Origin of the sequence: Pseudomonas sp. rhizo25 (assembly GCF_031931935.1) — a bacterium.
In the GTDB taxonomy this organism is placed as follows: Bacteria; Pseudomonadota; Gammaproteobacteria; order Pseudomonadales; family Pseudomonadaceae; genus Aquipseudomonas; species Aquipseudomonas synxantha.
Genome location: NZ_JAUJXA010000007.1, coordinates 1 through 56,540 on the forward strand (window position 1 = coordinate 1; position 56,540 = coordinate 56,540).

Here is a 56,540-nt window from a genome sequence, read left to right on the forward strand (position 1 = left end):
TCAGCTCGTGTTCGATAGCGGCGATGAGGGTGGCGTGGGTCATCCATGACGTCTCGACAGAAGGCAAGGCGCCGGAGTCTGCCGCAGCGAAAAGCGGCTGGATGAACGGTTTGGAAAATCAGATTGCCCTTACAAGGGGCTCGTAAAAGTCAGCGCCAACTCATGCGTAAAGGCTGCGTCAAATGGCGACGCTGCTGATTGACGAGCAGTGCCCTTGGGCGTCTTTCAGTTGGGTTTCAAACGCAATCAAGCCCGCCTGCATTCGTTGCAGCACGGCGATTTGTGTAGATAACGCGTGCTTCTTGTTGGCGATTGCTTGTTCCGCCCGGTCCCAGGGAAGGGCGTCACCGTCGTATCCCAGCAAAATTTCCTGCAACTCCTTGAGTTTGAACCCCAGCTGCTGGGCGCATTTGATAAAGGTCAATCGCTCCACGCTCTGCACCGTGTAAACGCGGTAGCCGCCTTGGCGTTGAGGCTCGGGCATCAATCCAATCGCCTCATAGTGACGAATCGCCTTGATGGTCGTGCCGGACAACTGCGCGGCTTTGCCGATGTACATGAAAATTCCCTTTCTCAAATAATGCGCCGGCCTGTTTCAGCCACCGGGCCCGCTGCGTCAATGTAGAGCCCAGCACCGGCCCGAACAGCAGCGTCTTGCTCGGTGTGATGCCGCACAACGCCAGCGTGGTGCGACGCATCTGGTGGATGGCCGGCATGCGGTAGACCCAGCGGTAATACCACGCCGGTGTGTCCAGGGTCACTAGCAAGTGCGCGGTTCGGCCCTTTAGCAGCTTGTCAGGGAATGCCTTGCCTGCGCGGTATTTGAAGGCGAAGCCGGGTAGGAAAACTCGGTCGATGAAGCCTTTCATCAGTGCCGGGATACCGCCCCACCAAACAGGGAAAACCCATGTCAGGTGCTCGGCCCAAAGGATTTCGGCTTGGGCGCTGAGCAGGTCGGGCTCCAGCGCTTGGACCTGGGTATAACCGTGTTGAAGGATGGGGTCGAACCTTAGGTCACCCAGGCGTAGGACGCGTACGTCGTGGCCTGCCGTTTTCGCGGAGTGGATATAAGTCTGTGCTAGGGCTGAACAAAAACTATCGGTGGACGGGTGGCCGAGAATGACCAGGATGCGCTGACTCATGCTGAAGGCTCCTGAAATGAGCATTCAGGGTAGGGGGTGCCGTATAGGGGAGAGTCAAGGACCACGGCGAACGCTGCTCTCGTTTTACGACTCAATGACCAATGCACGCGGTCAATCGTGAACCGGTGCTGCTCTACTTGCAGATCGGCCGCGATATTTTGACCCGTCAGGCCGATCAAGGCTGGGGTAGCAAAGTGAGCGACCGTCTTGCGCAAGATTTGCGGGCGGCCTTTTCTGACATCAAGGTTTTTCGCCGCGTAATCTCAAGTGCATGCGCGCTTTTGCCGAGGTGTGGCCGGATTCTGAGTTTGTGCAGCAGGTGCTTGCACAATTTGTTCGCGCAACATCCTGGTGCTGCACACTGAAAACCGCCTGCCCAAGGCGCAATTGGATCTGGCCCGCGATTCGGCTCAAACGCCGCAAGCCTGCTTTTCAGGGCAGGCTTATCGTCACACTCGGCTGGCTTACTTCTGCTGTGCAGTCAGCGCCGCATAGCCATTCATCAAGTTGCGATAGTTAGGAATGCGCTGGGACAACAGATTCCCCAGGCCTTCAATATCGTTGCGCCAGTCTCGGTGCAGCTCACAGGCCACCGAGAACCAGTTCATCAACTGTGCACCGGCCTGGGTCATCCGGCTCCATGCCGCCTGCTGCACCGTGGTGTTGAAAGTGCCCGATGCATCCGTCACCACAAACACTTCAAAGCCTTCCGCCAGCGCCGACAAGGTCGGGAACGCCACGCACACATCCGTCACCACCCCGGCAATGATGATCTGCTTGCGACCGGTGGCCTTGATCGCCTTGACGAAGTCTTCATTGTCCCAGGCGTTGATCTGGCCGGGGCGGGCGATGTACGGCGCGTCTGGGAACATCTCCTTCAACTCCGGCACCAGCGGGCCATTGGGGCCTTGCTCGAAGCTGGTGGTGAGGATGGTCGGCAGGTTGAAGAACTTGGCCAGGTCCGCCAGGGCCAGCACGTTGTTCTTGAACTCGTTGGGGGAGAAGTCCTGCACCAAGGAGATCAGGCCGGTCTGGTGGTCGACCAGCAGTACGATCGCGTCGTCTTTGTTCAAGCGGTTGTAGGTTGCAGTGCTCATGGTTGAATCCTTTTTTGTTTAGGTTGGTTGGGCGTTGCGTTCAACATGGGCACAGATTAATCGGTGAGTGGTGGGGGATAAATCGGCTGGAATGGGTAATACCGTCAACTCAGAAGAGACAATGCCTGGTCACTCACAAGATATGGTCTTTCCCATGGGCGGAATCAGCTTCGGAAAAATCTCACGCGTGAGCTATTGAGTGCAACGAACATTGCCTGTAGATTTTCTCACGCGTGAGTTTTTCACAGCGAGGTCAGTACGATGAATAGCAGCTCTCCATCGAGCCCTGCTGCAGGGCCCGATACCGATTCAGCCAGCCTTCAGGGAGAGCGCTTGAAACAGTCTGCAAAAAAGCCATCGAGCTTTTACATGAAGCAGATGCGCGCGGGCCTGGCGGCCGCCGGTTATGTGAAACACGAGGCTTGGGTGCTTCCCGAAAACCGAAGCTTGCTCAAGCAGATGGAGAAACAGCTTCGCCAACCGATTCTGGCTGGCTCATTCATGTCGGAGAATTTCATGAGCGCAGGTACCAACTGGAACATCGATCGCCTCTTCAGTGCGCTGCAGGCCCTGGATGAAGTGACGTCCAAAGACATTACGCTTTCCCTCGTCCAAGGCTCCGAGTCCAGCATCAAGCTGGAAATGAACGACTTCGGGGGCCTGCCGATTTACATCGCAGTGGTGGGCGAGCAGATCATCGTGGACACCGTGCTGGTCGACGTCGAGTCCATAAACGATGTCGCCAAGTTCAACGACGCGGTGCTGCGCAGCCGGGAGATGTTCCCGTTGTCTTCCATCGGCATCGAGTCAATGCCCAACGGGCAGGTGGTCTACAACATGTTCGGCGCGCTCAGCTCCGACTCCAGCCTGACCAACATCGTGACCGAGGTGAAAACCCTGGTCGACAACGTGCAGCGCGCCAGCGAAGCCTTCGAACGTTTCTTCAACTAATTATTCGGGAAAACCTAATGACTCAGTCCATCTGGAGCAAATTGTTCACCGCGCTGCGTGGCGGTGCCAACGAAGTCGGCGAATCGATCGTCGACCAACAGGCCCTGCGCATCCTGGACCAGGAAATCCGCGATGCTGACAGCGCCCTGGCCAATGCCAAGCGTGAGTTGGTCAGCATCATGGCCAAGCACAAACTGGCCGCTGACCGTGTTGGCGAGTACGACGCCAAGATCAAAGACCTGGAAACCAAGGCGATGGCCGCGATCCAGGCCAATCGTGAAGATCTGGCCCTGGAAGTCGCCGAAGCCATTTCGACCTTGACCAACGAGCGGGACGTCGAGCAAAAACAAACCGCCGAGTTCGGTGGCTACGCCGAGAGCATGCGCAAGGACATCACCAAGGCCGAGAGCCGGATCAAAAGCTTGCGCCAGCAAGTGGACATGGCCAAGGCTCGCGACAGCGTGCAGAAGGCCCAGGTCAGCGCATCCATTGCCAGCGGCGGTGCCAACGGCAAGCTGGAAACCGCCGTCGGTACGCTGAATCGCTTGCAGGCCAAACAGCAGCAACGCGCCGCGGAACTGCAAGCCCAGGATGAACTGGTTGAGGCGTCGACGGGCACCGACCTGGAGCGCAAACTGCGCGACGCTGGCATCACGCCGAACGAAGGCAGTGCCAATGCGATTCTTGAGCGTCTGAAGCAAAAGTCGGCTGAATAAGCGACGCAGCTGAAAGAAGGGCATTTGTGCCCTTCTTTTTTATGCCGAGGTGAGAATGGACGCCTTCAAAGGTTTCAAGACAATCGCAGGCCTGGCCCTCTTGATGGTCGCGCTGCAACTGCTCAATGTAGCGACCGGTTACAGCCTGATGGCATTCGGGCTGGTCCCGAGAACGCTGCACGGCCTGTTTGGCATCCTCACATCACCGTTTCTGCACGCGTCCTTTGCCCACCTGAGCGCAAACCTGATTGCCTTTATGGTCCTGGGCACCCTGGTTATCCTCGACGGACTCCACCGCTTTATTGCCGTCAGCGCAATCGTGATTCTGCTGGGTGGCGCGTTGGTCTGGCTGTTCGGTTTTGCAGGCGTTCACGTCGGTGCCAGCGGCTGGGTATTCGGGCTATGGGCCTACCTGCTCGCACGCGCCTGGTTCCACAGAAGCTGGAGCAACCTGATAACCGCTGGTGTGGTGGCGGTACTGTATGGCGGCCTGATCTTTGGCTTCCTGCCTCGGCAGGGTGTTTCCTTTGAAGGTCATCTCTTCGGTGCGTTCGCCGGGTTTATTGCCGCCAAGGTACTTCTCTCTGCACCGCGCAGCAGGTTTAATGCCGGGTGAGCGCACTCAAGCATCCAAATGCCGAGGTGAGCGCCTCGTCAGGAACCCAGTACCCACGGAACCAGGGATGAAATGTCGATCTTTCTTTTATTGCGCCGGTACGCTTCGTCCCTCTTTCACCGCTTCGGCTGGGCAGGCCTGGTCGTTGCCTTGGGCGTACACCTGGGCGTGGCATATCTGGGCATGGTGTTCCTGGGCGAGCAACACCTCACCGCCCCCGCAACCTTTGTTTACTTCTATCTGACTACCACACTGACCGTCGGCTATGGCGATCTCGCCCCGCAGACCGCGGCGGGGCGCATTTTCGTGGCGACCTGGGTCATGCTCGGCGGCATTGCGCTGCTTACGGCCGCCATCGGCAAAACCACCAGCAGTGTCATCGATGCATGGAGAAAAGGCATGAAGGGCAAAGGCGATTTCACCGGCAAGGCCGGCCATACCGTGCTGATCGGCTGGGAGGGCGCATCCAGTGAGCGGGTCATCGAGTTGTTGCTACAAGATGAAACCTCCAACGACAACCTGATCGTGATTTGCGACTGCACCCTCGAAGAAAACCCGATGCCGGGCAAAGCGGCGTTCATCCGCGGTGAGAGCCTGTCCTCCACCGCGTTTCTGCTGCGTGCCGGTGTTCCCGGTGCTGAACGTGTGTTGGTGCGAACCCCATCTGACGACCTGACCCTGGCCACAGTGCTGGCGGTCAATCAATTGAGCCCCGTCGGGCATGTGGTCGCCCACTTCAACGAAAGTGAAATCGCCGCACTCGCCAGCTCCTACGCACCTCGCCTGGAATGCACCTCAAGCATGGCGATTGAAATGCTGGTGCGTGCCTCCCAGGACCCAGGCTCGTCCGTGGTTATCAATGAGCTGCTGTGCGTGGGGCAGGGTGCCACCCAATACCTGATGAAATTGCCCGAGGCCTTTGAGGCCACGTTCGGCGAGCTGTACACCCGGCTGAAAGAACAGCACAACGCCACCCTTATCGGCTATCGCGCCAAAGGTGCCCAGCAACCCGCGATCAACCCGCCGAGCGCCACACGCGTCGAGGGCGGTGAACTCTTCTATATCGCCTCCACCCGGCTCAAGGAAATCTCCCATGGGATGGTTTAAACAACTGATGGGGCTCGAAGCTCCGAACGCCACTACTGACTCTAAAGCGCCGGCCAACCAGGCGCTGCCGGTCACCGGGCCATTGGGCCTGGCACCGGGCAAAGGCCTGATGTTCGACACGAGCCTGAAACTGTTGCTCGATGAGAAAACCTCGGTGGTAATACCCGGTTCCCAGGAAATCTGGGCCAACGGCATCGTTGACCTCGGGCAGTCGAACTGGCTGTCGCGCTATTACATGAACGACGAAGACTATTGGCTGCAGGTGCACACCACGGGTGACATCGCCGGGCAGGTCGAGTCGGTGATCCTGTTCAACTACCTCAGTAACGTCACTGTCAGCAGTGAAGCGGAACTGCGCCGGCTGGCGGGCCCACAGAGCCTGATCGGGTTGCCGACCTACACCCACGACGGCGTCGAGTTCTTCCGTGAGTGGGGCAGCGAAGACGGCCAGACCGAATTGGTAGCAATGAACGAACAAATCGTCAGCCCGGAGGCGGCCTACAGCGTTGAGCACCGTTCGATGTTATACGCACGCGACACCGGCCTGACCGACCGCCGCGAGTTTTTGCTGTTTTCCGTCGAAGAAGACGCCGAAGGCACCATCAGCCTGAGCACGTCGCTGGGCATTTCGCTGTACACAACCGATCTGACTGCGCTCTAAAAAAGGAAGCATCCCATGCTAGAAGCTCTCTCCATTTCCCTGAACAAAGCTGCCGTGTTCGGCTTTGTCCTCTACATCCTGGGGGCTGCGGTACTGTTCGCGCTGTTCCAGTTCATCTACACCCGCATCACCCCGCACAAGGAATTCGAGCTGATCCGGGCGGGCAACACATCCGCAGCGGTCGCCCTGGGCGGTGCCATCGTCGGCTTCGCCATTCCGGCCAGCAACGTGATTGCCTACTCCGTCAGCCTCGTCGACTTCGTGGTCTGGGCGGTGATTGCAGCCGTCGTCCAACTGTTGGCGTTTTTGCTGACCAGCCTGGTGCTCAAAGGCACGTCCGAGCGCATCAAAAAGGGCGAACTCGCGGCCGGCATCTACGTGGCCGCCGTGGCCATCAGCGTCGGCATGTTGAATGCCGCGTGCATGACGCCCACCTCGAACTGATTGCGCACGGAGCTCTCGATGAAACGAAGCAAGTACGTCCAGCTGTCGCTGGCCGCGTCGGTCGCCATGGCGATATCCGGCTGCGGGCCAACGGAAAAAACCTACGATTTGCAGAAGAAGTACAACTTCCAGTCGGTGCAGCAATGCGCCGATGAAAAACTCCCGGTAGACGTCTGCTCGGACGCCTACATGACCGCCATGGCCGAGCATCGCCGCATTGCGCCGGTGTACGACAGCCAGGCCGATTGCGATGCTGACTTCGTCGCCGACTGGTGCCAGCAAGACTCCACCGGCAAGTTCATCCCAAGGCTCGGCGGCTTTGAGCTGACCGCCGAAGGCCAGGTGACTCAATCCCAGGTCGACGCCGCCAATGCCCAAGCGACCAACGCCCAAGCAAGCGGCGGTGGCTCGGGTTTCTCCACCAGCAGCCTGCTCACCGGCCTGCTGATCGGCAACATGCTGAGCAGCAATCGCAACAGCTACCGTTCCGAGCCGGTGTACCGCTACCGCGATGATCGCGGCAACTACGGCAACTCCACGCTCAACCAGCGCGTCTCCAATGGGGCCACCTTCGGCCGCTCCAACCAGGCCCGGTACGGCAGCAGCAATTACACCAACACGCTGCGCTCCACCAACAAGTCCAGCTCGGTGTCCTCGGCCACCTCCCGTGGCGGCTTCGGCAGCAAGGCCAGCGCCCGCAGCGGCTGGGGCGGCGGCGGGTCGAGCAGTTAAGGAAGGCAGGCATGAAGAAGATCCACTGCGCAGAGCGTCATGATTGGAAACAGACCGCCGACAGCCTCGGCTTTCTGTTCCACACCATCGACGGCGAACCCTACTGGGACGAGCGCGCGTATTACCAGTTCACGCTCCAGCAAATCGAGCGCGACCTTGAAGACCCCACCACCGAGATCCATGACATGTGCATGGACCTCGTGGCCCGCGTGGTCCACAGTGAAGAACTGCTCGAACGCCTGAGCATCCCCGCGCCTTTCTACGACATGATCCGTACCTCATGGCTTGAAGGCCACCCGCACCTGTACGGGCGCATGGACTTCTCCTACAACGGCACCGGCCCCGCCAAACTGCTCGAGCTCAACTACGACACCCCCACCAGCCTCTACGAGGCCGCGGCATTCCAGTGGGGCTGGCTCGAGCAATGCATCGAACGCGGCCTGCTGCCCAAACACGCCGACCAATTCAACAGCATCGACACCAAACTGCACCAGGCCTTCGCCCAACTGCAGGTCAACCAGCCGTTCTACTTCGCCTCGATGAAAGACTCGATCGAAGACAAAGGCACCACCGACTACCTGCGCCTCGTCGCGGAAAAAGTCGGCATCGAATCACGCCACATCGACATCGAAGACATCGGCCTGACCAACGAAGGCCGCTTCGTCGACCTACAAGATCGCTGGATCCCCCATCTGTTCAAGTTGCATGCCTGGGAGTTCATCTTCCACGAACCCTTCGGCGCCGCCATTGCCGAGAGCGATACGCAGTTTTTCGAGCCGGCGTGGAAGTCCATCCTCTCCAACAAAGGCATCCTGCCGTTGTTGTGGGAGTTCAACAAAGGCCACCCGAATTTGCTCGCGTCGCACCTGGATACTGACCCAGGCAAGGCCGTGCCGAAGGGCTGGGTGCGCAAGCCGTTCTTCTCGCGGGAAGGGGCGAACATCGAGCTGCAAACGGCTGATGGGCTGATTGTGAAAGAGGGCGGGCCCTACACGGATGCGCCTTTCATCCTTCAAGAGTTTGCACCACTACCGAAATTTGGGGACAGCTACACGCTGATCGGCTCTTGGGTAATTGGCGACCAGGCCGCTGGCATCGGTGTACGCGAGGACAATAGCTTGATCACCAAGGACTCAAGCCGGTTTCTACCACACCTGATCCTGGACTAAATAACCCACTCGGCCACTTGATCGTTGCCACACGCGTGGTAACGCATCCAGTGACGCTGCGCGTCACTGCACCCTGGTATTGAACGTACCCATTCACAGTTGCAATCAAAAGCTTCGCAAGGATAGTCACATCCAACTTTCTCGTGGTTTAATATTTTTAATATAAATATACTTATAGGGTCATATTTATCATGAAAATAAACCACCTTCTCGCGAAATGGCCATCGGGCTCCATTGCTACTCAAGTGTGGCTGCACGAGAACGGTGTTGGGCCGAGCCTCATCCAAAAGTATCAGCACACGGGCTGGGTAGAGCGTGTGGGGCATGGTGCGTGGAAACGCAGCGGCGACGATCTTGGCTGGCACGGCGGTGTCTTCGCATTGCAACAAGACGCAACGGTGCAGATTTGGCCGGGTGGTGCGACGGCGTTGAGCCTGGCCGGTTACAGCCACTACCTGACCTTCGGAAAGCAGACAGTCGATCTATTCGGCACACCAGAAGCCCTTCTACCAGGCTGGTTCCGCAAGCACGAATGGGAGGCCCAAGTAAATTTCTACCGAGGCGCACTCTTTGCGGAACTGGAAGATATGGCGTTACAAGTTTTCCAAGTGCCTTACCGTCAATTTGCGCTAAAAATCTCCACCCCGGAGCGTGCGGTGCTTGAGCTTATCCATCAAAGCGACGATGAAATGCTGTTCAGCGGTGTGGCCGATGTATTGAGCGGTCTGGCCACACTCAGTCCCAAACGCCTGCAAAAGCTGCTTGAAGCGTGCAACTCGATCCGCGTCAAACGCGTGTTCCTTTTGCTGGCACGTAATGCGAACCATGCGTGGTATGGGCGTATAGATCGTTCCAGCATCGACATGGGTAAGGGCAAGCGGCAAATCATCCGGGGCGGTCGACTCGATAAAGAGTTCCTCATTACCGTTCCGGAGCGTTTTGCCAATGCCACTTGAACCACGTTATGCCGCTCAGGTTCGTCTGCTCGTGCAGGTCATTCCTTACGTAGCGGCAGAACGATGTTTCGCACTGAAAGGGGGGACCGCCATTAACCTGTTTGTGCGGGACTTGCCTCGGTTGTCGGTAGATATAGACCTGGCGTATCTGCCCAACTCTGCCCGCAAGCAGGCATTGGCCGACGTTCGTCAGGCGTTGGAGCGCATTGCCGGTGCCATAGCACGAGGCCTCCCTTTGGGCATTGCGACCGTTCAAGCAAATCGAGAGGATGAGCTTCGGATTCTCGTAAGAAACGCTCAGGCCCAAATTAAAATTGAGGTTTCGCCTGTGCTGCGCGGGACTGCCCTGCATCCCCTGGAGCGTGACGTAGTGCCGTTGGTCGAGGATGAGTTTGGGTTCGCCTCGATAGCGGTGGTGTCCTTGCCCGACCTCTACGGCGGTAAAATTTGCGCTGCACTGGATCGGCAACATCCAAGAGACCTTTTCGACGTGATGGTGATGCTTCGAGAAGAAGGGCTGACACGCGAAATTTTTGAAGGCTTCTTGGTATATTTGATCAGTCATGGGCGGCCCATGGCTGAGCTGCTTGCTCCACGGTGGAAGCCACTGGCGGATATGTTTCAGGCTGAATTTGCTGGCATGACGCGAGCACCGGTCACTCTTGAAGAATTAGAGGTGACCAGAGAGGCTTTGCTGACTGCGATCCAGCAACAATTCTGCGAGCAGGATGCCGCCTTTCTGATCTCGCTAAAACAAGGAGAGCCTGATTGGGCGAAGTTGAATTTGCCTGGGATCGAAGAGTTGCCTGCGGTGCAATGGAAGCTGCATAACGTCAGGCGGATATCTACTGCGAAGCGAGTAGAAGCAGTGGCGAAACTGGAGGCGGTGGTTGGGCAATTGCTGGCTGGGTAAGCCGTGGCATGAAAAAGCCTGCTTTTCACAAGCAGGCTTGTCATACAGCATGGTTACTTACTTAGACTGGGCAGTCAGCGCCGCATACCCATTCATCAAATTGCGATAGTTAGGAATGCGCTGGGACAACAGATTCCCCAAGCCTTCGATATCGTTGCGCCAGTCGCGGTGCAGCTCACACGCCACCGAGAACCAGTTCATCAACTGCGCACCGGCCTGCGTCATCCGGCTCCACGCCGCTTGCTGCACCGTGGTATTGAAGGTGCCAGACGCATCCGTCACCACAAACACCTCAAACCCTTCCGCCAGCGCCGACAAGGTCGGGAACGCCACGCACACATCGGTTACCACACCGGCAATGATGATCTGCTTACGCCCCGTGGCCTTGATCGCCTTGACGAAATCCTCGTTGTCCCACGCGTTGATCTGACCAGGGCGAGCGATATACGGCGCGTCCGGAAACATTTTCTTCAACTCTGGCACCAGCGGCCCGTTAGGGCCTTGCTCGAAACTGGTGGTGAGGATGGTTGGCAAGTTGAAGAACTTGGCCAGGTCCGCCAGGGCCAGCACGTTGTTCTTGAACTCGTTGGGGGAGAAGTCCTGCACCAGGGAGATCAGGCCGGTCTGGTGGTCGACCAGCAGAACAATGGCGTCGTCTTTGTTCAAGCGGTTGTAGGTTGGAGCGCTCATGATTGAATCCTTTTTTGTTAGGTTGGTTGGGCGTTGCGTTCAACATGGGCACAGATTAATGGGTGGGTGACCGGGGATAAATCGGGTGGTAGGAGTCTTACTGTCAACTTAAAGCAGACAATAATGAACGAGCGATTGGGGGCCCCGTACTGCTGCGCATAACGCGAATGAATTGCCTGATTTTGAGTAGCCAGCAGGTTCGATCCCTTTCATTTGCGGGACATTTCCTAGAGAATTCTAGCCGCTTGCGCCAGCGAAACTCTGTGACTAAGCTGCGGATCGTCACTGCTAATTCAGTGATCGGGTTTAGTCGCCCAGCTTCGATTGGCGCATAAGCAACTCATGAGTCAGGCACCCCTTCGCCTGCATCTTATGGTGGCTGTGCGCAGGGCACCTTCGGGTGCGCCGGGTTACCAATCGACCGGTCGACTAACCTGCGTACAGCTGCCGCCTTTCGTTTAGTCGCGTAGATGGCAGCTTCAAATCATCGATTGGAGTTTTGCTATGGATAACGTTGTTTCCGATTCGTCATCATCGAGTGTGACCTACCCATTTGTCGTTAATGAAGATCTGAGCTTTGAGGATGCTTGGGTGCGTGTGGCGGAGTTGCTGCACTGTGCGGTGGCGACGTCGAAGGTGCATGGGGAGCCGCTGGCCGCGCCACAGAGAGCGGTGATGCATTTGGTGGAGATGGCGAAGATGGTGACGGACCGGGCTGTGGACTGTTTGCAGTCCAAGTAATGTGAGGGTGCTTGTCTCAACCTTATTGAGGCAAGCACCAGCAGGTCATTTAGCGTTCGCGTGATCGTCAAGCCGGCTCGCAAAGTACTGCGCGGTTTCTGGGTCGGTGCAGTAGAGGTAGCAACCCTTCATTCCCCTGGTCATCAGCGTTCGATAGGTGTTCTTGATGATCAAGTCCGTTTCCTGCTTTGCCAGATCGGGTTGCTCCTTCATCATTTTCTTCCAGCCGCGAATGGACTTGTCGTTTTTATCTCGCTCAAGGGCAGAGATAAGAACGCGCCCATTCCGCACGATGAGATCGGGCCCGATGATGACGCCGATATAATCGACTTCCAGGCCTTGGCATGTATGAATACACCCGACCTGATCAACTGAATTCTCCGCGATGATCCACAAACTGCCGTCCTGATCAAGGTTCCATTGGCGTTCGTAGTCGTCGCCGATGACGATGTCGGATTCTCGAGCATCTTTCTTGCTGCGCCACGGCCAGCAGTAACCGGCAACAACCCGGGCTTTGTTACCTTGGTTTTTTTGTTCGATAGCCATATGCATGGCTTGAGGGCTGTCAAAGATTTTGAACTCGTATTCGCTATTGTCGAGCAGCGGATTGGCGGTTGCGCGTATCTCCAGTACGTCATCGAGCCAAGCCAGATAACCGTCAGACCCGCTGCAACGGAACTGCGAGGACAACGTATATTCCTCTACCTCCGCGCCTTTGGCTTTCGCAAAAGCACGTACGGCTTGCTTGCTGCCTATGTCATTCAACGTGACGCGCTGATCTTCGTCGATAAAGAAGATTGAACATTTGGCCGACTCGATCAGTTCCTTGATTTGGTTCTCACCCAAATTGCCGTAAAGCCCGCTTTTTTCGTTAAGACGGTGAGCTTCGTCTACGATGAGCGCATCAAAGGTGTTGGGTTCGGTATCAATGAAAGCGCCTGAGCCAGAAAAAAGATTGGAGAAGTGGCTACGCTTGACCGTTCCCACCAATTTGCTCTCATACACCTTTCGCGGCGCGGCATTTTTTGAGACGTACTTGCTCAATAATCCCTGGCTCGTAAGCTTCACGAGCAAGTTGATCGCCAGCACGGTTTTACCCGTACCAGGGCCGCCCTCAATGATAATCACCTTCGGCGCCGCTTCCGAGGCAGCGCTCGCCGCCGCCAGTGCGGATTCAAACGTCGCCTTTTGATCGTCGATCAGTATGAATTCCGGCTGGCCCTTCAGAAGTCCTTTAAGTGCATCAGCTAGTGCTTTCGACGGGCGAATTTTTCCATTGGAAAGCTCATAGAGAATTTCTTTGTTATCGCCATGAAGGATGTGGGTCTTGAGAAACGTACGCAGTTTTTCAAGCTCATCCGGCCCTTTGAGGAACAGTGGAGCTTTGCTGATATATGCATGGTAATGCGCAGAATTTATAACCCCATCGCTGACATAGTTGTGAAGATAAGCGCAGGGTCGAACCTCGATGCTTTTGTCATAGACGGCTTCGTTAAAGCCTTCGAGCAATGCGGCGTATGACCAGACTTGGTAGGACGGATGGATAGTTTCCACTAGCCCGCCGCCTAGCGCAGTTTTGACTATCGCGTCCTTGGACGTTGCAGTTGATTTGCTCCATTGCTTCAACTCGATCAGGACAGCATTTTTACCCTGATTCGCATCCCTCCCAGTCAGCAAGAAATCAATACGCTTCGAAGACTGTGGGATATGCAACTCGATAGCCAAGCCGGCGTCATTCGGCAGCCCTTCATCTCGGAGCACCTTTGCCATGTACGTCAGCGAGCCCTGCCAGGATTTGATCTCCGACGCCCCAACTCTTTTCCCCGTCGCTTCCTTGTAGTGCCTGAGAATGACTTCTTCGATATCGTCGTTATCGTTGTCTTTGAGGAATTGCTGTTTGGTCGCAGCGTAAACGATCACGAGAAGTCCTTAGCGCGTGGGGTATCAGAGTTGGTCGTATTTTTTGCTGGTGCTTCTGGCTTTATCGACGGGGTACTTCGAAGCGTTAAGGGCAAGCTTGTCCCGGGTAGCTTCGTCGAGGTCGACGCCTAACACGCTGGCTAAACGGACCAGGTACATCAGGACATCAGCCAGTTCATCTTTCACCGCTTGGGCAGTTTCCGGACGCTTCGCTGCTGCAATCGAGTCGGTCTCGCTCATCCATTGAAAGACTTCGCAAAGCTCGCCAACCTCGCCGGTGAGGGCCAAAAGCAAATTCTTGGGCGAATGGAACTGGTGCCAGTCGCGATCATCAGCAAAACGTTGCAGGCGAATGGACAGGTTTTCGACGTTCACCAGTTGTTCGGGTGTGCTGTCTGTTTTGATCACAGGCCCGCCTCTCGATTGGTGGTTAACGGATCTGACGCATGTTGGAAAATTGAGAGAGGGATTGTAAGAGGTTTCTTTGCGGGGGGTGGGCTTTTTGCGCTTAAGGCTGGAGGCGGTGCGTGGGAAGGAAAGGTCCAATGAGCTTGAGGGGGAGTAGGCCAACAGGGGATTTATTGACAGATATTAAAAAGCCGGCTTGTGGCCGGCTTCTCGGGGACTGCCTCAGCTTGTTTTTGACAAACCTCAGCAGCCTTCAAATCGCTCAGCCCACATTGCGTCGGGCTGAATAGTAGGGGCATCAGCGGGAACTCCTCCGCATCGCCAAGCAGGTCAAATAGCTAAGCCATCCCCCTGCCAAATGTGCTGCGCATTCTACCCACATTCACCTCAATTGCCCACCTCCGGTTCCGATTTAGAGCCTTCCCAACCCAGCAGGTGTTCATCCAGCGGCACGGGTGGGCGGCGGTTGTTGAGGGTGGACCACCAGAATACCCAGCCGACGATCTTGAAGCATTGTTCGAAGCGTTCTTCGTGGTTCAGATATTCGTCCGGGTGTTCGGCGGCGTTGTGGCTGCGCATGCGCAGGCCGCCCCCGGGGCGGTTGTAGAGGTATTTGATGCGTAGCATGCCGTCGTGTTCGACGGCGTAGATTTCGCCGTCGATGATTTGGGTGCGGCCTCGGTCGATACCGAGGGTGGCGCCTTGTTGGATGATGTCGATCATGCTGTTGTCGACCATGTAGGCACCTACCGCGCGGTCGGGTTTGACGTTGAGGGTTTCGAGGGTGTGCAGCGAGATTCGGATGCGTTCGGTTGAGGTGAATGTGGGGTGGAGGGCGATCTCCACGTCGGTTTTTTCCGGGCGGCAGGCGGGGCCTGTGAGGTATTTGCCAGTGTCTTCGCGGGTGGCTGCAATCCTTGCGGTGGGGCCTTCCAACAGGTAGTTGGCAGGCGGATGTTTGGGGCCTCGGCCGTCGTGCAGCCAGCGACTGGAGACGCAGAGCAGTTCTGCGATCTCGTTGAGTCGGCCCATGGGAACTCCGCGCTTGAACCAGTTGTTCACGTGTTGAGGCGTGACGCCGCGGTTCTTGGCAAAGTCGGAGGCGGAAAGATGAACTTCCCGAAGTAGCGCTTTTAAACGATCACCTGATGTATTCATAAACGCAGAGTTTACTGGCCGGAAAAACTAATCAAATAAACCATGCGTTGAATTGCATATGTAGGATTTGGCTTAGTTGTGGCTTTGTTTTTCAGGTGGGGCGCTTAGTTAAACACGATTAAATAAACATTGAACTTGATGTTTAATCTTGCCCATAAAAAAGCCCCGAATTAACGGGGCTTTTTTATTTGCCGTGGCAATGAAGCGCGGGTATCAGCCTTTGTAGGCGGCAACCGACTTCATGATCTCGGCGCGGGCGGCTTCTGCGTTGCCCCAACCGTCAATCTTTACCCATTTGCCTTTTTCGAGGTCTTTGTAGTTCTCGAAGAAGTGCTTGATCTGTTCCAGCAGCAGTGGCGGCAGGTCGGTGTATTCCTTCACGTCCACGTACAGCTGGGACAGCTTGTCGTGTGGCACTGCGATGACTTTGGCATCGCCGCCGCCGTCGTCGGTCATGTTCAGGATGCCGACTGGGCGTGCGCGGATGACCGAGCCTGGGGTAACCGGGTAAGGGGTCACGACCAGCACGTCGAGGGGGTCGCCGTCGTCAGCCAGGGTGTTGGGGATGAAACCGTAGTTGGCCGGGTAGAACATCGGGGTGGCCATGAAACGGTCAACGAACAGGCAGTCGCTGTCTTTGTCGATTTCGTATTTGATCGGCGCGTGGTTGGCCGGAATTTCGATCGCGACGTAGATGTCGTTCGGCAGGTCTTTGCCAGCCGGAATCTTGCTGTAGCTCATTGGGCGTTGCCCCCGTAGTTGGCCATATGACATGGCCGGATTGGCCTAAAAGTGGCGGCGATTATAGGCATATTCTGACGCCGATGCCATGCGCCAAGCGTCGTACGGTCATTCGCCGTGTGGCTGGTAGCGCGGGTCGTGGGCTTGCAGTTGGGTCAGGCGCGCCAGGGGATCCTGGCGGTAAAAGCGGCTGAGTTGGGCGTACACCTGTGGATAACTGTCGGCCAGCAAATCCGGGGCACTGAAGAAATACTCGCTGGTAACGGCAAAGAATTCCGCCGGGTTTTCCGCGGCGTAGGGGTCTATTTCTGTCTCGGCGTCCGGGTTGGCGTCGAGTTGGCGGTTGAGGTCATCGAAGGCGCTTTGCATCACGCTGGCCCATTCCTGCACGCGCATGTCGTGGTGCAGGGGCGGCAGGCCGTTGGCGTCGCCGTTGAGCATGTCCAGCTTGTGGGCCAGTTCGTGGATGACCAGGTTGTAGCCTTCCCATTGACCGCTGGCGAGTACGCCGGGCCAGGCCAGGATGACCGGGCCTTGTTGCCAGGCTTCGCCGCTGTGTTCACCGTCCCACTCGTGCTCGACGCCGCTGGCGTCGCGATGGCGTTGCGGGCTGAGGAAGTCGTCGGGGTATAGCACGATTTCATGAAAGCCCTGGTACCAGTCGAGATCGCCGAGGTTCATCAGTGGCAGCTGTGCCTGGGCGGCGAGCAGCAGGCGTTGTTCCTGGTGCAGTTCGACGCCGGGCAGGGCGGTGAGGTGTTTTTCGGCGAGGAAGACCACGCAGGCTTCGCGCAGCCACTGGTCTTGCTCGGCGCTGATGCCGTCGAGGAAGGTCAGGTGCTGGCGCACCCGCTGCCAGGTGTCATCGGCAATCGGGTGCTTGGCCAGCAGGCGCCGGCGACGCCAGGCGCTGAGGGACCACATTGCCGGTCAGTGCGGGTTGGCTTCGGAGGAGGTGCGGCCAAAGCGGCTGCGCACCACGCCAATGATCATCGGCACCAGCGACAGCAGGATGATGAACACCACCAGCAGCGAGAGGTTTTTCTTGATAAACGGCACGTTGCCGAAGAAGTAGCCCAGAGTCACCAGGCCGCCGACCCAGAGGATGGTCCCCAGCACGCTGAAACCGAAGAAGCGCGGATAGGGCATTTTGGCGATGCCGGCGACGAACGGTGCGAAGGTCCGCAGGATCGGCAGGAAGCGCGCCAGGGTTACGGTCTTGCCGCCGTGCTTATCGTAGAAATCGTGGGTTTTTTGCAGGTAGTCGCGACGGAAGATCTTGGAGTTCGGGTTGCTGAACAAGCGCTCGCCGACCGTTCGGCCTATGACGTAGTTGGTGCTGTCACCGAGGATCGCCGCCAGCATCAACAGGCCGGCCAGCAGTACTGGGTCCATGCCGCCACCGGCTGCTACGGCACCGGCGATAAACAGCAGGGAATCACCCGGCAGGAAGGGCATGACCACCAGGCCGGTTTCGCAAAAAATAACCAGGAACAGAATGGCGTAGATCCACGGACCGTAATTGGTTACCAGCATGTCGAGGTAGACGTCGAGATGCAGGATAAGGTCGAGCGGGTTGAAATCCATGGATGGCACCTGTGTGAACGGCCCGGCTCAGCAGGCCTGTGCGGAAGCTCGGGCAATAAGGCTACAAATAGTTGTCGCGGTTCTTACGGCCCTGAAAGGTCGGCATTATACGGATTGAATGGTGAAAAGCGTGTGGCTTTTGTAGCGGGGAGTGTCGTGAAAGTGTGAAGCGGTTGGGCTTGGTTTTTTGTGGGAGGGGGCTTGCTCCCGATGGCGGGGTGTCAGGTAACCAATCTGCGCCTGACCCACCGTAATCGGGGGCAAGCCCCCTCCCACAGTGGATCTGAGGTGTTTGGGGGGGGATCAGTCTTCGTTGATCGGCAGTACGTAGTTCTTGAATTCGGTGTCTTCACGAAAACCGATGGATTCATAGGTCTTCTGCGCCACGTCATTGTCGCTGCTGGTGGAGACCCGCAAGCGTACGGCATGGGTTTCCTTGGCCATCTTTTTGGCGGTGCGCATCAGGTTGTCGGCCACCAGTTGCCGACGCGCATCCTCGGCCACGTAGATGTCGTTGAGGATCCACACTCGTTTGAGCGATAACGAGGAAAAGCTCGGATACAACTGGCAGAACCCCAGCAGCCGCTTGTCATCATCATCAGCCAGGGCGAGGTAGATGACTGACTCCTTGCGTCGCAGGCGCTTTTCCAGGAAGGACCGGGATGAGTCCGGGAACGGCAATGCGCCATAGAATTCGCGGTATTTGACGAATAGCGGGGTCAACAGGTCCAGGTGTTCCAGGGTCGCTTGAGTAATCCGCATGCCAGGCCTCAACTTCCTAATGGGGTATGACCACGCGAGCGGCCGTGGCTTGATGCTGCCTAATGCCGCCAAAAAGCGCAATCGTGCTGCTATCGATCAGCCGGTGGGCTGAGCAGGAAATTGCCCTTCATCAGGTCCGGATCGTCGGATTCGAGGGTCTGAACCTGCGCCTCGTCCTTGAGATTGACCCCCGACAACTGCCGGCGACACGCCTCGCGCATCAGGTACAGCAGACGATGGGCCGCCATGCCATAACTCAAGCCTTCCAGCCGCACATTGGAGATGCAGTTGCGATAGGCGTCGGTGAGGCCGACCTTGGGGTTGTAGGTGAAATACAGGCCCAGGCTGTCCGGCGAGCTGAGCCCCGGGCGTTCGCCGATGAGGATCACCACCATCTTGGCCCCGAGCAGTTGCCCGATCTCGTCGGCCACCGCCACGCGGCCTTGTTCCACCAGAATTACCGGTGACAAGGACCAGCCTTCGGCGTGGGTCTGTTCTTCCAGGCGTGCCAGAAATGGCGCGGTATGTTTATGCACCGCCAGCGCCGACAGACCATCGGCCACCACAATCGCCAAGTCCACCCCACCGGGATGTGCCAAGGCGTAGTCGCGCAAGGTCTGGGCCGACTCATCGCTCAAGCGCCGCCCAAGGTCCGGGCGTTGCAGGTAGATGTGCCGGTCGGGGGCGGCGCTGTGCAGCAGCAGGCTGTCGCGGCCGCGTTCGGCAAACTGGCTGCTGAGCCCGGCGTGATCGAAGGGCAGGTGAACCGCATCCCGCGCCTGGGCGTGGGCGAACTGGAAATCCAGCTGGGCGCTGGTAGGAATACTGGTGCCAGTGCGGCCCAATGCGATGCGCGCCGGGGTCAGGCGGCGCAGTTCCAGCCAGGGGTTGTCAGGCAGTTCTGGTTGCACGGTCGGCTCCTTCATCCCAATTGCGCCAAGGCGTGGCGAAACGCCGGTGGCAGGCTGTTGCCAAAGTGCACCTTGCCGCCTTCTTGCGTGAAGATGCCCATTTTTGCCAGCCACTGTTCAAACTCCGGCGCCGGCTTTAAACCCAAGGTCTGGCGGGCGTACAGGGCGTCGTGGAACGAGGTGGTCTGGTAGTTGAGCATGATGTCGTCAGAGCCGGGAATGCCCATGATGAAGTTGATACCGGCCACGCCCAGCAGGGTCAGCAGGGTGTCCATGTCGTCCTGGTCGGCTTCTGCGTGGTTGGTGTAGCAGATATCGCAACCCATGGGCACGCCGAGCAGCTTGCCGCAAAAGTGGTCTTCGAGGCCGGCACGGATGATCTGCTTGCCGTTGTACAGATACTCCGGGCCGATAAAGCCGACCACGGTGTTCACCAAAAATGGCTTGAAGTGCCGCGCCACGGCGTAGGCGCGGGTTTCACAGGTTTGCTGGTCGACGCCAAAATGCGCATTGGCCGACAAGGCGCTGCCCTGGCCGGTTTCGAAGTACATCAGGTTCTGCCCCAGGGTGCCGCGCTTGAGGCTCAGGCCGGCGTCGTAACCTTCCTGCAGCACGCTCAGGCTGATGCCGAAACTGGCGTTGGCCGCCTCGGTGCCGGCAATCGACTGGAACACCAGGTCCAGGGGCACGCCACGGTTGATCGCCTCGATGGAGGTGGTGACGTGAGTCAGCACGCAAGCCTGGGTGGGAATTTCGTAGCGCTGGATGATCGCGTCAAGCATCTCCAGCATGGCGCAGATCGAGGCGATGCTGTCGGTGGCCGGGTTGATGCCGATCATGGCGTCGCCGTTGCCGTAGAGCAGGCCGTCGAGAATACTCGCGGCGATGCCTGCCGGTTCATCGGTGGGGTGGTTGGGCTGCAAGCGTGTGGACAGGCGCCCGCGCAATCCCATGGTGCCGCGAAACTGGGTAACCACGCGGATCTTTTGCGCCACCAGCACCAGGTCCTGCACACGCATGATCTTGGACACGGCGGCGGCCATTTCCGGGGTCAGCCCTGGCGCCAATGCACGCAGGGCGTGTTCATCGGCGGCATCACTGAGCAGCCAGTCGCGCAGGCCGCCGACGGTGAGGTGGCTGACCGGCGCAAACGCCTGTTTATCGTGGGTGTCGATGATCAGCCGGGTGACTTCATCGCTTTCATAGGGGATCAGCACCTCCTGCAGGAAGTGCTTGAGCGGGATATTCGCCAGCGCCATCTGCGCTGCCACCCGTTCGCCGTCGTTTTGGGCGGCGACACCAGCGAGGAAGTCCCCGGAGCGGGCGGGGCTGGCCTTGGCCATCACGTCCTTGAGGTCGTCGAAGCGGTAGGTGAGGGCACCCACCGCGTGGGAAAAGCTTGCCATACAGTGTCTCCTGAATGACGCGGGCAAAACCTAGAGAAAGCGCCCGCGTCGAGGTTTTCGGCAATCAGTGCAAGGCGGCCTCTGCGGCCTGGATCGCCGCGAATTCCTCTTCCGGCGTGCCTGCTACCAAGTGATGCCGGCTGTAGAAAGCAAAGTAAGCAATTAATACTCCATAGATGACCGCGGCGCCAATCACCACTCGTGGATCTACCAGGAAGCCCGCCACCACGGCCACGCAGGCCAGTACCAGCGCCACGCCCGAAGTGAAGATGCCGCCCGGCGTGCGGTACGGTCGGTCCATTTTGGGGCGACGGATGCGCAGGGTGATGTGCGCGGCCATCATCAGCACGTAGGAAATCGTCGCGCCAAACACCGCCACCAAAATCAGCAAGTCACCCTGGCCGGTCAGCGACAGGCCAAAACCGATAATCCCGGGGATCACCAACGCCAGCACCGGCGCCTTGCTCTTGTTGGTCTCGGACAGTTTGCGCGGCAGGTAGCCAGCGCGAGACAAGGCAAAGATCTGCCGCGAATAGGCGTAGATGATCGAGAAAAAGCTCGCGATCAAGCCGGCCAAGCCGACCAGGTTGACGAAGCTGCCCATCCAGGTCGAACCGCCGTAGGACAACGCCAGCGCTTCAACCAGCGGGTTGCCGGATTTGATCAGCGCGTAAGTGCCCGCACCGCCCGGCGCGATCACCAGAATCAGCAGGGCAAAACTGGTCAGCACCACAATGGCGCCGATCAGGCCGCGGGGCAGGTCGCGTTTCGGGTTCTTGGTTTCTTCGGCGGCCAATGGAACGCCTTCCACCGCGAGGAAAAACCAGATGGCATAAGGGATCGCCGCCCACACGCCGACGTAGCCGAACGGTAGGAAGCTGCTGGCGCCCTTGGCTTCGGTCACCGGAATGTCCAGCAGGTTGGCGACGTTGAAGTGCGGCACCATCGACACCAGGAATACGCCCAGGGCAATTGCGGCGACGGCGGTGATCACAAACATCAGTTTCAAGGCTTCGCCCACACCAAAGATGTGGATGCCGATAAAGATGATGTAGAACGCCAGGTAGATCATCCAGCCGCCAATGCCGAACAGTGACTCGCAATAGGCGCCGATAAATACCGCGATGGCCGCAGGGGCGATGGCGTATTCGATGAGGATCGCGGTGCCCGTGAGAAACCCACCCCAAGGGCCAAAGGCGCTGCGGGCAAAACCGTAGCCACCGCCAGCGGTGGGGATCATGGACGACAGTTCTGCAAGCGAAAAGCACATGCACAGGTACATCGTCGCCATCAGCAAGGTGGCGAGGAACATGCCGCCCCAGCCACCCTGGGCCAGGCCGAAGTTCCAGCCGGCGTAATCGCCGGAGATAACGTAGGCGACACCGAGACCGACTAACAGTACCCAGCCGGCGGCGCCTTTTTTCAGTTCGCGTTGTTGGAAGTATTCGGTGCCGACTTTTTCGAAGTCTACGGAAGAGCCAGTGGGTTCGCTAGGCATGGGGAAGTACCTTTCATTCTTATTGTTTTAACTCGGCCTCTGTATGCCGAATGCGCATCGCAAATACTTATGGAGATCCAAATGTGGGAGGGGGGCTTGCTCCCGATTGCAGTGGGTCAGTCACTTAGATGTCGACTGACACTCTGCTATCGGGAGCAAGCCCCCTCTCACCTTTGATTGCGTTTCAAAGGTGAGAGGGTGTTGCGGGTTAGAAGAACCCGAGTGGATTAATGTCGTAGCTCACCAGCAGGTTCTTGGTCTGCTGGTAGTGATCCAACATCATCTTGTGGGTCTCGCGGCCTACGCCGGACTTCTTGTAACCGCCAAACGCGGCATGCGCCGGGTACAGGTGGTAGCAGTTGGTCCACACACGGCCGGCCTTGATCGCCCGGCCCATGCGGTAGGCGCGGTTGATGTCGCGGGTCCATAGGCCGGCACCCAGGCCGAACTCGGTGTCGTTGGCAATTGCCAGGGCTTCGGCTTCGTCCTTGAAGGTGGTGATGCTCACCACCGGGCCGAAGATTTCTTCCTGGAACACGCGCATTTCGTTGGTGCCCTTGAGCAGGGTCGGCTGGATGTAGTAGCCGGTGGCGAGGTCGCCCGTCAGCTTCTCGACCTTGCCGCCGGTCAGCAGTTGTGCGCCTTCGCCCTTGGCGATTTCCAGGTAGGAGAGGATCTTGTCGAACTGCTGCTCGGACGCCTGGGCGCCGACCATGGTGTCGGTGTCCAGCGGGTCTCCACGCTTGATCGACTCGACTTTTTTCATCACCACTTTCATGAAGTCGTCGTAGATCGATTCTTCCACCAGTGCGCGAGATGGGCAGGTGCACACTTCGCCCTGATTGAAGAACGCCAGCACCAAGCCTTCAGCGGCTTTTTCGATGAATTGCGGTTCGGCTTTCATGATGTCGGCGAAGAAGATGTTCGGCGACTTGCCGCCCAGCTCGACGGTGGACGGAATGATGTTCTCGGCCGCCGCATGCATGATGTGCGAGCCCACTGGCGTGGAACCGGTGAAGGCGATCTTGGCGATGCGCTTGCTGGTGGCCAGTGCTTCGCCGGCTTCCTTGCCGAAACCGTGAACCACGTTCAGCACGCCCGGCGGCAGCAGGTCTCCGATCAGTTCCATCAGCACGTTGATGCCCAGCGGTGTTTGCTCGGCGGGCTTGAGCACCACGCAGTTGCCGGCGGCCAGGGCTGGGGCGAGTTTCCATGCGGCCATCAGCAGCGGGAAGTTCCACGGGATGATCTGGCCGACCACGCCCAGCGGCTCGTGGAAGTGATAGGCGGCGGTGTGTTCGTTGATTTCGGCGCTGCTGCCTTCCTGGGCGCGGATGCAGCCGGCGAAGTAGCGGAAGTGGTCGGCGGCCAGGGGGATGTCGGCATTGAGGGTTTCGCGTACGGCCTTGCCGTTGTCCCAGGTTTCGGTGATGGCCAGCAGCTCGAGGTTCTGTTCGATGCGGTCGGCGATTTTCAGCAGCACCAGCGAGCGGTCCTGGGCCGAGGTCTTGCCCCAGGCATCGGCGGCGGCGTGGGCAGCGTCCAGGGCTTTATCGATGTCTTTGGCCGTGGAGCGCGGGAATTCGGCGATAGGCTTGCCGTTGACCGGCGAGGTGTTGGTGAAATAGTTGCCATCGACCGGCGCAACGAATTCGCCGCCGATGTAGTTACCGTACTTGGCCTTGAACGAAACGATCGCGCCTTCAGTACCGGGGTGTGCGTAACGCATGGTGGCATCTCCTGCTTTTATGTTTATTGGAGTACATCGCGACAAGCGCGTGATAAAGCGTAGAGCAAAGGTTGGGCCACTGCAGCGCTGGCCAGCCAAATCAACGGGTTGGGCGTTGGCGCCATGCGTCGCTGTCACCCTTGCGGTACACGTGGTGTGACAGTTTGTGCCATAAACGGTACAGCCTGTGACCGGTGGGTCGTCCCGGGATTGCAATGGGCAGAGGGCTGGGGGATGCTGGGCGCTCTCACGCAGGGAGAATAATAAGAACATGCATAACGATCATTTCAGTCGCCATGCCCAGCAAGTCTTGACCGTCACCCGCGGACAGGAGCTGTCCCAGGGGCCGGGCAGCGATCCATCCATCGCTCGTTCCTGGCTGCGTTGCGTGGAGGATTATCACCTCGACCCTGCGCAGACCATCGCCCCCACGGTGCTTGAACACGGCCGCCTGCTGGAAAGCCGCGAGCGCTTGCGCCAAGTGCTGCATATCGCCGGCAGCGAGATGAACAGCCTGCATCAACAACTGTCCGGCGCCGGTCATGCGGTGCTGCTCACCGACGCGCGCGGGGTGATCCTCAACTGTGTCACCGCGCCCTCTGAGCGCAAGATCTTCGAGCGCGCCGGGTTGTGGCTGGGCGCGGACTGGAGTGAAGCCTGCGAAGGCACTAACGGCATTGGCACCTGCCTGGTGGAGCGCCAGTCCTTGACCATTCACCGCGATGAACACTTCCGTGGCCGCCATACCGGGCTGACCTGCTCGGCAAGTCCGGTGTTCGACCCCCACGGTGAGCTGCTGGCGGTACTCGATGTGTCCTCGGCACGCGAAGCGGTATCGCGCCAGAGCCAATTCCACACCATGGCGCTGGTGAACCTGTCGGCGAAGATGATCGAGAGTTGCTACTTTCTACGCCATTTTGAGCACCACTGGCTGCTGCGCTTTCACCTGCAGGCCGAGTCGGTGGGCCTGTTCAGTGAGGGGCTGTTGGCGTTCGATGGTGAAGGGCGCATTTGCGCGGTCAACCAGAGCGCGTTGAACCTGCTGGGGCAGCTGCGCGGTGGTTTGTTGGGGCAACCCGTGGAAGCATTTTTCGACTGCTCCCTGGACCAATTGCTCGGTCGAGCCAGTGCCAATGCCAGCGCCAGCTGGCCCCTGCGTACGCGAGAAGGGCGGCATTTATTCGCCGCGTTGCGCGGCCAACCGCGTAGCGTGACAGCGCCCGTGGTCAAATCACTTGAGGCACCACGACTGCCCGGCATCTGTCTGGGCGATCCGGCCTTGCAAAATGACTTTCGCAGGGCCGTGCGAGTGTTCGAGCGTGACGTTCCGCTGTTGATCAACGGAGAAACCGGTTCCGGCAAAGAAGCCTTTGCCAAGGCTGTGCATCAGGCCAGCCAACGTGCTGATAAGCCTTTTATCGCACTTAACTGCGCCGCCATTCCGGAAAGCCTGATCGAAAGCGAACTGTTTGGTTATCGCGCTGGCAGTTTTACCGGGGCTCTCAAGGAGGGCATGCGCGGCAAGTTGCAACAGGCCGATGGCGGTACACTCTTTCTTGACGAGATTGGCGACATGCCACTGGCTTTGCAGACTCGCCTGTTGCGAGTGCTTGAGGATCGCCTGGTGGTGCCCATCGGTGGCGAGGCTCAAGCCGTGAACGTGCGGATTATCAGCGCTACACACCGTAACTTGCTGGAGCGCATGCAGGACGGCAGTTTTCGCGAAGACTTGTACTATCGGTTGAACGGTCTGGAGATTGGGTTGCCGCCCCTGCGCGAACGCAGTGACAAGGCGCAACTGCTCGACTTTTTGCTGGCGCAGGAAGCCGGTAGGCTAGCGGTGGTACTGGACGCGCGAGCTCGCCAAGCCCTGCTGGGATACGCCTGGCCTGGAAATGTGCGCCAGTTGCGCACAGTGTTGCGCACATTGGTGGCACTGAATGAGAGTGGCAACGTCAGTCTTGAGGAGCTTCCCAGGGAGGTTCGCCAGGCTCGGCCTGAACCGGTCAGTGAGGCGTACCAAGGGGCCATTCTGGATGACGCAGAGCGACGTGTACTGCTTGATACGTTGGAGCAACAGTGTTGGCATATGACCCAAACGGCTAGCTGCCTGGGTTTAAGTCGCAATACACTTTACAGGAAGTTGCGTAAACACCGGATCTCGCGAGGTAGTGTTGTTTAGGCTACACCTGGTTTTTTCGATTTTTTTAAAAGGTAATAAATAAGTATGCTGGCAGGTTATAACGCGTCGGTATTATTTTGTTTGGAAATCACTGAGGCTATAAAAGTCGCGGGGTGTAAGTGCTTTCAGCGGTGCTTTTAAAGCATGCTTTATTTTTTGTTAAAGTTTAGGGGGGGCGATTTTTTCCTGGTGATCCACTAAGTGCATATAGAAAGGTTTCTTGTCAGGAAGCCTAACCTTTGCACCGAGGTGAACCCATGAATATCTCGCAGCTGACCACACCTCTGCTTGCGCCTGCTTTAACTTCTATTTTGGCACCCGCTGCAGACCCTATCCTCGCGTCTCACGATAAAGCGGCTACCGAGCAACCTAACGTTGGCCCCCGAGTCGATTACCCCGAGGGCGCCGCTGGGTCCACAGCCGTTTCAAGTACAGCCGCTGACGCTGAGGTGGCGAGGTCTTATGCCAAGACCTTGGCTGCCGGCGTCGACAAGACGCTTGGTCGCCCACCGTTGGTTGACGTACCTCAGCAATCCACGCTGGGGCGCTGGCGTTCACAATTAAATAGTGCATTTCAGAGCCCAGGCTTCCTCGCGTGGGCGAAACAGCAAAATATCAACACAGGTTATTTAAAGGTAAATCCATCTCGAGGAGAGATTTCTGGTTATGTAGGCAGCTCGATTAAAACGTTTTCGCTTACAGATGACTCTGGATGGTCTGATATTTCTCGAACCCTTTTGTCTATTTCCAAGGTGTTTGCACCAGAGCCCGGGCAAGAGTTTGTATACCCCTTTTACGGGCGTGATGGCCAAGTTCCGCTTAATCTAGTGGCGCAATTTTATGGCGAACCCACCCCGTCTACCTCTGCACAGGTGACGACTCGGGTCAGGCAACTGATCGGTAACCCGAGCTTCGAACTACCTGATCGGTATGTACCGGCGCGTTCTGATGAAGCGCTGTCTATTCACCAGCAGGCCTTGGGGGATGACGCTGATCGTCATGCCCTTATTACGGCACTGCGCTCCCAGGCAGGCGATGCCAGCGTGCGCGTTGATCTGGAAGCAGTCAGGGTCCCCATTGACCCTCGTTCGAGCCTGTTCGCCAGCGAGCAGCGCAGTGAGATGACTGTTGCGCAAATGCTCACGCTGCAAGGCAACCGGGTCCCTGTCAATGCCAAGGAGGCCGGTGAGACGGCGCAGGCGCTGTCTTTCGATCTTGCTCACCGGGCGCCGGGTGTTGAATCAGGTGGTGTAAAGCAGTGGGACATAAAGTTGGGCCGCACCTTGCTGCGCAAGAGGCAGGGCTTGGTAGATGAGTGGAAAAGGCAGCAACTTATCCAAGTCTCCGATACGCAGGCGGGACCTGGTGCGGGGAGTTTACTTAGCCTGCTGTTCAATGCGCTTCCCCAAACCACACAGAAGATGATTGGGGATAACCCTGCATGGGTCATGGACCAACTCATTCGCTCGCCCAAGGCGCTGGCGCTGGGTGACGACATTCAGACCTTACTCAAGTCGATCAAGACCCCGACCAGCGCGATTGAGAGCGTAAACGCGGCACTCGTACATGAACTTGATCCCAGTGCAGATAAATCACGTTTCAATGTGGCGGGCTATGACCTGTATCACAAAGATAATGTCGGCTTGCCCCCGGATGTAATCGTCAAGCGCTTTGTCGCTTACCTTGAAACGAAGGTTGGGGTTGTGTTGGCTCCTTTGGTTGCGCGCTTATTATTAGCAGCGGTAGCGCCTGAATTTCTGGTAAAAAACATACCGTTCGGCATTGTCTTCGGCTCTGCTGCCTGGATGAATTTCTGCATAAGCGTGATGCGTATTGAGCTGCAAGTACCTGGCGCAACGGCAAACATGACCTATAACCAAGTGATGGATTATGGTGCTGTACCTTCTGTTTCGTTCGAGGGCGAGAGTGAGTTGCTCGCGGCAATGCACGACTCTATTCTCGCTTGGGGTTTTGCAAACAGAATGACAGGGAACAGTTCGAAGTTCACTGTCGCAACGGATGAGTTAGAGCGGATAAGAAAAGCATCGATCAAGCAGCAAACAGAAATTTTATGGGCGCATGAAGTGTTGAAAACGCTCCCCATAACTCGAGAGGCGCTGGCCCTGGAGGAGATCAAGCGCGTTTTTCCCGATATCGACCCGACACTCAAAGTATTGCAGGATAGGGAGGTCAGACACACCCCGCTGTCCCTGCTTGATATTTACATGAGTGGCCCAATCAAGGTGGATAAATGGAAGTCGCTTGACGAAAAGAACTTTCCATGCAGCAAAATCAAGTCGCGTATTGGGGAGCTTAAGCCTGATATCAATAAAGTGTTTTCAGAAGCGTTCCTGGAGTTCAGGAAAACTCACGAAAGTGCATGGGCTATTCAATTCAAATATCTGTTTTCGTTGTTGCCCATTGCCGATCGAGAGAAGATCAGTCAATCGGATGTGAGCTTTTTCGAAGTGTCTCGACCTTTCCTGAATGGGTTTCCCTCTGTACTTGACGTGCTGACCACTAAAGTTTTTTGGCCTAGGGAACCCACTGATCAGGAACTCAAGGAGCTCAAGGGCACGCAAGGTTTAATGATGAAAGTGGTGGGCAGCGAGGGCGAAGTTTCTGCTTACAGCGTTTTGCCTTTCGAAGGGCGAATAGTCAAGGAGCATACTGTCCCAGGCAGCCAGGCTGGTTTCAATGACAGTTCGTATTTTAGCGACGCAGGCAAGGGCTATGTTCCCGGCTCGTTGCATGTGTATAACCCGTTTGGAACGCTCAATGAAGATCGTGATCCACCAGACCTGGCGGGTGAAATGCCGGGCTCCTACTTTTCAAAGAAAACCAATGCGCTTGCTCAGGCAGCGGGGCGTTTCGCCGGGCAGGTTTATGAGGACCTCAAGCTCAAGGCCGCAGGGGTGACAGAGGTTGAGAAAGGACGTGCGATTGATGAAAACCTCAAGGGTTTCTTCCTGAGCCTCGTGCCTTTTTATGATGGTGTTCAAGATGCGATCAAGGGGGATGTCAAAGGGGCAGTGTTTAATATCGGCTTCGATATTCTTGGTTTTGCCCTTCCTGCGGCCAATGCCGGTCGCAAAGCCTCCAAGGCAGGTAAAGGCATGCTGACTATTCTTAAACGCGGAGTATTTGCCGGCGTCGGCGCATCGGTGGGGTATACCGACACCGTAGATATTGCCAAAAACCTGAATAAGGGGGCACAGGCCGGATATCGGGATATCAAATACCTCGCAGGTAAAGGCGATGAGGTGCTGTCAAGACTGAGGGGCCATTATAAAAGTTATGATGTCTCCAAAGTCTATAAGGAGGGCGATATCGTAAAAGGGTTTTTCAAATCGGCGGACGACAACTTGTGGCGACCCACGGTGGCGATCCTGAAGAATGGGGCTTGGTACGCTTATAATGTGATCACCAAGACGCCATTTGGTGTTCAGGCTGCACAATTCGGTGTTATCAGCGCTCTGGAAAGTTAGTGCTTAGTTGGCGTAGGTGGTATGTATTTCTCGCGTTGCCAGTCGTTATGCTTCTGTATTTTAACAAAGGTGGAGTGGAACTTTTAGGCGTGGTTTGTCACTTATCAAGTGAAGGTAATGGATGGCTTTCTAATAATTATTAATCATCAGGTAACTCATTATGATACTTTCAAATTCAACACACACCCACCAGCGTATAAAGTGTTCAAGAATAGGCGGAATTCTAGAGAGCCTAACGGGTGGATCGCGAGTCGACATTCCAAATCGTACGTTAGAAGCCCCAAAAGCCGGCGACGTGCCTGCCAGCAGCTGGGCGGGGGCCACCGATGGAAAATTTGATCAAGCGTTCGTTGATTCCAAGGTCAGCGACTTCGCCGGGCCAGGGCCTGCGAGCGGTGCCCGGCTACCGGGAGAGGCGAGTCGGGGAGATGTTCATCAATCGCCCGGGGTGGATGAATACAAAGCCAAGCATCAAAAAGAATGGCAAGCCCGCAAAGATGCTGAAGCCCGCGACAAGTTGTTTGCCCAGCCCACGCCAGGACGAGTCGATGGGCAGGAGGTAGAACCTTTTTCTTCGTCCAAGCTTGAGAAAAATGCCGATGAACTGGTGAAAGCCAAGGAGACAGCGCTTCCGCCCACGACCAAGACGCTCATTAAGACCGCAGCCATCACCACAGCAATCAGCGCGCCCTTTAGTACGATGGGGTTGTTTATCGCCGGAAGCGCTAATGAAGCGCTCAAGCCAATCATCAATCCGCCACCCGTCACTGCCACTGTTCAAAGTGTGGAAGAAGGGCGGATCGTCGATCATATTCAAAACAGCGTATTTAAGATCGTCAATACCTTGGGCGAACTGCGTAATGAGGAGCCTGTGTCCATATCGCTGAAATGGCTGATGCTGGATAACGATACGCGTCTGGATGCGCTCGAAGCCATGCTTGATTTTGCCGAGGGCGAGTTCGCTAAAGAAGCACGCAAGCATAATATTTCGTTTCAGCCCGCTGTCACGGATGCTGACGAAGATGATATCAAGCCCCGCGCAATCGCCATGGAGGCACGGATGGCTACCCTTTCTGCATTGATGGGCTCGCTGAAATCGAAAATTGAAGCTAACCCCGGCTAAGGTCTGTCATGCCAGCAAAGCCCATCGAATCTATCGGTGGGCTTTTTTGTGTGCGCTAGGCAAGGGGGTCGCAGGTGACTGCGAATCTGAAGGAAGCCCGGGGCCATAAGATGGCTAACGTCATTGAGTGGATAAATCCCATGCTGCGGTGTCGGGAAGTTACTTCAGGCTAGAGCGAGCGAACTCTTGAGGAGCTGGACGGCCGGGTGCGGCACAACTTCATACGGAACCCTGCCTCCGGTGGCTTGAGAGGACAGCGGGGACAATCCGCCTCCTACTCGATACTCAGTTAAAAAATGTGGTCAATAGCCGGCCAGCTGGGTAAAGCAGAATTGCGTAAGGAACTATTTCTTATTTGGAAACCACGTAGGGAAAAGAAGCCTTAGGGCGTCGTGATGAAAATTATATCTGTTATTTTTGAGGTGAATAATATGGCAATTACTCCGAAACCCCCCGTTATACATCCTGTTACGGTACACCATGGCTCTGGGGGGGCGAATGGCACCTCCGGTGCGGCGAAGTTACCTCATTATGCGCCGGCGGGAAGTTATTATAATAGTCAAAATAAGCTAGTGAACCAACATGGGCAGCTTATCAACACTCAAGGGCATGCGGTCAATAACAAAGGTCAATTGATAAATGCTCAAAATCACCCCATTAATCATCTGGGACAAAAAATAAATACCAAAGGCCAAGCAGTAAATGATAAAGGGCAGTTGATCAATACCCATGGCAAGCCGATTAATGACAAAGGACACCTTATCGATTCCGAGAACCGCCTCGTGAATCCTCAGGGCCGCTTGGTCAACGCTGAAGGGCATTTGATCGATAGGGACGGCAAAAGGGTCGATAAAGAAGGCTTTCTAGTTGATAAGATCGGAAGGCCTCTCGATAAAAACGGCAAGGTTGCAAGGGATAAAGCCAGTGCCGCGAAAGGTAACAATGAAGCTCATAAGGACGTGCATACGCCGACAGCCAACCCGCACGTAAGCAATTGGCTAAACAAGGCTCCGACTCCCCCCAGCCAACCAAAAATGACCGTTGCGGATGCGGTAATCCGTTTGCAAGACGCGACAAGTCTGGTAAAGAATGGGGTCATTTCTTCTTCGCCGTCTGCGGCCGCTACTGCGCGCGAAGCTGCGATCAGCGCCGGGATCACAGGGCTGGTTTCCGCACCTATTAATATCGCTTCGTATGCGGGTTCCACTGCGGCCGGTGAACAGATCAAGGCTTCCTATTTACCTCAGCCGATGGTGCCACCCACTCCCATTGCGAAGTCATCGGTAGACCGGCCTTCGGGTTCAACAGAGCCTGATCTGGGGAACCTTTACCCTAGAATGAACGAGATTCAGGTTACTGGATTCGCGGTGGCCAATGGCGCGGCAGGGCTCCGATATGGGGATATCGAGATGGGCCTCCTTCCTAATGAGGAATGGCCGAAAGACCCGCTTGAGCGCATGAATCGACTTGAGCATTTATTGGATTATGCCGAAGAGCACACTGCGCCCGTTGCTGAACAATGGAAGGTCTTTTTTAAACCCCATCTCGCGGATAAACCGGCTGCTTCAGGAATGGAAGGATTGAAACAACGCATAGAAACGGCCGAGGCGAGAATAGCAGAGTTGGATCGGGCACAAAAAGAGGTAATGGATAAAATGAATAAAGCCGCGCCCAAGGCTGAAGCTAAACCATCGGAATAAGCGTACTCGTTATTGAGAACCCGAACTGCTGGGTGTATTGCTTATAGCGTTGCTGTACTTGTAAATTTTGCCAAAGGTGTTTTGTTGTCGTTTATCAGTGCCGGCCCTGACATGCACTGGATTGGCCATGGAAGGGCCATACTTATTTCACCGCGCCTGTTTTGCACAGGATTTTGGAACGTGAATATATGATTTCAAGCTTCAGCTCATTGGGGCGGGCGTCAAGCCGGATGGAGCTCTTTCAGCGAGACCAGATAGCAAAAAATAATGCTGCGGATGATACTGCCACGACAGACATATCAAATGCTCATGCGCCTTCGCGATCCCGACGTAGCACCGCATCCTCCTCCCCCTCTACTGCCACAGTTGATTATGGCGGGCTATTAACTAAAGACGCTCCGCTTACTGCTGACGCTCAAGATGAGTTACGAAAGGTCATTGCCACGTGGAAAGCGCGTCAGCAGCAGTCGGCTTCTGGCTCTGGCCACGATGCACCGAGTCTTATTGAACTTCTGCTTCGCACGATTCCTGAGGCGCAACGATCTGCCAAGGATGAGCCTGCCAAAATGCTCGATGCAATTCTCAACTCCCCAGAAGGTCAAGCCTTGGGCAAGTTGCTTCAGGACAGTATCGATGCGTTTGCGGGCGCAACCAGTGTCAGGGACGTTCTGCTGAGCGCTTTAGCACTGGATGTGGATCCTGCTGGAGGTCTTAATCGCAACGAGCTTGCTGGGTATCCGTTGCGTCAACAAGGTAACTGGGGCTACCACCCTGCTGAAATCGTGAAGCGGTTCGAAGCTTATTTGGCTACCCGGTTCGGCGAGGCATACGCCAAGGTCATAGCCTTTCAGTTGCTGTCGATTTCGGCCCCCGAGTTTTTGGTCAAGGGAATACCTTCGACGATGGTATATGGCAGCCATCAATGGGCAGCGTTCAGTGCCGCTGTAGCTCGGATAGAGGCAAGGCAGCCCGGTAGCACGGCAGGCATGACGTATCAGGAGATCATGACGCTCGATGAGACTACCCCCGTCTCCGAGGTAGAAAAGCGCGAGCAGCAATTCGCGCAGTTGGCAGCCATTATCGACTGGGCGATTGCCAATGGCGTCATTGTTCAAAAGAACGACGATGCATACTCTCCCGAAGAGATAGAGCTCGCCGTAAATGCTATGAAGGCACAACAGAAGGCTCTGGCGGATTCCGTGGAGGCATTGACTAAGCCGATGCCTACCCGGCGAGAGCTGGCGCTCACTCATTTGCGGCGAGTATATGGTGCCGAGAACGAGAAATTTTTTGAACAGCCGCTGCTTGCGCAGGAAGCACCAGGTTCTCCCGACCGTAAGCCTTACTCGTTGCTGGATATATATATGTCGGGCGACTTGGGTAAGCAGCCTTGGATATCCAGTGACCCGGTCTTCACGACGGCTATCGTTAGTCAGGGAATACCTAAGCTGCCGAAGATAAAAGAACTATTTGATGATAAGTTTGATGCCTATGCCCAAGGCCTGAAAGACGCAGCCACACAGCAATTCAAATATCAGCTTTCGTTGTTGCCGCTCGAAGATCGTAAAATGATCGAGTACGGCAAGGTCACAACCTTCAACTTGACGACACCCGAAGCCCATCAAGGGCAGGTAAGCCCCGATCATAAAATTCACCCGTATATAAACAGCGGCGCAATCCTCATCCGCGCCGAACTGAATGGGAAGACTGTCCATTATCTTTACTCCCCGTCCCAAGGACGCATCATTAAGGATGCCGATCCCACAAGGCCTGGCCTGCAGTTCCCAGGCTCACGTTTGTACTTCTCCATGCCCCGGCCTGACTCGCCAGAAGGCAAAGAGCCAGCAGTGACGATTTTGTGGCAGACAGTGGGCAGTTCATCACCGAAACAGGACCCTGTGGATTTTTTGGCTTTTTCTATTTATCCCAATAAATCGCTGGAAAAAGAGAAGCGGGGCGAGCATCCCGATATACCTGCGACCTTTTCATCAGCGAGAACCGAAGAGCTGGCGGGCTCTGTCAGTGCTTATTACACGCGGGGTATGGATGAGGCAAAAACTGAGGCCAATGGCAACACGCAGCAAGAACAGGAGGAACAACGTACAAAGTCGATCCACGCGTTTTTTTTGAGTTTGATCCCTTTCTATAACGCGGCAGAGAGCTTTGTTAATGGCAAGCCTGTCGAGGGAATGTTTCATCTGGCTCTGGATCTGTTTGGGTTTTTTATTCCCGCTTTAAAAGGCGGTATTCAAGGTGTCAAGTTTGGAGTCAAAACCGGGATGGGGGCGGCTTTAGACTTCATTAAGGGAGGGGGGACTGCGGCATTGAAGGCGGTTAATCCTCTTCAGGCTGTTTATGATGCGGGTCGTGGTGTGTTTAAACTTGGTAAAGCAGGGTTCAAGAAACTACGCGGTTTGGGCAGGCGCAGCGGCCATTTCGAACTTCCTCTTGCGGGGGGCAAAGACGATATCGCCAACGGCATCTACCGGCCACTCGGCGCCAATAGTGATGCAGTTCCTGTCAGCGCTGTAGAGCGCAACGGAAAGTGGTACGCATTTGATAGCGCCACTGGGACACCTTATGGCGCCCCGCTGCGAGGCTTTGTCCGTAGCCCTAGTTCCGCCGTTATTGACGTTACCACAAACATTGTTACTGACGTTCTGACTACCATCATTACCGACTTGGTGCAGATAAAGCTTAATGCGCATTTTGAACGCCCCGATGTCCGCGTGCCAGGCTGGAATTCTGGCGACGCGCTGGATCCGACGCAAGAGCCTGTCGAACCCGCTTTACGAGCTCAGCTTGAGACTTCCATGAAGGATGCGAAGACGGTTTCGCAATCGTTGCGGGAATTGTGGCCGGACCTGGAAATAGATGATGTTACATGGTCCGACCAACCTCAGGGAATGATAGGCCAGCTGGAAGACGAGTTGCTTATCCTGGAAAATCACACCAGCGAACTCGCTGACAGTTTCGGCGTTTTCTACAAAATATGGAACCCGGAAGAAGAACCTGACCAGCCTAACAAAGGGCTTGCGGAACGAGCAGCCTTGGTTAAAAAAAGGATAGCTGCCATGAACGACGCGTTGGCGCAGATGCAGGCGAAGCTGGGGCGCGCGGGGGTATAGAGGTAAGGCAGTCACCTAAAGAGTGCGATTTCGCCGTCCCTGCGCTAACCTGCCGCGATGTTTACGAGGTCAACTATGCACATTCATATTCTCGGTATTTGCGGCACTTTCATGGGCTCGATGGCGGTTCTGGCCAAGGAACTGGGCCATCACGTCACCGGTTCTGATGCCAACGTTTACCCACCCATGAGCACGCAACTCGAGGCACAGGGTATCGAGCTGACCCAGGGCTACGACCCGGCGCAGTTCGACCCCGTCCCGGACCTGGTGGTGATCGGCAACGCCATGTCCCGCGGCAACCCGGCGGTCGAGTATGTACTGAACAAGGGCTTGCCTTATGTCTCGGGGCCGCAGTGGCTGGCCGACCATGTGTTGCAGGGCCGTTGGGTACTTGCAGTGGCCGGCACCCATGGCAAGACCACCACCAGCAGCATGCTGGCCTGGGTGTTGGAACATGCGGGCATGAGCCCGGGTTTCCTGATCGGCGGTGTGCCGCAGAATTTTTCGGTCTCAGCGCGGCTGGGCGATACGCCGTTTTTTGTGATCGAAGCTGATGAATACGACAGCGCCTTTTTTGATAAGCGCTCCAAGTTCGTGCATTACCGCCCGCGCACAGCGATCCTGAATAACCTCGAGTTCGATCACGCCGATATCTTTCCCGACCTGCCGGCCATTGAGCGGCAGTTCCATCACTTGGTGCGTACCATCCCGAGTGAAGGCCTGGTTATCCATCCGACTACCGAGCCGGCCTTGCAGCGTGTGATCGACATGGGCTGCTGGACCCCGGTACAGACCACCGGTGCCGGCGGGCAGTGGCAGGCCAGGTTGCTCAGCGAAGATGGTTCGCGGTTTGAAGTGCTGTTCGAAGGCGAAGCTCAAGGCATCGTCGATTGGGGCATGACCGGCCAGCATAATGTGGCCAACGCCTTGGTGACCCTGGCCGCAGCTCGGCATGTAGGCGTGGTGCCAGCCATGGGCATTGCGGCATTGAGCGCATTCAAAAGCGTGAAACGCCGCATGGAGAAAGTGGCGGACGTGAATGGGATTACCATCTACGACGACTTTGCCCATCACCCAACCGCGATTGCCACGACCCTGGATGGCCTGCGCAAGCGCGTCGGCGACGCCCAGATCATTGCGATCGTTGAGCCCCGTTCCAACTCAATGAAGCTCGGCGCGCACCGCGATGGCCTGCCGGAAAGCGTCAACGATGCCGACCAGGTGGTGTGGTACGCACCGGCCAACCTGGGCTGGGACCTGCCGGCAATTGCCGCACTGTGCACCGTGCCGTCGACAGTGTGCGATTCCCTGGAATCCATCATTGAACAGGTCAAACATCACGCCAAGCCGGGCACCCACGTAGTGATCATGAGCAACGGCGGCTTCGGCGGCCTGCATGGCAAATTGGCCGAGGCGCTGAAATGAGCGGCCCGGAACGCGTCACCTTGGCGATGACCGGCGCGTCCGGCGCGCCCTATGGCTTGCGCCTGCTGGATTGCCTGGTGCGCGAGGACCGGGAGGTGCACTTCCTGATCTCCAAGGCGGCGCAGTTGGTAATGGCTACCGAGACCGATGTCGCACTGCCAGCCAAGGTGCAGACGATGCAGGCGTTCCTCACCGAGTACACCGGCGCAGCGGCAGGGCAGATCAAGGTCTACGGCAAGGAAGACTGGATGTCGCCCGTAGCTTCCGGTTCCGGTGCGCCTGCGGCGATGGTGGTGGTGCCGTGCTCCACCGGTACCCTGTCGGCAATTGCCACGGGGGCTTGCAATAACCTGATCGAACGGGCGGCGGACGTGACCTTGAAGGAGCGCCGCCAATTGATCCTGGTGCCCCGCGAAGCGCCGTATTCAAGCATTCACCTGGAACACATGCTCAAGTTGTCGAACATGGGCGTGACCATTTTGCCGGCGTCGCCGGGCTTCTATCACCAGCCGCAGACCATCGATGATCTGGTGGACTTCGTGGTGGCACGCATCCTGAACCTGCTGAACATCCCCCAGGACATGCTGCCGCGCTGGGGCGAGCACCATTTGGGCGGCGATGAATAAAACGCTGCTGCTATTACTGGCGCTGCAACTGACGGGCTGCGCCACGGCGCGCACCCTGGACGCCGCGCAACCTGGCGCGCCGGTGGTGTATGCCGGCACGCGCCTGGATTTGTATGCGATCAATGGCGGTTGCTGTGCCAAGGACCGCTTTGGTACCGAGGCGCCGAGCTATCCCCATGTTGACCTGCCGGCCAGTGCGTTGCTCGATACGCTGTTGTTGCCATTGTCGATATTGACGGTGCTGGGCGTCGGCTTCAACGCCACCGGCGGTTTGTAACGCAAAATCCACCAGCAACACAAAACAATGTGGGAGGGGGTTTGCCCCCGATAGCGGTAGTCCAGTCAACTATTTGGTGACTGACATACCGTAATCGGTGGCAAACCCCCTCCCACATTGGTTGTGTGTTTACATTTACTTGCCGAGCTTGCGCAGCTCATCTGACTCGACCACTCGCACCCCATCCTGCTCTTCCAGCGCCAGGCGCCACATGGCGCGGGCCAGTTCGCAGACTTCGATGCCGTGATACTTGCCTGGAATCAAACGCGACAACGGCCCGGCCAGTTGCTCGGCCAGGCGTGGTTCCAAGCGTTCGCCCAATAGCAGCGAAGGCCGCACGATGGTCAGTTGCGGCCAGTCCTGGGCCTTCAATGCCTGTTCCATTTCGCCCTTGACCCGGTTGTAGAAGATCGAGGATTTCGGGTCGGCGCCAATAGCGCTGATCACGATCAGGTGCCGCGCCCCCAGCTCCCGTGCGCGCTTGGCGAAGGCCACGACCAGATCCAGGTCGACAGCGCGGAAGGCCGCTTCGGTGCCCGCCTGCTTGATGGTAGTGCCCAGGCAGCAGAAGGCGATATCCACCTGGCCGCTCAGTTGCGGCAGGAATACGGCGGGGTCGCCTACGGGGTTTTCCAGGTGCGGGTGCTCAGCCAGCGGCTTGCGACTCGGTGCCAGTACGCGGGTTACGGTAGGTTCGTTGAGCAGGCGGTCGAGCAGGTGCTCGCCAGTCAGCCCGGAGGCCCCGGCCAGCAAGATGTGCTGAGGTGTCAGGTACATGGTGTTTCCCCCTTGTTACACGTTACAGCTTAGTTGCCTTTGGCTTCCTTGCTATTCATTGAGACGCTTTCGAGCGCCTTTCGTGCCTGCTGTTTGCGTAATAATTGCCAGCGGGCGATCACGCCTTTGGGGGCCCAGATCTGCGGTTCGGAGGCTTCGAAATTGTCCGCCTGTTCGCGTTCGGCCACGTGCAGTTGTGCCAGTTTGAAGGCGTGTTGCAAATCATCCGTCTGGTTAAAAGCTTGTGCGAAAAGGGCATCACCGAAGTAGGTGAAGTCCGCTTCTTCCGAGCAGCCAAACGACACGCGGTCTGCACGGGAGGCGGTCATGATCAGGGTGCGTTCATCCTTGAGTGCCGGTATGAAGCCTCCGGAATAGCATGCTGAGATCACGATAATCTTGTCGCGGTTTTTCAACGGTGCAAGCACCGCGGCCAGCTCATCGGCGGGCAGGTCGGCCAGTTCCATGCGCGGTTGGTCGAGCACCAGTTCGTGTTCGTGTGTGCCATGGCTGGTCATGTAGATGAAGATCAGGTCTTCCGGCCCGGTACGTTCGGCCAGGGTTTGCACGGCGCGTCGCAGGCTTTCGCGGGTGGCCAGCGGGCGGTCGGTAATATGGTCGCGGTGGTTGACCAGGCGCACCTGCCCGCGCGCGCCGAAGCGGGTGGCGAGCATGTTGCTGACGTAATCGGCTTCGCGCAGGAACACGCTTTGCTTGCCGTCGCCCGCCAATGCCAAGGTGTAGAGCTCCACGGCGGAGGTCGATGGTGGCACGGCGGCCAAGACGTCATCGAGCAAGCGGCCTTGGGCCAGCACGCCGGTTTCCAGTGGGTCGGGCAGCAGCTTGCCATCGGCATCGCGCACGCGCAGGCCGTTGACCCAGGTGCCGGCCTGCACGGTGCCGTCGGCGAGGACGAGGGTGCCGCGGCCCTGGTAGTTGTCGCTGTCGAAGCCGCCGATGTAGAAACTGCCATCGGTGAGATTCAGCCGGCCTTCGCCAGTAAAGCGCCAATCGCTGAACTGCCCGACATAGTGGCTGCCATCCACTCCGATCAACTCACCCTGGCCGCTGAGGGCGCCTTCCTTGAACTGGCCGATCCACACGTCGCCGTCGGCGTTTTCGTAGCGGCCTTTGCCGTTGAGCTGGTTCTGCTTGAATTGGCCGACATAGATATCACCCTCGGCGCTGTTGAAGGTGCCATTGCCTTCCAACTGGCCATCGACGAAGCGGCCACTGAACTGATTGCCGCTGTCGTCATTGCGCTGGCCTTCGCCATTGGGCTTGCCGTGGGCGAACTGGCCCTGGTATTGGCTGCCATCGGCCAGCTCGAGGCGGCCAAGGCCTGCGTACTGGTCGTCCTTGAATTCACCCCGATAGGTCATTTGCCCCTCTTTGAGGGTGCCTTCGCCGTTGCGTCGACCCTTTTTGAACCCCCCGACGTAACTGCTGCCCGCGGTGGTCAGGCTGCCCTGGCCATCAAACAGACCCTGCTGGAACTCGCCTTTATAGACTTCGCCATTACTACCGTGCCATTCGCCCTTGCCGTGCCACTGCCCTTTGTCGAACTGGCCGGCGTACCAACTGCCATTGGGGTAGTCCACGCGGCCCTGGCCTTGCAACAGGCCGTTGACCACGTCACCCCGGTAGCGACCGCCATCGGGCAGGCGCGCATCGGGCGGCAACAGCGATTCGCCGTCTCCGCAAGCGGTGAGCAACAGGGCAAAGGCGAGGGGGACAAATGGGCGCATAGCGGGATCCGGATAATTGAGCGCCGAGTATGCCGCAGCCGCAGGATTCATACATAAATTTACATACACTGTGGCAAGGTTTATCGCCTCACCACAGTCCGGGCCTTATACGAAGCAGAGCGACAACGACTCGGCAATGTAGGCGGGCTTCTCCTGGCCTTCGATTTCCAGGGTGGCGGTGGCCTTGAACAGCCATTGGCCCGGTTTTTTCTCGGTGACATCGGAGAGGGTGACGTTCAGGCGCACCTTGGAATCAACCTTCACCGGCTGGATAAAACGCACGCTGTCCAGGCCGTAGTTGACTGCCATCTTCAGGCCTTCGGGCATGATCAGGATGTCTTCCATCAGCTTGGGCATCAGCGACAGCGACAGGAAACCATGGGCGATGGTGCTGCCGAATGGCGTCTCGGCGGCCCTGACCGGGTCGACGTGGATGAACTGATGATCGCCGGTGGCTTCTGCGAACAGGTTGATACGCGCCTGGTCGATGGTGAGCCATTCGGAACGTCCCAGTTCCTTGCCGACATAATCTTTGAGCTGCGCTACAGGTACATAGGGCATTGCATCTCTCCTGGGTTCATCGTTTTTATCCGCCCGAGAATGGGTGCTTTTTATGGGTTACAGAGAACCAATGTAGATCATCATGGGCACCTCGCCTGGTCAACCCACCATGCTTTTGGCGAATGCCGGGGCATAGAGTGGGCATGCTTATAATGCGGGCGAGCTTTGAAGGGGAGAGAGCGAATGCTGTTACGTGGCCTGACCTGGCTGGTGCTGTTCCAATTGATCGGCACAGCGATCAATCATTTACTGTTGCCGGTGCTGCCGGGGCCGATTGTGGGCCTGTTGCTGATGCTGGGTTTCCTGGTCTGGCGCGGTGAAGTCGGCGAGCCCCTGAGCCTGGCGGCCAGCAGCCTGTTGCGTTATCTGCCGCTGCTGCTGGTGCCCCCGGCCGTGGGCGTGATGGTATACGCCAAGGACATTGCCGCCGACTTCTGGGCCATCGTTGGTGCGCTGGTATTGTCGCTGGTGATCGCCATGGGCTTTATCGGCGTATTGATGCAGTACATGGTCAAGCGCAAGGAGCGGGGGCAGTGATCTTTGACTGGCAGGGTGCCTGGACGGCCGTCATTCACCACCCGCTGTTCGGCATCGGCATCACCCTGGGCGCCTATCAACTGGTGCTGGCGGGGTTCGAGAAAACCCGCTGGGTCTTCCTGCAGCCGGTGCTGGTGTCCATGCTGCTGGTGATCGGCGTGCTGCTCACCTGTGGCCTGAGCTATGCCGAATACCGCAAGAGCACCGAGATCATGGGCATCCTGCTCGGGCCTGCAACAGTGGCCCTGGCGGTGCCGCTTTATCTCAACCTGCGACGGATTCGCCAATTGTTCTGGCCGATTTTTACTACGCTGGTGATAGGTGGGGTGTTGGCCACTGGTTTGTGTGTATGGCTGGGGTGGTGGTTCGGGGCCGAACATATGGTGCTGATGACCATGGCGCCCAAGTCGGTGACGTCGCCGATCGCCATGCTGGTCGCCGAGCAGATTGGTGGCGTTGCGGCCTTGGCGGCGGTGTTTGTGCTGATCACCGGGGTGGTCGGCGCGATGATCGGCCCGGCGTACCTGACGCGCCTGGGCGTACACAGCCCCGAAGCGCGCGGCATGGCGCTGGGTATGACTGCCCACGCCGTCGGCACCTCGGTGGCCCTGCAGGAAAGCGAAGAGTGTGGCGCCTTCGCGGCGCTGGCGATGAGCCTGATGGGCGTGGCCACGGCAGTGTTCCTGCCGCTGGCGGTATCGGTAATTGTTTAACCCAGGTTTAAGGAAACCTTTATGAGTCTGGCGCTGTTCCCGCTCAACACTGTGCTGTTCCCTGGCTGCACCCTCGATTTGCAACTGTTCGAGGCTCGCTACCTGGACATGATCAGCCGCTGCATGAAAAAGGGCGAAAGCTTCGGCGTGGTGTGCATCCTCGACGGCAAGGAAGTCGGCATGGCACCGGAGGGCTACGCGTTGATTGGCTGTGAGGCGCTGATTCGCGACTTCAAGCAACAGGAAAACGGCCTGCTGGGGATTCGTGTCGAAGGCGGTCGGCGTTTCCGTGTGCGTGATGCCGGCGTGCAGAAAGACCAACTGCTGGTGGCCGACGTGCAATGGATGGAAGAGCTGCCGGACCGGCCGCTTGAAGAGGAGGACGCCGACTTGCTTGCGTTGCTCCAGGCCTTGGCCGAGCACCCGATGGTCGCCTCTCTGGACATGGGCGGCCACGCTGAGGGGCAGCAAGCTCTGGGCAATCAGCTGGCTTATCTATTGCCGTTCACCGAGGCCGACAAGGTCGACCTGCTGCAACTCGACGACCCGCAGCAACGCCTGGATGCGATTCAAATGTTGCTGGATGAGCTGCAGGGCGAACTGTTCACCTGATTCAGATTTATCTGACGGAGCTTTCAGAGTTTGCTCGGCCATCTCAGCTGCGCCGCCTGCAATATTTTCCGATCACACTAATTGATCGGGGATGACCATGATTCGTCTGACACCATCGGAGCAAGTTGCCTGGGACGCGTACTTTGTCAGCGTGACCACACAATTGCTCCAGCAGGATGCAACGCGGGGCCCGGAGTACATCGCCGAGCGCGCCGCTGAAATTGCCGATGAAATGCTACTGGAGCGGCGCGAACGTTGTGTTGAGCGCCGCAGCGCTTCGGTGGACTGGATCGGCCCGGCCAAGGGTCAATAGGCGTACCTGAGCAGTGCGTGGGGCGTGCCGGTAAAAGCGATAAAGCCGAGTACGGCCACCACGGCCGGCAACACCAGCCACCAGGCTTTTTGCGACATCGCAGGCAATGGGCTGCGGTGTTCGCTGACGGTGAGGCTGAACGCGCACACGGTCATCGCCAGCAACGTGCCGGCCAGGATATCCGTGGGCCAATGGGCGCCCAGGTAAACCCGCGACAGGGCAATGAAGGCCGCGGGAATACAACCCAGCAACATCCAGGTCAGGCGTAGACGTGTGGGTTGGCCACGGCCGGCCAGCACCGCAAGCGCCAGGAAGAATGCAAAGGCGCCGGAGGCATGGCCGCTGGGCATGCTGAAGCTGGTCAACGGGTCTGTGAGGATTTCCGGGCGCCCACGGGCGAAAAACAGCTTGGTGCCGGTGTTGATCACCGCCGCGCCGGCTAGCGTGGCGCCGACAAACAGAGCGTGGCGCCATTGCCGTGCCAGTAGCAGCAAGCCGGTGAACACTGCGCTTGCTACAAACATCTTCCTGAACTCACCCAGTTGGGTGACCCGCACCATGACCTCGTCCAGCCAAGGGCTGCGATGCTCCTGCACCAGTGCGCTCAGGCCCTGGTCGAAGTCGTTGAGGTGGGGGTAGCCGATAAACAGCGCAATCAACAAGACCAGGCTGGCGCAACCGATCCACAAGGTGGCGCGACGATGGCCGCGCCAGCTGCTGTTCAAGCTCAGCCCCAGCAGGACCGCCAGGCAGGCCGTGATAACTGCCGCCTCCGGCCAGAAACCCTCCGGCAGCGGCAGGCGGAACGCGGCGCCGGCGGCCCAGCCCGGCATCAGGTAAGCCACCGACCAGCCCGCTGCGGCAATAATGCTCACGGCGGCGAAGCGCGGGAAGGGCATGTCGCACATACCGGCGACCATTGGCAGCATGGGGCGCAGCGGGCCGATGAACCGTCCGACCAATAGGCTGGCGATACCGTATTTGTGAAAGTAGGTTTCCGCGCCATTCATCCACTCAGGATGGTGACGAAGGCCAGGCAGGCGCCGGATGTTCTGATGGAAATGTCGGCCGAGATAGTAGGAAACCCCATCGCCCAATAAACCGCCGAGGAAGCCCAGCAAAAGCGTTTCACTTAAGGACAGCGCGCCGCTGCCGGCCAGCGCGGCAATCGCGAACAGCAATACCGTGCCCGGCACGATCAGCCCGGCGATGGCCAGGCATTCCACGCACGCCACGATAAACACCGCCGCTGCCAGCCATTGCGGGTTCAGGGTCAGCCAGCCGGTAATGCTATCGAGCCATTGGCCCATACAATCCACTCCATCTCTGTAATGCATATGCTGAAACGCTGATGATCAACTGTGGGAGGGAGCAAGCCCCCTCCCACATTGGATGTGTTGCGTGGGTCCGCCTGTTCAAATCAAGAAATAATCGCGGCCTTCGACCTGCCCCCGGCGCAGCGGGTTCCGCGTGCAATAAAGCGCATAACCAGCATCTACGAAGCGGTACATCAGGTGTTCATCGCGCCCGCTGGGGATGCCCAGCCGCGTGGTCTGGATAATCTGCGTAGGTACCTGGCCAACGTCCTCGACATACAGCAGCTCCTGGTCAAAGCGCTTGGCGTCCCACATCGGCACCTTCAGGCCCAGCGCCTTGCACAGCAAGGTCTGGCCGGCACAGAGTTTTTGCGTCGGGCGAGGGCTGCCATCGGCGTTCGGGTTGTTCAGCAGCATCTGGGCCAGGCTGGCCGGGCCGGAGATTTCATCGACCCATGGGTAGGCCGATTTGATCAATACGGCATTGCCCGGGCCATGGGCACTGAAGTTCAATGAATCGCCGCCACGGGCGTAGTACATATAGATATGGCCACCGTCCAGAAACAAAGCCTTACGCTTTTCTGTGTAGCCGAGGGAGGCGTGGCTGCCTTTTTCGGCCACGTAATAGGCTTCGGTTTCAATAATTCGCGCCGAGAGCCAGATATCACCGACGCGATGGCGAATGACTTTGCCGAGTAATTCTCGCGCAAGCAGTTGCGCATCGCGGTCGAAGAAGCAGTCGGGCAGGGCGCTGGCGGGGAGCAGAGGGGTAAAACCGGACATGGCGTTCAGGGTTATTACGGCTAAATGTGACCGAATAATAACAACTCCCAGCTTAATTACGCCTGAACCGCAGGTTTTTACAGTTCATTTCGACCATCCGCCCCTCACCGCTGTCAGTCGTGCTGCGTCACAGCTATAATCTGCCGCTTTCCTCTTTGCCAAGACTCCCTGACCATGACTGAGTCCGTTCTTGACTACATGACCCGCCTGGGTCGCGCTGCCCGTCAGGCTTCGCGGTTGATCGCCCGTGCGAGCACCGCGCAGAAGAACCGTGCGCTGCTGGCGGCGGCCGATGCTCTGGATGCCTCGCGCTCCGAGTTGACCGCCGCCAACGAGCTGGACCTGGCCAACGGCCGTGCCAATGGCCTGGAACCGGCTCTGCTGGATCGCCTGGCGCTGACCCCGGCACGTATCGACGACATGATCGAAGGCCTGCGTCAGGTGGCCAAGCTGCCTGACCCCATCGGTGAAATCCGCGATATGCGCTACCTGCCATCCGGTATCCAGGTCGGCAAGATGCGCGTGCCTCTGGGCGTGATCGGCATCATCTATGAGTCGCGTCCGAACGTGACCATCGACGCCGCGAGCCTATGCCTCAAGTCCGGCAACGCTACCATCCTGCGTGGCGGTTCCGAGGCGATCAATTCCAACCGCGCCATCGCCGCCTGCATCCAGCAAGGCCTGGCCGTGGCCGAATTGCCGGCCGAAGTGGTGCAAGTGGTGGAAACCACCGACCGCGCCGCCGTTGGTGCGTTGATCACCATGCCGGAGTTCGTCGACGTGATCGTTCCCCGGGGTGGCAAGAGCCTGATCGAGCGCGTCAGCCGCGATGCCAAGGTGCCGGTGATCAAGCATCTGGACGGTGTGTGCCACGTCTATATCGACATCGCCGCTGACCTCGACAAGGCGATTCGCATCGCCGACAACGCCAAGACCCACCGCTATGCCCCGTGCAACACCATGGAAACCCTGCTGGTGCACGCCGGCATTGCCGAGCGCGTGCTGCCGCCGCTGGCTGCCATCTACCGCGACAAGGGCGTGGAGCTGCGCGGTTGCGAGCGTACCCGGGCGTTGCTCGGCGCGGGCGTGATCGAGGCGAGCGAGCAGGACTGGTACACCGAGTACACGGCGCCGATCCTGTCGATCCGTATCGTCGATGACCTGGACCAGGCCATCGAACACATCAACAAGTACGGCTCCAAGCACACCGACGCTATCGTTTCCGAGCACTTCAGCGATGCCCGGCGTTTCCTCAACGAAGTGGATTCCGCTTCGGTGATGGTCAACGCCTCGACGCGGTTTGCCGACGGTTTCGAGTACGGCCTGGGGGCGGAGATCGGTATCTCCACCGACAAGCTCCACGCGCGCGGCCCGGTTGGCCTCGAAGGCTTGACCAGCGAGAAGTACGTGGTGTTCGGTGACGGTCACGTGCGCAGTTGATGGCTAAACGCATTGGGCTGCTCGGTGGTACTTTCGACCCCGTGCACATCGGCCACCTGCGCAGTGCCCTGGAAGTCGCGGATGCCCTTGCGCTGGACGAGGTGCGGCTGCTGCCCAATTTCCGGCCGCCGCATCGTGATACGCCGCAAGTGTCGGCGCAACAGCGCTTGGAAATGGTGCGCCTTGCGGTAGAGGGCATAGCGCCGCTGGTGGTGGACGATCGCGAACTCAAGCGCGATAAACCGTCCTACACTGTCGACACCCTGGAATTGATGCGCGCCGAGTTGGCCGCGGATGACCAGTTATTTCTGCTTTTGGGCTGGGACGCATTTTGCGGCCTGCCCTCTTGGCACCGCTGGGAGGAACTCCTCCAGCATTGCCACATCCTGGTTTTGCAACGCCCGGATGCCGACAGCGAACCGCCGGATGCCTTGCGCAACCTGCTGGCCGCGCGGTCGGTAAGTGACCCCTTGGCCCTGACCGGGCCGAACGGGAATATTGCATTCGTCTGGCAGACCCCGCTTGCGGTGTCCGCCACCCAGATCCGTCAACTGCTGGCCAGCGGGAAGTCGGTACGTTTCCTGGTGCCTGACGCGGTCCTGGCCTACATCGATGCGCACGGGCTTTACCGTGCGTCGAACTGAAAAGGCGCGCTTGAACGCACGAGTTGTGCAGCAAGCGCCCGAACATACGAGCAAAACGAGTTTTATATGACGAACAAAGACGTAAGCAAAGTTAAGCGCAAAGGCACCTTCAAAAGCGCGCCGCTGCCGGTTGAAGCCCACGTTGGCCCGGAACTGGCTGGCGAAGAGCTGGTGAAAGTCGCCGTGGCCGCCCTGGAAGACGTTAAAGCCCAGGACATCCAGGTGCTCGACGTACGCGACAAGCAAAGCATCACCGACTTCATGATCATCGCTACCGGTACTTCCAACCGCCAGATCGGCGCGATGCTGGACAAGGTTCGCGAAGCCGTCAAAGCCCAAGGCGTCAAGCCACTGGGTGAAGAAGGCAAGGGCGACAGCGACTGGGTGCTGCTGGACATGGACGACGTGATCGTTCACATGATGACCTCCAACGCCCGCCAGTTCTACGACCTGGAGCGTCTGTGGAAAGGCGCTGAGCAGAGCCGTGCCGCCGATGGCAAGCACCACAGCCCGGAAGTGGGCCACGCGCACTTCGACAAGCTCAACAAAGATCAGGAATAAGGAACGGCTGTGCGCCTGCGTCTGATCGCTGTCGGTTCACGCATGCCCAAGTGGGTGGAAGAAGGCTGGCACGAGTATGCCAAGCGTCTGCCCGCTGAGCTGTCGCTTGAGCTGGTGGAAATACCGCTCAATACCCGGGGCAAGAATGCCGACGTGGCGCGCTTTATCCGTCAGGAAGGCGAAGCCATGCTGGCCAAGGTCGGCCCCAACGAGCGCATCGTCACCCTCGAGGTGCACGGCAAGCCTTGGAGCACCGAGCAGTTGGCGGTGGAATTGGACCGCTGGCGCCTGGATTCGCGCACGGTCAATTTCATGGTGGGTGGCCCGGAAGGTCTGGCGCCGGAAGTCTGCGCCCGCGCTGATCAGCGTTGGTCGCTGTCGGCCCTGACATTGCCGCACCCGTTGGTAAGGATCCTGATCGGTGAACAGCTGTATCGCGCCTGGACAGTCCTGTCCGGGCACCCTTATCACAAATAGTCTGCGCCGCCCCCGATGACCCAGCCGATCCGCATCAAGGACCACGAGAAAGACGCACGTCTGGTACGCGCGCGGGTGGTGTTCGGTGCCATCCTGGTGGTGGCGTTGATGGGCGTGCTGATTGCGCGGCTGTATTTCCTCCAGGTGATCCAGTACGACTATCACTCCACGCTGTCGGAAAACAACCGGGTGCATGTGCAGCCGATTCCACCGACCCGCGGGCTGATCTTCGACCGCAATGGCGTGGTGGTCGCGGATAACCGCCCCAGCTTCAGCCTGAGCATGACCCGCGAGCGTTCCGGCGACTGGCAGCAGGTGCTCGATGTGATCGTCGAGGTACTGCAACTGACGCCGGAAGACCGGGTGATCTTCGAGAAACGCATGAAGCAGGGGCGCCGGCCGTTCGAGCCGGTGCCGATCCTGTTCGAGCTGACCGAAGAGCAGATCGCCCGCATTGCGGTGAACCAGTTCCGCCTGCCTGGTGTGGAAGTGGTGGCACAGTTGGTGCGCCACTATCCACAAGGCCCGCACTTTGCCCACTCGGTCGGCTACATGGGGCGGATCAACGAGAAAGAGCTCAAAACCCTCGATCCGGTCAATTACAGCGGCACCCATCATATCGGCAAGACCGGCATCGAGCGTTTCTACGAGCCCGAACTGCACGGCCAGGTGGGTTACGAAGAAGTCGAGACCAATGCCCGTGGCCGTGTATTGCGCGTGCTCAAGCGTACCGACCCGATCCCGGGCAAGGACATCGTGCTGAGCCTGGACATCAAGCTGCAGGAAGCGGCCGAGATGGCCCTGGGTGGCCGGCGTGGTGCGGTCGTGGCCCTGGACCCGAAGACCGGCGAAGTACTGGCGATGGTCAGCCAGCCGAGTTTCGACCCTAACCTGTTCGTCACCGGGATCAGTTTCAAGGCCTATGCCGAGCTGCGCGATTCCATTGACCGGCCGCTGTTCAACCGGGTGCTGCGCGGCCTGTATCCGCCAGGTTCGACCATCAAGCCGGCGGTGGCGATTGCCGGCCTGGATTCCGGCGTGGTCACGGCCTCCAGCCGCGTCTATGACCCCGGCTACTACATGCTGCCCAACTACGACCACAAATACCGTAACTGGAACCGCTCCGGTGACGGCTATGTCGACCTGGACACCGCGATCATGCGCTCCAACGACACCTACTTCTACGACCTGGCCCATAAGCTTGGGATTGATCGCCTGTCTGCCTACATGGGCAAGTTCGGCCTCGGTCAGAAAGTCTCCCTGGACATGTTCGAAGAATCTCCCGGCCTGATGCCGTCGCGTGAGTGGAAGCGTGCGACCCGCCGCCAGGCATGGTTCCCGGGTGAAACCCTGATCCTCGGGATCGGCCAGGGCTATATGCAGGCCACGCCGCTGCAACTGGCCCAGGCCACGGCACTGGTAGCGAACAAGGGCATCTGGAACCGTCCGCACCTGGCCAAGACCATCGAAGGCGAAAAGCCAGTGGATGAAAACCCGATCCCCGACATTGTGCTGCGCGACCCGTCCGACTGGGCCAAGGTCAACCATGGTATGCAGCAAGTGATGCACGGCGCCCGTGGCACCGCACGCAAGGCGGCGGCCGGCGCGCAATACCGCATCGCCGGCAAGAGTGGTACGGCCCAGGTGGTCGCGATCAAGCAGGGCGAGAAATATGACCGCTCCAAGGTTCAGGAGCGCCACCGCGACCACGCTTTGTTTGTCGGCTTTGCCCCGGCCGAGGACCCGAAGATCGTGGTGGCGGTGATGGTCGAGAACGGTGAGTCCGGCTCCGGCGTCGCCGCACCTGTGGTGCGCCAGATCATGGACGCCTGGCTGCTGGCCGCCGATGGCAAGCTCAAGCCCGAATATGGCGGCCCCCCTTCAAGTCCCGAGGTTACGGCCCGTGAAGAGTAATTTTGACCGCATCCTCTCCAGCGAGGACGTGATGCGTCGCCGTGCGACGTTGCTGCAACGCATGCACATTGATGGGCCGTTGCTGATCCTCCTGCTGACCCTGGCGGCCGGTAGCCTGTTCGTGTTGTATTCGGCCAGTGGCAAGAACTGGGACCTGCTGATCAAGCAAGCGTCCTCGTTCGGCCTGGGCCTGTTGTCGATGGTGGTGATCGCCCAGCTTGAGCCGCGCTTCATGGCACGCTGGGTGCCCCTGGGTTATGTCGCCGGCGTGCTGCTGCTGGTGGTGGTTGATGTCATGGGCCACAACGCCATGGGCGCGACGCGCTGGATCAACGTCCCGGGGGTGATCCGCTTCCAGCCGTCGGAATTTATGAAGATCCTGATGCCGGCCACCATTGCCTGGTACCTGTCCAAGCGCACCTTGCCGCCACAGCTCAAGCATGTGGGCATCAGCCTGATCCTGATCGGCGTGCCCTTCATTCTTATCGTGCGCCAGCCGGACCTCGGCACCTCGTTGCTGATTCTCGCCGGCGGCGCATTCGTGCTGTTCATGGGCGGCTTGCGCTGGCGCTGGATCCTCAGCGTGCTGGCCGCGGCCATCCCCGTGGCCGTGGCCATGTGGTTCTTCTTTATGCACGACTACCAGAAACAACGGATCCTGACTTTCCTTGACCCGGAGAGCGACCCGTTGGGCACCGGCTGGAACATCATCCAGTCCAAGGCGGCCATCGGTTCCGGCGGAGTATTTGGTAAGGGCTGGTTACTGGGCACCCAGTCCCACCTGGACTTCTTGCCCGAGAGCCACACCGACTTCATCATTGCGGTGATGGGCGAAGAGTTCGGCCTGGTAGGCATTTGCGCCTTGTTGCTGATCTATCTGCTGTTGATTGGTCGTGGCCTGGTGATCACTGCCCAGGCACAGACGCTGTTCGGTAAATTGCTTGCCGGCAGCCTGACCATGACTTTTTTTGTTTACGTTTTCGTCAACATCGGTATGGTCAGTGGCCTGCTGCCGGTGGTTGGGGTGCCGTTGCCATTCATTAGCTACGGCGGAACTTCGCTGGTGACATTGATGTCAGCGTTTGGGGTTTTGATGTCGATTCATACGCATCGCAAATGGATCGCACAGGTTTGAATAAGGTGAAGATGTCAATGCAAGTAATGCGCGGCTGGGCGACTCGGCATGCGACCTGTGTGGGCCTGATTGGGCTCCTGGGCGCAACGCAAGAGGCGCAGGCCGGTGACTACGATGGTTCACCCCAGGTCGCCGAATTTGTCGGTGAGTTGACCCGCGACTACGGTTTTGCCGGTGAGCAACTGATGGGCGTGTTCCGCGAAGCCCAGAAGAAGCAGGCGATTCTCGACGCCATTTCCCGCCCCGCCGAACGTGTGAAGCAGTGGAAGGAATATCGCCCGATGTTCCTCACCGACGCCCGCGTAGCCCGGGGCGTCGACTTCTGGCGCCAGCACGAGGCGGTGCTGGCCCGCGCCGAGCAGGAATACGGTGTACCGGCCCAGGTCATCGTCTCGATCATCGGCATCGAAACCTTCTACGGGCGCAATACCGGCAGTTACCGGGTGATCGACGCCTTATCGACCCTGGGCTTCGATTACCCGCCCCGCGCCGAATTCTTCCGCAAGGAACTGCGTGAATTCCTGTTGCTGGCCCGCGAAGAGCAGGTCGACCCGCTGACCCTCAAGGGCTCCTACGCGGGTGCGATGGGTTTGCCGCAGTTCATGCCGAGCAGCTTTCGCGCCTATGCGGTGGATTTCGACGGTGACGGGCATATCAACATCTGGAGCAACCCCGACGATGCCATTGGCAGCGTAGCCAGCTACTTCAAGCACCACGGCTGGGTAGCCGGTGAGCCGGTGGTAATTCGCGCCGATGTCAGCGGTGAGCGCGCCGATGAGGGCCTGACCCAGGGTATCGAGCCGGTCAAGACCGTCGGGGAGTTGCGAGCGCTGGGCTGGTCGAGTCAGAATGCGCCACGCGATGACATGCCGGTGACGGCATTCCGCCTGGAAGGCGCAAACGGCCCGGAATACTGGATGGGCCTGAAGAATTTCTACGCAATCACGCGTTATAACCGCAGTGTGATGTACGCCATGGCCGTACATCAGCTGTCAGACGAGCTGGTCAAAGCACGGGGCAACAAGTAATGCGGGTATCGCCGTTCAAAAAACCGCTCAAGCTGGTGGCGTTCACCGCGTTGTGCCTGCTGGTCGCCAGTTGCTCCACCAGCCCTAACCGTGCGCCTGCCAAGAAGGCCGGCGGTGCGGTGGTCCGCGCCCAACCGGGCCTGGACATCAACCGCGCGCACAAAGACGGCGCGCCGTGGTGGGATGTGGATGTGTCGAAAATCCCGGATGCCACGCCGACCCTGCACACCGGCCCCTACAAGGCCAACCCCTATACCGTGCTGGGCAAGAATTACTTCCCGCTGCAGGAATCCAAGACCTACGTGCAATCGGGTACCGCGTCCTGGTACGGCACCAAGTTCCATGGCCAGAACACCGCCAATGGCGAAGTGTATGACCTGTATGGCATGAGCGCGGCCCACAAGACCCTGCCGCTGCCCAGCTATGTGCGCGTGACCAACCTGGACAACAACCGCACGGTGATCCTGCGCGTCAACGACCGTGGGCCGTTCTATTCGGACCGGATCATCGACTTGTCCTATGCCGCGGCGAAGAAGCTCGGTTATGCCGAAACCGGCACCGCACGGGTGAAAGTCGAAGGTATCGACCCCGCGCAGTACTGGGCCCAGCGCGGCAAGCCGGCGCCGTTGATGCTCAACGAACCGCAGGCTCCGCAACCGCAGGTGACGGCCTCGACCGGCAAGATCGAGCAGTGGACGCCGCCGCCGGCGCAGCATGCCCCGGATACCGTGGTGGTACCCCATGCAGCGCCGGGCGCGTCTACCGTGGGCGGGCAGTACCTGCAGGTCGGCGCTTTCGCCAACCCGGATGCGGCAGAACTGTTAAGGTCCAAGCTCAGCGGCATGGTCAGCGCGCCAGTCTTTATCAGCTCCATCGTGCGTAACCAGCAAACCTTGCACCGTGTACGCATGGGCCCGATCGGCTCGCCGAGCGAGGTAGCCCAAGTGCAGAACAGCGTACGCCTGGCTAACCTGGGGCAACCCAGCGTGGTCACCGCAGAATAAGCAGTATTGGTTTGATGGCTCAGGCGCGCATGCGCGCTCGAGCCCAGGTTGTTGGCTCGTGAACAATAAAAACCCAGGGGCAAGGGGTGAGCGGGCAACCGAATACGTGACAGCCTGGAAGCGGGCTGTCTGAATAGTTTTGCCCGCGAGGGCAAGTTTCCATAAGCAATTTCGAGAGACGGATGAACATCACCACCTTAGCCAAACGCACGTGCCTGCTTATCTCGCTGATCATCACCCCGGCCGCCTGGGCGGTTGAAATGGTGCCGGCCTCCCCGCAACTGGCCGCCAAGTCCTGGGTCCTCATGGACGCCGCCAGTGGCAACGTGCTGGTCGAAAACGGCGGTGATGTACGCCTGCCGCCAGCCAGCCTGACCAAGCTGATGACTGCCTATATCGCGACCCTGGAAATCCGTCGCGGCCAGATCGGCGAGAACGATCCGGTCACCGTCAGCGAAAACGCCTGGCGTACCGGTGGTTCGCGGATGTTCATCAAGGTCGGCTCGCAAGTCACCGTGAGTGACCTGTTGCACGGCATCATCATCCAGTCCGGCAACGACGCCAGCGTCGCCCTGGCCGAGCACATCGCCGGCAGCGAAGATGCGTTCGCCGACGTGATGAACAAGACTGCCGCCGACCTGGGCATGACCAACAGCCACTTCATGAACCCGACTGGCCTGCCGAACCCAGAGCACTATTCGTCGGCTCACGACATGGCGATCCTGGCGCGCGCGATCATCCGCGTTGACCCGGTGCACTACGCGATCTACTCCCAGAAGGAATTCTTCTGGAACAACATCAAGCAGCCTAACCGCAACCTGCTGCTGTGGCGCGACAAGACTGTCGACGGCCTGAAAACCGGCCACACCGACGAAGCCGGCTACTGCATGGTGTCGTCCGCTGTGCGTGATGGCCAGCGCCTGATCGCCGTGGTATTCGGCACCAACAGCGAACAGGCCCGTGCGGCCGAGACGCAGAAATTGCTGACCTACGGCTTCCGCTTCTTCGAAACCCAGACCTTCTATCAGAAGGGTGCTGAGCTGGCGACCGCACCGGTCTGGAAGGGGGCGACCTCCCAAGTCAAGGCCGGTCTGGCCGACGATCTGACACTGACCATGCCTAAGGGCCAGCTGAAAAAGCTCGCTGCCAGCATGACCCTGAACCCGCAATTGGTTGCGCCAATCGCCAAGGGCGACGTGATCGGTAAAGTCGAAGTCAAGCTGGAAGACAAGGTGGTGCACAGCGCCGACCTGATCGCACTGGACGCGGTCGACGAAGGTGGTATCTTCCGCCGCGTATGGGATAGCATCCGTCTATTCTTCTACGGCTTGTTCAACTGATTGTGTGCACCTGCAAAGCCCCGCGTTGATCCAGCGCGGGGCTTTGCCCGTCGCCACGGCTTAGCGCTTACGAGGCTGTTCTGCCATGACCGATAAAGACGTAGAAGTAAAGGCGCCAAAGATCGAATTCCCGGTGACGGATTATCCCGTCAAGGTGATCAGCGATACCGGTGTCGGCCGCAAGGACAAGATTCTCGAAATCGTCAGGAAGCATGCGACGATCAACGACAACCGCGTGGACGAGCGTCAAAGCTCCACCGGCAAGTACACCACGATTCAGTTGCACATCGTTGCGACCGATCAAGACCAGCTCTACAACATCAACAGCGAACTGCGGGCCACCGGCTTCGTGCACATGGTGCTGTGATGTCAGAAGTCCTGGGCTTTCGCGAGCTCGGCCGGATGGCCTACGAGCCGGTCTGGCATGCCATGCAGCGCTTTACCAACGAGCGCGGCACCTCGGCTCCGGATGAAATCTGGCTGGTGGAACATCCACCGGTATTCACCCAGGGCCAGGCCGGCAAGGCAGAGCATCTGCTACTTCCGGGTGATATTCCGGTGGTGCAGGTCGACCGAGGGGGTCAAGTGACTTACCATGGGCCCGGTCAGCTTGTCGCTTATCTATTGCTGGACGTGCGCAAGCTGGGGTTTGGCGTGCGCGACCTGGTCAGCCGCATGGAGGCTTGCCTGATTGAGCTGTTGGCCAGTTATGGCGTGAGCGCCGCAGCCAAGCCCGATGCCCCCGGTGTGTATGTGGATGGCGCGAAGATCGCCTCCCTGGGCTTGCGGATTCGCCATGGTTGTTCCTTTCATGGCCTGGCCCTGAACGTGGACATGGACCTGGCGCCGTTCCAGCGCATCAACCCGTGCGGTTACGCCGGGCTGGCGATGACACAGCTGAGTGACCACGCCACACCGATTAAATTTGCCGAGGTTAGTGCCCGGCTGCGTGCGCAGCTCGTCAAACACCTCGACTATGCTGAGCAGACGACCCTCACGGGCGGAATCGACTGATTATGACTACTGATGCAGTGCAAACCATGATCCCGACGCTGGACATCACCGAGCGTCCAGCCCCGGCCCCGCGTGCCAAGGTGGAAGCCGGCGTCAAGCTGCGCGGCGCCGAGAAGGTTGCACGCATCCCGGTCAAGATCATCCCGACCACCGAACTGCCGAAGAAACCCGACTGGATCCGCGTGCGCATCCCGGTATCGCCGGAAGTCGACCGTATCAAGGCGCTGCTGCGCAAGCACAAGCTGCACAGCGTGTGCGAAGAAGCGTCCTGCCCGAACCTGGGCGAATGCTTCTCCGGCGGCACCGCCACCTTCATGATCATGGGCGACATCTGCACCCGTCGTTGCCCGTTCTGCGACGTCGGCCACGGCCGTCCGAAGCCTCTGGACGTCAACGAACCGGAAAGCCTGGCCATCGCCATCGCTGACCTGAAACTCAAGTATGTGGTGATCACCTCGGTTGACCGTGACGACCTGCGTGACGGCGGTGCCCAGCACTTTGCCGACTGCATCCGCGAAATCCGCAAGTTGTCGCCGAATGTGATGCTCGAAACCCTGGTGCCGGACTACCGTGGGCGTATGGACGTCGCGCTGGAAATCACCGCCGCCGAGCCGCCGGA

55 protein-coding genes and 1 pseudogene (1 of these 56 running past the window's edge) are annotated in these 56,540 nt (G+C 58.3%); 36 read left to right on the top strand and 20 right to left on the bottom strand.

Going from position 1 to position 56,540, the window contains the following annotated elements; genetic code table 11:
• Window positions 1–178 precede the first annotated feature (178 nt).
• Both QZR30_RS16750 and QZR30_RS16755 read right to left on the bottom strand, forming a co-directional pair.
• Window positions 179–559 carry a MerR family transcriptional regulator gene (locus QZR30_RS16750; protein WP_068965512.1) on the bottom strand — a complete coding sequence of 127 codons (381 nt, stop codon included), beginning with the start codon at window positions 557–559 and terminating at the stop codon, window positions 179–181.
• Window positions 498–1,142 (bottom strand): NAD(P)H-dependent oxidoreductase, encoded by a 645-nt coding sequence (locus tag QZR30_RS16755; RefSeq protein ID WP_311903711.1) that lies wholly within the window; start codon window positions 1,140–1,142, stop codon window positions 498–500. Before QZR30_RS16755 ends, QZR30_RS16750 begins: the two co-directional genes overlap by 62 nt.
• 107 nt (window positions 1,143–1,249) lie before the next feature.
• On the opposite strand from QZR30_RS16755, the pseudogene QZR30_RS16760 reads away from it, so the two are divergent.
• Window positions 1,250–1,562: pseudogene (locus QZR30_RS16760) on the top strand (DUF1016 N-terminal domain-containing protein); the annotation flags it as partial.
• A 44-nt stretch (window positions 1,563–1,606) separates the two neighbouring features.
• Here the strand turns inward: QZR30_RS16760 and ycaC (QZR30_RS16765) are convergent.
• Window positions 1,607–2,239, bottom strand: coding sequence for an isochorismate family cysteine hydrolase YcaC (ycaC, locus tag QZR30_RS16765; protein WP_034117703.1), 633 nt, complete (start codon window positions 2,237–2,239; stop codon window positions 1,607–1,609).
• A gap of 369 nt (window positions 2,240–2,608) precedes the next feature.
• Between ycaC (QZR30_RS16765) and QZR30_RS16770 the strand changes: the two genes are divergently transcribed.
• From QZR30_RS16770 to QZR30_RS16815, 10 genes are all read left to right on the top strand, one after another.
• Entirely contained in the window at window positions 2,609–3,190 is a 582-nt protein-coding gene (locus QZR30_RS16770) for a YjfI family protein (RefSeq protein ID WP_043048040.1), read from the top strand.
• Window positions 3,191–3,207: 17 nt separating this feature from the next.
• Complete coding sequence (locus QZR30_RS16775) at window positions 3,208–3,906, top strand: PspA/IM30 family protein (RefSeq protein ID WP_059397648.1); 699 nt, start codon at window positions 3,208–3,210, stop codon at window positions 3,904–3,906.
• A gap of 55 nt (window positions 3,907–3,961) precedes the next feature.
• Window positions 3,962–4,522: a rhomboid family intramembrane serine protease gene (locus QZR30_RS16780; protein ID WP_046069722.1), complete on the top strand. Its 561-nt coding sequence runs from the start codon at window positions 3,962–3,964 to the stop codon at window positions 4,520–4,522.
• A 72-nt stretch (window positions 4,523–4,594) separates the two neighbouring features.
• Complete coding sequence (locus tag QZR30_RS16785; protein ID WP_046069721.1) at window positions 4,595–5,629, top strand: ion channel; 1,035 nt, start codon at window positions 4,595–4,597, stop codon at window positions 5,627–5,629.
• The gene (locus QZR30_RS16790) at window positions 5,616–6,290 is read left to right on the top strand and encodes a DUF2491 family protein (protein WP_046069720.1); all 675 of its coding nucleotides are present in this window, start codon (window positions 5,616–5,618) and stop codon (window positions 6,288–6,290) included. Before QZR30_RS16785 ends, QZR30_RS16790 begins: the two co-directional genes overlap by 14 nt.
• Window positions 6,291–6,305: 15 nt before the next feature.
• A complete protein-coding gene (locus QZR30_RS16795) occupies window positions 6,306–6,734 on the top strand; it encodes a DUF350 domain-containing protein (protein WP_046069719.1) in 429 nt (142 codons plus the stop codon).
• A gap of 18 nt (window positions 6,735–6,752) precedes the next feature.
• Window positions 6,753–7,466, top strand: coding sequence for a DUF1190 domain-containing protein (locus QZR30_RS16800; RefSeq protein WP_046069718.1), 714 nt, complete (start codon window positions 6,753–6,755; stop codon window positions 7,464–7,466).
• A gap of 11 nt (window positions 7,467–7,477) precedes the next feature.
• On the top strand, window positions 7,478–8,635 hold the full coding sequence (locus tag QZR30_RS16805; RefSeq protein WP_046069717.1) for a glutathionylspermidine synthase family protein: 1,158 nt from the start codon (window positions 7,478–7,480) through the stop codon (window positions 8,633–8,635).
• Between the two features lie 191 nt (window positions 8,636–8,826).
• Window positions 8,827–9,591 (top strand): type IV toxin-antitoxin system AbiEi family antitoxin, encoded by a 765-nt coding sequence (locus QZR30_RS16810; protein WP_068965510.1) that lies wholly within the window; start codon window positions 8,827–8,829, stop codon window positions 9,589–9,591.
• The gene (locus tag QZR30_RS16815) at window positions 9,581–10,504 is read left to right on the top strand and encodes a nucleotidyl transferase AbiEii/AbiGii toxin family protein (protein WP_311903712.1); all 924 of its coding nucleotides are present in this window, start codon (window positions 9,581–9,583) and stop codon (window positions 10,502–10,504) included. The genes QZR30_RS16810 and QZR30_RS16815 overlap by 11 nt, the downstream gene beginning before the upstream one ends.
• A gap of 57 nt (window positions 10,505–10,561) precedes the next feature.
• On the opposite strand, the gene ycaC (QZR30_RS16820) is transcribed toward QZR30_RS16815, so the two are convergent.
• Window positions 10,562–11,194 carry an isochorismate family cysteine hydrolase YcaC gene (ycaC, locus tag QZR30_RS16820; protein WP_311903713.1) on the bottom strand — a complete coding sequence of 211 codons (633 nt, stop codon included), beginning with the start codon at window positions 11,192–11,194 and terminating at the stop codon, window positions 10,562–10,564.
• Window positions 11,195–11,698: 504 nt separating this feature from the next.
• Here ycaC (QZR30_RS16820) and QZR30_RS16825 point away from each other — a divergent pair.
• A complete protein-coding gene (locus tag QZR30_RS16825; protein ID WP_056846356.1) occupies window positions 11,699–11,935 on the top strand; it encodes a hypothetical protein in 237 nt (78 codons plus the stop codon).
• 45 nt (window positions 11,936–11,980) lie between these two features.
• On the opposite strand, the gene QZR30_RS16830 is transcribed toward QZR30_RS16825, so the two are convergent.
• The 11 genes from QZR30_RS16830 to exaC all read right to left on the bottom strand — a co-directional run bounded on the left by QZR30_RS16830 (window position 11,981) and on the right by exaC (window position 24,055).
• The gene (locus QZR30_RS16830; RefSeq protein WP_311903714.1) at window positions 11,981–13,855 is read right to left on the bottom strand and encodes a DUF2075 domain-containing protein; all 1,875 of its coding nucleotides are present in this window, start codon (window positions 13,853–13,855) and stop codon (window positions 11,981–11,983) included.
• A 24-nt stretch (window positions 13,856–13,879) separates the two neighbouring features.
• The gene (locus QZR30_RS16835; RefSeq protein WP_056846358.1) at window positions 13,880–14,263 is read right to left on the bottom strand and encodes a nucleotide pyrophosphohydrolase; all 384 of its coding nucleotides are present in this window, start codon (window positions 14,261–14,263) and stop codon (window positions 13,880–13,882) included.
• Between the two features lie 387 nt (window positions 14,264–14,650).
• Window positions 14,651–15,421, bottom strand: a complete 771-nt coding sequence (locus QZR30_RS16840) for a LexA family transcriptional regulator (protein WP_059397652.1) — start codon at window positions 15,419–15,421, stop codon at window positions 14,651–14,653.
• A 213-nt stretch (window positions 15,422–15,634) separates the two neighbouring features.
• A complete protein-coding gene (gene ppa / locus QZR30_RS16845; protein WP_005791810.1) occupies window positions 15,635–16,162 on the bottom strand; it encodes an inorganic diphosphatase in 528 nt (175 codons plus the stop codon).
• Window positions 16,163–16,270: 108 nt separating this feature from the next.
• Window positions 16,271–17,086 carry a zinc-dependent peptidase gene (locus tag QZR30_RS16850; RefSeq protein ID WP_056846360.1) on the bottom strand — a complete coding sequence of 272 codons (816 nt, stop codon included), beginning with the start codon at window positions 17,084–17,086 and terminating at the stop codon, window positions 16,271–16,273.
• A 6-nt stretch (window positions 17,087–17,092) separates the two neighbouring features.
• Window positions 17,093–17,749 carry a DedA family protein gene (locus QZR30_RS16855; RefSeq protein WP_046069710.1) on the bottom strand — a complete coding sequence of 219 codons (657 nt, stop codon included), beginning with the start codon at window positions 17,747–17,749 and terminating at the stop codon, window positions 17,093–17,095.
• 303 nt (window positions 17,750–18,052) lie between these two features.
• Window positions 18,053–18,511 (bottom strand): GNAT family N-acetyltransferase, encoded by a 459-nt coding sequence (locus QZR30_RS16860; RefSeq protein ID WP_046069709.1) that lies wholly within the window; start codon window positions 18,509–18,511, stop codon window positions 18,053–18,055.
• Window positions 18,512–18,600: 89 nt separating this feature from the next.
• Complete coding sequence (gene eutC, locus QZR30_RS16865; protein ID WP_046069708.1) at window positions 18,601–19,437, bottom strand: ethanolamine ammonia-lyase subunit EutC; 837 nt, start codon at window positions 19,435–19,437, stop codon at window positions 18,601–18,603.
• Window positions 19,434–20,828: an ethanolamine ammonia-lyase subunit EutB gene (locus tag QZR30_RS16870; protein ID WP_046069707.1), complete on the bottom strand. Its 1,395-nt coding sequence runs from the start codon at window positions 20,826–20,828 to the stop codon at window positions 19,434–19,436. Before QZR30_RS16870 ends, eutC begins: the two co-directional genes overlap by 4 nt.
• Window positions 20,829–20,892: 64 nt before the next feature.
• Window positions 20,893–22,326 carry an ethanolamine permease gene (gene eat / locus QZR30_RS16875; protein ID WP_046069706.1) on the bottom strand — a complete coding sequence of 478 codons (1,434 nt, stop codon included), beginning with the start codon at window positions 22,324–22,326 and terminating at the stop codon, window positions 20,893–20,895.
• Between the two features lie 208 nt (window positions 22,327–22,534).
• The gene (gene exaC, locus QZR30_RS16880; protein WP_046069705.1) at window positions 22,535–24,055 is read right to left on the bottom strand and encodes an acetaldehyde dehydrogenase ExaC; all 1,521 of its coding nucleotides are present in this window, start codon (window positions 24,053–24,055) and stop codon (window positions 22,535–22,537) included.
• A 271-nt stretch (window positions 24,056–24,326) separates the two neighbouring features.
• On the opposite strand from exaC, the gene QZR30_RS16885 reads away from it, so the two are divergent.
• From QZR30_RS16885 to QZR30_RS16920, 8 genes are all read left to right on the top strand, one after another.
• Window positions 24,327–26,237, top strand: coding sequence for a sigma-54-dependent Fis family transcriptional regulator (locus QZR30_RS16885; protein ID WP_046069704.1), 1,911 nt, complete (start codon window positions 24,327–24,329; stop codon window positions 26,235–26,237).
• 257 nt (window positions 26,238–26,494) lie between these two features.
• Complete coding sequence (locus QZR30_RS16890; RefSeq protein WP_311903715.1) at window positions 26,495–29,725, top strand: hypothetical protein; 3,231 nt, start codon at window positions 26,495–26,497, stop codon at window positions 29,723–29,725.
• A 295-nt stretch (window positions 29,726–30,020) separates the two neighbouring features.
• Window positions 30,021–30,848: a hypothetical protein gene (locus tag QZR30_RS16895; protein WP_046069702.1), complete on the top strand. Its 828-nt coding sequence runs from the start codon at window positions 30,021–30,023 to the stop codon at window positions 30,846–30,848.
• Between the two features lie 395 nt (window positions 30,849–31,243).
• The gene (locus tag QZR30_RS16900) at window positions 31,244–32,548 is read left to right on the top strand and encodes a hypothetical protein (protein WP_145916439.1); all 1,305 of its coding nucleotides are present in this window, start codon (window positions 31,244–31,246) and stop codon (window positions 32,546–32,548) included.
• 188 nt (window positions 32,549–32,736) lie between these two features.
• Window positions 32,737–35,676, top strand: coding sequence for a hypothetical protein (locus QZR30_RS16905; protein ID WP_311903716.1), 2,940 nt, complete (start codon window positions 32,737–32,739; stop codon window positions 35,674–35,676).
• Between the two features lie 75 nt (window positions 35,677–35,751).
• Window positions 35,752–37,101: a UDP-N-acetylmuramate:L-alanyl-gamma-D-glutamyl-meso-diaminopimelate ligase gene (gene mpl / locus QZR30_RS16910; protein WP_274356077.1), complete on the top strand. Its 1,350-nt coding sequence runs from the start codon at window positions 35,752–35,754 to the stop codon at window positions 37,099–37,101.
• On the top strand, window positions 37,098–37,727 hold the full coding sequence (gene ubiX / locus QZR30_RS16915) for a flavin prenyltransferase UbiX (protein ID WP_043048003.1): 630 nt from the start codon (window positions 37,098–37,100) through the stop codon (window positions 37,725–37,727). The genes mpl and ubiX overlap by 4 nt, the downstream gene beginning before the upstream one ends.
• Window positions 37,720–38,004, top strand: coding sequence for a YceK/YidQ family lipoprotein (locus tag QZR30_RS16920; protein ID WP_056846369.1), 285 nt, complete (start codon window positions 37,720–37,722; stop codon window positions 38,002–38,004). Before ubiX ends, QZR30_RS16920 begins: the two co-directional genes overlap by 8 nt.
• Before the next feature lie 135 nt (window positions 38,005–38,139).
• Here QZR30_RS16920 and QZR30_RS16925 read toward each other — a convergent pair whose 3' ends face one another.
• The 3 genes from QZR30_RS16925 to QZR30_RS16935 form a co-directional block, all read right to left on the bottom strand.
• Window positions 38,140–38,781: an oxidoreductase gene (locus tag QZR30_RS16925; protein ID WP_056846370.1), complete on the bottom strand. Its 642-nt coding sequence runs from the start codon at window positions 38,779–38,781 to the stop codon at window positions 38,140–38,142.
• Window positions 38,782–38,810: 29 nt separating this feature from the next.
• Window positions 38,811–40,529 (bottom strand): C13 family peptidase, encoded by a 1,719-nt coding sequence (locus QZR30_RS16930; protein ID WP_311903717.1) that lies wholly within the window; start codon window positions 40,527–40,529, stop codon window positions 38,811–38,813.
• Window positions 40,530–40,634: 105 nt separating this feature from the next.
• Window positions 40,635–41,090, bottom strand: a complete 456-nt coding sequence (locus QZR30_RS16935; protein WP_311903718.1) for a MaoC family dehydratase — start codon at window positions 41,088–41,090, stop codon at window positions 40,635–40,637.
• Between the two features lie 183 nt (window positions 41,091–41,273).
• Here QZR30_RS16935 and QZR30_RS16940 point away from each other — a divergent pair, with 183 nt between their 5' ends.
• From QZR30_RS16940 to QZR30_RS16955, 4 genes are all read left to right on the top strand, one after another.
• On the top strand, window positions 41,274–41,627 hold the full coding sequence (locus tag QZR30_RS16940) for a CidA/LrgA family protein (protein WP_311903719.1): 354 nt from the start codon (window positions 41,274–41,276) through the stop codon (window positions 41,625–41,627).
• A complete protein-coding gene (locus QZR30_RS16945; RefSeq protein WP_046069693.1) occupies window positions 41,624–42,340 on the top strand; it encodes an LrgB family protein in 717 nt (238 codons plus the stop codon). The genes QZR30_RS16940 and QZR30_RS16945 overlap by 4 nt, the downstream gene beginning before the upstream one ends.
• Before the next feature lie 21 nt (window positions 42,341–42,361).
• Window positions 42,362–42,952, top strand: coding sequence for an LON peptidase substrate-binding domain-containing protein (locus QZR30_RS16950; protein WP_046069692.1), 591 nt, complete (start codon window positions 42,362–42,364; stop codon window positions 42,950–42,952).
• Between the two features lie 97 nt (window positions 42,953–43,049).
• Entirely contained in the window at window positions 43,050–43,265 is a 216-nt protein-coding gene (locus QZR30_RS16955) for a hypothetical protein (protein ID WP_046072587.1), read from the top strand.
• On the opposite strand, the gene QZR30_RS16960 is transcribed toward QZR30_RS16955, so the two are convergent.
• Both QZR30_RS16960 and QZR30_RS16965 read right to left on the bottom strand, forming a co-directional pair.
• Window positions 43,259–44,575: a bifunctional DedA family/phosphatase PAP2 family protein gene (locus QZR30_RS16960; protein ID WP_046069691.1), complete on the bottom strand. Its 1,317-nt coding sequence runs from the start codon at window positions 44,573–44,575 to the stop codon at window positions 43,259–43,261. The two genes, QZR30_RS16955 and QZR30_RS16960, sit on opposite strands and share 7 nt — an antisense overlap.
• A 105-nt stretch (window positions 44,576–44,680) precedes the next feature.
• A complete protein-coding gene (locus QZR30_RS16965; RefSeq protein WP_056846374.1) occupies window positions 44,681–45,364 on the bottom strand; it encodes a DNA-3-methyladenine glycosylase in 684 nt (227 codons plus the stop codon).
• Between the two features lie 174 nt (window positions 45,365–45,538).
• Here QZR30_RS16965 and QZR30_RS16970 point away from each other — a divergent pair, with 174 nt between their 5' ends.
• The 12 genes from QZR30_RS16970 to lipA all read left to right on the top strand — a co-directional run.
• Entirely contained in the window at window positions 45,539–46,804 is a 1,266-nt protein-coding gene (locus tag QZR30_RS16970) for a glutamate-5-semialdehyde dehydrogenase (RefSeq protein WP_046069689.1), read from the top strand.
• The gene (nadD, locus tag QZR30_RS16975; RefSeq protein ID WP_043047989.1) at window positions 46,804–47,448 is read left to right on the top strand and encodes a nicotinate-nucleotide adenylyltransferase; all 645 of its coding nucleotides are present in this window, start codon (window positions 46,804–46,806) and stop codon (window positions 47,446–47,448) included. The genes QZR30_RS16970 and nadD overlap by 1 nt, the downstream gene beginning before the upstream one ends.
• Window positions 47,449–47,514: 66 nt before the next feature.
• Window positions 47,515–48,009 carry a ribosome silencing factor gene (gene rsfS, locus QZR30_RS16980; RefSeq protein WP_003176298.1) on the top strand — a complete coding sequence of 165 codons (495 nt, stop codon included), beginning with the start codon at window positions 47,515–47,517 and terminating at the stop codon, window positions 48,007–48,009.
• Between the two features lie 9 nt (window positions 48,010–48,018).
• Entirely contained in the window at window positions 48,019–48,486 is a 468-nt protein-coding gene (gene rlmH, locus QZR30_RS16985) for a 23S rRNA (pseudouridine(1915)-N(3))-methyltransferase RlmH (RefSeq protein ID WP_003176297.1), read from the top strand.
• Window positions 48,487–48,501: 15 nt separating this feature from the next.
• The gene (gene mrdA / locus QZR30_RS16990; protein ID WP_046069688.1) at window positions 48,502–50,400 is read left to right on the top strand and encodes a penicillin-binding protein 2; all 1,899 of its coding nucleotides are present in this window, start codon (window positions 48,502–48,504) and stop codon (window positions 50,398–50,400) included.
• 31 nt (window positions 50,401–50,431) lie between these two features.
• The gene (rodA, locus tag QZR30_RS16995; protein ID WP_046072586.1) at window positions 50,432–51,535 is read left to right on the top strand and encodes a rod shape-determining protein RodA; all 1,104 of its coding nucleotides are present in this window, start codon (window positions 50,432–50,434) and stop codon (window positions 51,533–51,535) included.
• Window positions 51,536–51,552: 17 nt separating this feature from the next.
• A complete protein-coding gene (mltB, locus tag QZR30_RS17000) occupies window positions 51,553–52,563 on the top strand; it encodes a lytic murein transglycosylase B (RefSeq protein ID WP_046072585.1) in 1,011 nt (336 codons plus the stop codon).
• On the top strand, window positions 52,563–53,567 hold the full coding sequence (locus QZR30_RS17005; RefSeq protein WP_046069687.1) for a septal ring lytic transglycosylase RlpA family protein: 1,005 nt from the start codon (window positions 52,563–52,565) through the stop codon (window positions 53,565–53,567). The genes mltB and QZR30_RS17005 overlap by 1 nt, the downstream gene beginning before the upstream one ends.
• Window positions 53,568–53,749: 182 nt before the next feature.
• Window positions 53,750–54,907 (top strand): D-alanyl-D-alanine carboxypeptidase family protein, encoded by a 1,158-nt coding sequence (locus tag QZR30_RS17010; protein ID WP_059397663.1) that lies wholly within the window; start codon window positions 53,750–53,752, stop codon window positions 54,905–54,907.
• An 85-nt stretch (window positions 54,908–54,992) separates the two neighbouring features.
• Window positions 54,993–55,274, top strand: a complete 282-nt coding sequence (locus QZR30_RS17015; RefSeq protein ID WP_005791752.1) for a DUF493 domain-containing protein — start codon at window positions 54,993–54,995, stop codon at window positions 55,272–55,274.
• Complete coding sequence (gene lipB / locus QZR30_RS17020) at window positions 55,274–55,921, top strand: lipoyl(octanoyl) transferase LipB (RefSeq protein ID WP_046069685.1); 648 nt, start codon at window positions 55,274–55,276, stop codon at window positions 55,919–55,921. The genes QZR30_RS17015 and lipB overlap by 1 nt, the downstream gene beginning before the upstream one ends.
• Window positions 55,922–55,947: 26 nt before the next feature.
• A protein-coding gene (lipA, locus tag QZR30_RS17025) for a lipoyl synthase (RefSeq protein ID WP_057444888.1) crosses the window boundary here: on the top strand, window positions 55,948–56,540 show its 5' portion. The gene runs 409 nt beyond the window's last position; only the first 593 of its 1,002 coding nucleotides appear in the window; the start codon lies at window positions 55,948–55,950; its stop codon lies beyond the right edge, outside the window.

Bases quoted from the DNA above. Each gene is read 5' to 3' on its own strand.
- QZR30_RS16750 (WP_068965512.1), bottom strand. From the start codon at position 559: ATGTACATCGGCAAAGCCGCGCAGTTGTCCGGCACGACCATCAAGGCG.
- QZR30_RS16755 (WP_311903711.1), bottom strand. From the start codon at position 1,142: ATGAGTCAGCGCATCCTGGTCATTCTCGGCCACCCGTCCACCGATAGT.
- ycaC (WP_034117703.1), bottom strand. From the start codon at position 2,239: ATGAGCACTGCAACCTACAACCGCTTGAACAAAGACGACGCGATCGTA.
- QZR30_RS16770 (WP_043048040.1), top strand. From the start codon at position 2,609: ATGAAGCAGATGCGCGCGGGCCTGGCGGCCGCCGGTTATGTGAAACAC.
- QZR30_RS16775 (WP_059397648.1), top strand. From the start codon at position 3,208: ATGACTCAGTCCATCTGGAGCAAATTGTTCACCGCGCTGCGTGGCGGT.
- QZR30_RS16780 (WP_046069722.1), top strand. From the start codon at position 3,962: ATGGACGCCTTCAAAGGTTTCAAGACAATCGCAGGCCTGGCCCTCTTG.
- QZR30_RS16785 (WP_046069721.1), top strand. From the start codon at position 4,595: ATGTCGATCTTTCTTTTATTGCGCCGGTACGCTTCGTCCCTCTTTCAC.
- QZR30_RS16790 (WP_046069720.1), top strand. From the start codon at position 5,616: ATGGGATGGTTTAAACAACTGATGGGGCTCGAAGCTCCGAACGCCACT.
- QZR30_RS16795 (WP_046069719.1), top strand. From the start codon at position 6,306: ATGCTAGAAGCTCTCTCCATTTCCCTGAACAAAGCTGCCGTGTTCGGC.
- QZR30_RS16800 (WP_046069718.1), top strand. From the start codon at position 6,753: ATGAAACGAAGCAAGTACGTCCAGCTGTCGCTGGCCGCGTCGGTCGCC.
- QZR30_RS16805 (WP_046069717.1), top strand. From the start codon at position 7,478: ATGAAGAAGATCCACTGCGCAGAGCGTCATGATTGGAAACAGACCGCC.
- QZR30_RS16810 (WP_068965510.1), top strand. From the start codon at position 8,827: ATGAAAATAAACCACCTTCTCGCGAAATGGCCATCGGGCTCCATTGCT.
- QZR30_RS16815 (WP_311903712.1), top strand. From the start codon at position 9,581: ATGCCACTTGAACCACGTTATGCCGCTCAGGTTCGTCTGCTCGTGCAG.
- ycaC (WP_311903713.1), bottom strand. From the start codon at position 11,194: ATGAGCGCTCCAACCTACAACCGCTTGAACAAAGACGACGCCATTGTT.
- QZR30_RS16825 (WP_056846356.1), top strand. From the start codon at position 11,699: ATGGATAACGTTGTTTCCGATTCGTCATCATCGAGTGTGACCTACCCA.
- QZR30_RS16840 (WP_059397652.1), bottom strand. From the start codon at position 15,421: ATGAATACATCAGGTGATCGTTTAAAAGCGCTACTTCGGGAAGTTCAT.
- ppa (WP_005791810.1), bottom strand. From the start codon at position 16,162: ATGAGCTACAGCAAGATTCCGGCTGGCAAAGACCTGCCGAACGACATC.
- QZR30_RS16850 (WP_056846360.1), bottom strand. From the start codon at position 17,086: ATGTGGTCCCTCAGCGCCTGGCGTCGCCGGCGCCTGCTGGCCAAGCAC.
- QZR30_RS16855 (WP_046069710.1), bottom strand. From the start codon at position 17,749: ATGGATTTCAACCCGCTCGACCTTATCCTGCATCTCGACGTCTACCTC.
- QZR30_RS16860 (WP_046069709.1), bottom strand. From the start codon at position 18,511: ATGCGGATTACTCAAGCGACCCTGGAACACCTGGACCTGTTGACCCCG.
- eutC (WP_046069708.1), bottom strand. From the start codon at position 19,437: ATGAAGGAGCCGACCGTGCAACCAGAACTGCCTGACAACCCCTGGCTG.
- QZR30_RS16870 (WP_046069707.1), bottom strand. From the start codon at position 20,828: ATGGCAAGCTTTTCCCACGCGGTGGGTGCCCTCACCTACCGCTTCGAC.
- eat (WP_046069706.1), bottom strand. From the start codon at position 22,326: ATGCCTAGCGAACCCACTGGCTCTTCCGTAGACTTCGAAAAAGTCGGC.
- exaC (WP_046069705.1), bottom strand. From the start codon at position 24,055: ATGCGTTACGCACACCCCGGTACTGAAGGCGCGATCGTTTCGTTCAAG.
- QZR30_RS16885 (WP_046069704.1), top strand. From the start codon at position 24,327: ATGCATAACGATCATTTCAGTCGCCATGCCCAGCAAGTCTTGACCGTC.
- QZR30_RS16890 (WP_311903715.1), top strand. From the start codon at position 26,495: ATGAATATCTCGCAGCTGACCACACCTCTGCTTGCGCCTGCTTTAACT.
- QZR30_RS16900 (WP_145916439.1), top strand. From the start codon at position 31,244: ATGAAAATTATATCTGTTATTTTTGAGGTGAATAATATGGCAATTACT.
- QZR30_RS16905 (WP_311903716.1), top strand. From the start codon at position 32,737: ATGATTTCAAGCTTCAGCTCATTGGGGCGGGCGTCAAGCCGGATGGAG.
- mpl (WP_274356077.1), top strand. From the start codon at position 35,752: ATGCACATTCATATTCTCGGTATTTGCGGCACTTTCATGGGCTCGATG.
- ubiX (WP_043048003.1), top strand. From the start codon at position 37,098: ATGAGCGGCCCGGAACGCGTCACCTTGGCGATGACCGGCGCGTCCGGC.
- QZR30_RS16920 (WP_056846369.1), top strand. From the start codon at position 37,720: ATGAATAAAACGCTGCTGCTATTACTGGCGCTGCAACTGACGGGCTGC.
- QZR30_RS16925 (WP_056846370.1), bottom strand. From the start codon at position 38,781: ATGTACCTGACACCTCAGCACATCTTGCTGGCCGGGGCCTCCGGGCTG.
- QZR30_RS16930 (WP_311903717.1), bottom strand. From the start codon at position 40,529: ATGCGCCCATTTGTCCCCCTCGCCTTTGCCCTGTTGCTCACCGCTTGC.
- QZR30_RS16935 (WP_311903718.1), bottom strand. From the start codon at position 41,090: ATGCCCTATGTACCTGTAGCGCAGCTCAAAGATTATGTCGGCAAGGAA.
- QZR30_RS16940 (WP_311903719.1), top strand. From the start codon at position 41,274: ATGCTGTTACGTGGCCTGACCTGGCTGGTGCTGTTCCAATTGATCGGC.
- QZR30_RS16950 (WP_046069692.1), top strand. From the start codon at position 42,362: ATGAGTCTGGCGCTGTTCCCGCTCAACACTGTGCTGTTCCCTGGCTGC.
- QZR30_RS16955 (WP_046072587.1), top strand. From the start codon at position 43,050: ATGATTCGTCTGACACCATCGGAGCAAGTTGCCTGGGACGCGTACTTT.
- QZR30_RS16960 (WP_046069691.1), bottom strand. From the start codon at position 44,575: ATGGGCCAATGGCTCGATAGCATTACCGGCTGGCTGACCCTGAACCCG.
- QZR30_RS16965 (WP_056846374.1), bottom strand. From the start codon at position 45,364: ATGTCCGGTTTTACCCCTCTGCTCCCCGCCAGCGCCCTGCCCGACTGC.
- QZR30_RS16970 (WP_046069689.1), top strand. From the start codon at position 45,539: ATGACTGAGTCCGTTCTTGACTACATGACCCGCCTGGGTCGCGCTGCC.
- nadD (WP_043047989.1), top strand. From the start codon at position 46,804: ATGGCTAAACGCATTGGGCTGCTCGGTGGTACTTTCGACCCCGTGCAC.
- rsfS (WP_003176298.1), top strand. From the start codon at position 47,515: ATGACGAACAAAGACGTAAGCAAAGTTAAGCGCAAAGGCACCTTCAAA.
- mrdA (WP_046069688.1), top strand. From the start codon at position 48,502: ATGACCCAGCCGATCCGCATCAAGGACCACGAGAAAGACGCACGTCTG.
- rodA (WP_046072586.1), top strand. From the start codon at position 50,432: ATGCGTCGCCGTGCGACGTTGCTGCAACGCATGCACATTGATGGGCCG.
- mltB (WP_046072585.1), top strand. From the start codon at position 51,553: ATGCAAGTAATGCGCGGCTGGGCGACTCGGCATGCGACCTGTGTGGGC.
- QZR30_RS17005 (WP_046069687.1), top strand. From the start codon at position 52,563: ATGCGGGTATCGCCGTTCAAAAAACCGCTCAAGCTGGTGGCGTTCACC.
- QZR30_RS17010 (WP_059397663.1), top strand. From the start codon at position 53,750: ATGAACATCACCACCTTAGCCAAACGCACGTGCCTGCTTATCTCGCTG.
- QZR30_RS17015 (WP_005791752.1), top strand. From the start codon at position 54,993: ATGACCGATAAAGACGTAGAAGTAAAGGCGCCAAAGATCGAATTCCCG.
- lipB (WP_046069685.1), top strand. From the start codon at position 55,274: ATGTCAGAAGTCCTGGGCTTTCGCGAGCTCGGCCGGATGGCCTACGAG.